The following is a 57,671-nucleotide window of genomic DNA, read 5'->3' on the forward strand; positions in this document are numbered from 1 at the left end:
GCCCGGAAAAGCGACCACAAAGCATCGAATCAGGAGACGAAGAGAACACGAAATAGGGTAGAGAGTGGTGAATCAAACCTCTAGTCAGATCTAGTACTTTTATTCTAGCTGTAGCTAGTACTACTTTCCACTAGATATAATATATTAACTCCAAAAGTATATTGATTTGCAGTGCGGCTACTGTTTTAGATACATCCTAATAAAACCCAGCCTTTCTAGACTGTTCTCCCGGTTCGCTGAACCCCCCACCCCGGGTGTTCGGGTCGTTCCACTCGAAACGAAGGGGTGGGGGAGGTCCACGCTGTCAACTTACCGCATGACTACTGCCCCGATCTCCACCGGGTTGCTCACCTTCGTCCCGAAGCTACTCCTGAGGCCGGTCCTGAGATCCGATTGACGATCTTTTCGACATCGCTTCTTCCGGACAGCTCATTCACCAACCACTCTCTCCGAATCTCTCATGGTTGACCGGGTACAATCCGAACCGAAATTTTTAATAGCCTTTCACCCACCCCTTGTTGTGGTTCAACTGCACTGAAATCACCCTCTCGTATCCCGTCATTTCAGCGCTACAGGCCGTTTTCGGCCGGTATTTCGGATCTGCGGGCGAATCTCCACCTGAAAGAAGGGGGATAGAGTTCACATGCAAGACACAGAAGACGAATCCGACTCACACGCTGCGGAGGACAGTACGGCCGTCGATGACTCCGAGTCGTCTCTCGCCGGTGACTCAACGCCGGCTGTCACCGACGAGGACGAATCCGGTTCGGTTGTCGAGGACAAAGACGTCCCTATCGACGAGGACTGGACAACGCGGTCGTCGGACGGGGCTCTCGGCACATCCGTCGAAGACACACCCTCGAACACGACCGGCTCCATCGACGAGGATCTGCTCGACGAGATCGTCTTCGATGACGACGAGGACACTGACGAAGCCTCCCGTGGGTTGTTCGACGATCTGTTGAGCGGCGAACCGATCTTCGAGAACAAGGAAGTCCTCCGGCCCTCATACACGCCCCGGAAACTCCCCCATCGCGAGGAGCAGATCAACAACATGGCGACGATCCTCGTCGCTGCGCTTCGCGGGGACACGCCGTCGAACATCCTCATCTACGGAAAGACGGGGACAGGCAAGACCGCGAGCGCGAAGTTCGTCAGCGAGGAACTCGAACGCACCTCCGAGAAGTACGAGGTCCCCTGTGACGTCGAGTACATCAACTGCGAGGTGACCGACACGCAGTACCGCGTCCTCGCTCAGCTCGCAAACACCTTCATCGAGAACAACGAGGCCCACATCGAGGATCGTCTCGCCGAACTCGAGGACCTGCAAGACCGCGCCGAGGCTGATCCGAACGAACTCGAAGGGACAGAGTTCGCCACGCTCGACGCCGTCGACGCCGAGATCGAATCTCTCGAAGCCGATCTGGAGTCCTTCGAGACGGTCCCGATGACAGGGTGGCCGACCGACCGGGTCTACAGCACCTTTTTCGACGCCGTCGACTATACCGAACGCGTCGTCGTGATCATGCTCGACGAAATCGACAAACTCGTCGAGAAGAGCGGCGACGACACGCTCTACAATCTATCGCGGATGAACAACGAACTGCAGAACTCCCGGGTCTCGATCATGGGCATCTCGAACGACCTGAAATTCACCGACTTTCTGGATCCCCGCGTCAAGTCCAGCCTCGGCGAGGAGGAGATCGTCTTTCCGCCCTATGACGCGAACCAGCTGCGGGACATCCTGCAGGCTCGCGCGGACGTCGCGTTCAAGGACGATGCCCTCTCGGATGACGTCATCCCGCTGTGTGCGGCGTTTGCCGCTCAGGAACACGGCGACGCTCGCCGGGCGCTGGATCTCCTCCGAACCGCCGGCGAACTCGCCGAACGCGACCAGATCGACCTCGTCGCCGAGGATCACGTCCGGCAGGCCCAGGAGAAGATCGAACTCGATCGGGTCGTCGAGGTCGTCCGCACGCTGCCCACCCAGTCGAAACTCGTCCTGTTCTCGATCATCTTACTGGAGAAAAACGGCGTCCACAACATCAACACCGGCGAGGTCTACAACATCTACAAGCGACTCTGCGAGGAGATCGACGCCGACGTCCTCACCCAGCGCCGGGTCACGGACCTCATCTCGGAACTCGACATGCTCGGGATCGTCAACGCCGTGGTCGTTTCGAAGGGCCGGTACGGCCGCACCAAGGAGATCAGCCTCTCGGTTCCCCTAGACGAAACCGAAGCCGTCCTCCATTCGGACTCGCGACTCGGCGACATTGAAGATGTCCAGCCGTTCATCCAGGCCCGTTTCGACCAGCAGTAACTCCCCACGAGCAGTAGCTCTTTACGGCGCAATCGCGGGCATACCGACGCTCGTCACGTTCACGGCGCTTGTCGTCTCATTCGTCGATCGCACGTCCCCCGAAAGGAGTCGCACCTGTCCGAGTCCCGGCACCCTGTATTCGGCGGTTCCGATCACCCACTCGGGTTTGACGGGACCGCTGAACTGGTTGCCGACCTGATCGTACCGCTGGTTGTTGTCGCCCTTGGTGATGAACCCGGCATTGGGGGCCGGACAGTTGGCGAGTTCCGCACAACTGTCGGCGTTCCCGATCGCCGTCGGGTCGGCCCGGTCGTACCAGCTTTCGTTGGCTTCGACCCAGAACATCGCCCGGTGGATGATCGGCGTCTCCGCACCGTTGCCATCCGGTTCGTAGATAATAACGTCGCCGTACCCGTTGAACATTCGGTAGCCGGTCTCCTCGCCGGCACGTGCCGGCACGACCCCGGACTCTTCGATGGCTCCCGGTCCGGGGAAGCGCTGTTCGTCCATCACGAAGACGAGATCGCCCGTGTCGATGTTGGGTTCCATGCTGGGGCTTTCGATCGCGACCAGCGGCGGCCACACACCGCTTGTCGCAAACAGCAACGCGCCGATCAGGACGACGATCAGCACGCTGCTTGCGATGTCGAATGTATACTGCAAGAGGCGCGTCAGCCGCCCAGTATCGCTCCTTCCGGACCACCCCTTTCGTGGCGGCTTCCGTTTCTCCGAGTCGAGCGGCCGCGTCGTCGACTCGACGCTCCCCACCTGTGTCGGTGACTCGGCTTGCTCCCGATTGGCCGCTCGGTGCTCTCGCTCCCGCTGCGGCGGCTGGACTCCGGACTGTCTATCTTCGGGTGCAGCGTGATTCCCGGGCTCCGGCTCTTCGGACGACGAGATCGGTGATTCCCCCTCCCGATGACCGGATTCCGGCCGCTCCTGCGCCGATTGCTCGTCAGGAGCGACCGCCTCATCGTCCTCCCTGTCGGCGTCAGCGTCCCCGGATTTGGATGGAACGTCCGGGTCTGGCTCTCGCCGATCGCGCTCCCGATCCGCCGGGTCGCGATCGTCGCTCGAATCGCTCATCTGAGCCTCCGTTTGATCTGGATCGTTACAACTCTTCGCTTCTGGGGTCCGCTCACGTCGCTCATCGCTTCAGCCCCGGGCCAGGCGAAGTTGTCCGAGCCACGGGACGCCCACTTCTGCCGTCCCGACGATCCACTTCGGCTTGACCGGGTCACTGATACCGATCACCTGATCGTATCGGCTGTTCGTGACTGTGTTGTCGCCCTTGGTGATGAACCCGGCATGGGGGGCCGGGCAGTTGACGAGTTCCTCGCAACTATCCGCGTTCCCGATCGCCGTTGAATCGGCGCGCTCGTACCAGTTTTCTTCGTTCTCGACCCAGAACATCGCCCGGTGGATGATCGGCGTCACCGTTTCGTTTCCATCAGGCTGATAGACGATCACGTTGCCATACCCACCGAACGTCCGGTAGCCCGTTTTCCGGCCGGTGTGGGCGGTTACGACCCCCGATTCCCCCTGTGATCCCGGACCGGGGAACCGTCCGTCTTCCATGACGAACACAGTGTCGCCGACATCCATGTGTGGTTGCATACTTCCACTCTCGACAGCGACGACCGGCGACCAGACACCACTCGTCGCGAACAGGAACCCACCGATCATCACGACGATCAGGACGCTACTCAGGGTATCGAACGCCAACAGGGCCAGGGAGGACTCCAGAACCCGATCGATGGCCGATTTCCTCTCGCGGTCGTTCCCCATTCGCCCTCGCTTTCGATCACACCGCTTACAGTTCTTTCGTTTCAGATAACTCTTTCGTCCCCAAGATGGACCGTTCCCGGGGACCGCCATCCTTTTGCTGGCGCACTTGCTGTAGACGTAGTGTGCCTCGCGAGACGCCAGCCCGGATCGTCAACGAACTCGCGAGTCGTGGCTACAACACCGACCGCGAGGCGGTCACCCTACTCGCGGAGGCGCCAGACACGGAGGCCGCCATCGAGCGTGCAATCGAAGCCGTCCCCGATGACACGATCAAACTCTCCGTCGATGACGTTCGCACCGTCCTCGAAACCGAGTCAGGGCGTGGCAATGAATCCCGTAGCTCGACGTCAGTGCCGTCGTCGGCCTCGTCGTCCGATGGAGACCCCTCTGTTTCAGGTGGAGATGAACCGCCTGAACCACCGAACGATGACGGCCGTTCTCCAGTCGAAACAAAGGGGGTTCACTCCGGCGAGAGTCCACCCGATACGTCGTCCCGAACCGGGAGAGATCCGGACGAACCGTCGATTGCGGGCGACGTGACCGGTCGGTCGACCGGCACCGGCGAGTACGAGGATTTTCTGGCGGTCTTTCGGGACCGCTACGAGAAACTGTCAGGCCAACTCCGTGGGCGAGTCAACCATCGCCCGACGAATGCCGTCGAGTCGATGCCCGGCGGCAGCGAGGCCGCGATCGTCGGGATGGTCGCCGACATCCGTTCGACCGCCAACGGCCACTGGCTGATCGATTTGGAGGACACCACCGGCACCTTTCCGGCACTGGTGATGAAAGATCGGGACATGGCCGACGTGGTCGACGATCTGCTGTTCGACGAGGTGATCGCCGTCGAGGGGACGCTCGCCGACGACGGCGGGATCCTCTTCGCTGATTCGATCCACTTCCCGGACGTCCCCCGGACCTTCGAACCCTCGACGGCCGACCGGGAAGTCAGCGCGGCGCTGATCAGCGACGTCCATGTCGGCAGCCAGGAGTTCGACGCCGACGCCTGGAACCGCTTTGCCGAGTGGCTTCACACGCCTGAGGCCGACCGCGTCGAGTACCTCCTGCTCGCGGGCGACATGGTCGAGGGCGTCGGGGTCTACCCCGACCAGGACGAGGAACTCGACATCGTCGACATCTACGACCAGTACGAGGCCTTCGCGGAGCATCTCAAGGCCGTCCCCGGCGACATGGAGATCGTGATGATCCCCGGGAATCACGACGCCGTCCGGCTGGCCGAACCACAGCCGGCCTTCGACGAGGAGTTACGAGAGATCATGTCGGCCCACGACGCACGGATCACGGGCAACCCCTCGACGGTGACGGTCGAGGGAGTCGACATCCTCATGTACCACGGCGTCAGCCTCGACGAGGTGATCGCCGAGTTGCCGGAGGAACACGCAAGCTACGACCACCCTGACCGGGCGATGGCCCAGTTACTCAAGAAGCGCCACATCGCGCCGCAGTTCGGCGGCCACACCCGGATCGCCCCCGAGGAGCGGGACTACCTCGTTATGGAGGACGTCCCCGATATCTTCCATACCGGCCACGTCCACAAGCTCGGATACGGCGCCTATCACAACGTCCTGACGATCAACTCCGCCTGCTGGCAGGAACAAACCAGCTTTCAAGAGAGCGTCAACATCGAGCCCGACGTCGGTTACGCACCGATCGTCCACCTCGACAAACTCGACGAGAGCGACGCCAGCGACTTCCTGACGATCCGCAGTTTCGGGTAGTCTGCCGAGTCATCGCTTCGGGACTCTTTCGATACCGGAGAATCTCGACGCGTGTTATCGACGCCGGTCAATCCGGGTGCAGGTACACCACTTATACAATGACGGGTGTCGTAGTCACAATCGCTATGAGCGACGACGATCGCGGATTCCACACTGACGCACTGCACGTCGGGCAGGAGGAGCCCGACCCGGCCACGGGCGCTCGCGCCCCGCCGCTCTATCAGACGACCAGCTATGTCTTCGAAGACAGCGAGGACGCCGCCGCCCAGTTCGCCCTGGAGAAGGAGGGCCACATCTACTCGCGGCTGATGAACCCGACGAACTCGATCCTCCAGCAGCGCCTGGCCAAACTCGAAGGCGGTATCGGCGCGGTCGCCACCGCATCCGGGATGGCCGCCCTCAATCTCGCGACCTTCCTGCTCGCCGATGTCGGCGACAACGTCGTCACTGCCTCCGCCCTCTACGGCGGGACCTACACCTACTACACGCACACGGCGCCGCGCCAGGGCGTCGAGGCGCGGTTCGTTGACACACTGGACTACGACGCCTACGAGGAAGCTATCGACGAGGACACCGCCTATGTCCACTTCGAGACCATCGGCAATCCTGCGCTGGTGACGCCGGACATCGAGCGGATCGCCGATATCGCTCACGATCACGGCGTGCCGCTGCTCGTCGACAACACGTTCGCGACGCCCTATCTCTGCAATCCGATCGAACACGGCGCGGATCTGGTCTGGAACTCCACGACGAAGTGGATCCACGGCTCTGGCACCACCGTTGGCGGCATCCTCGTCGACGGGGGGAGTTTCCCGTGGAACGAGTACGCCGAAAAGTACCCCGAGATCGCCGGCGACAACCCCGCCTATCACGGCGTCAACTTCGAGGAACGGTTCGGCGACGCCGCCTTCACCTACGCCGCGATTGCCCGTGGACTCCGCGATCTGGGTAACCAGCAGGCCCCCTTCGACGCCTGGCAGACCATCCAGGGCCTGGAGACGCTGCCCATGCGAATGGAGCGCCACTCCGCGAACGCGATGGCCGTCGCGGAGTACCTCGAGGACCACCAGGACGTCTCCTGGGTCAACTACCCCGGCCTGGAGAGCCACGAGACCCACGAGGAAGCCACGAAGTACCTCGAGGGCGGCTACGGCGGCATGATCACCTTCGGCCTGGAAGCCGGCTACGAGGCCGCCCGGGACACCGTCGAGTCGACGGAACTCGCCAGCCTGCTGGCGAACGTCGGCGACGCCAAGACGCTGATCATCCACCCGGCTTCGACCACCCACCAGCAACTCACCGACGACGAGAAGGCCGCCGCGGGCGTCACCGACGACATGGTCCGGCTATCGGTCGGCGTCGAGGACCCCGACGACATCATCGACGACCTCGACCAGGCGATCACCTGGGCGACCCGGTAACTTCGTTTTCGCCCATCCGATTCGATCAAAACCTCGATCAGCGGCCGGTTGCTCGAAAACGCCCCGCTCGATTATTATTTCTGAGACCAGTGAGTCCGGCTGTCGTCTACTGGTTCTTGGACGTGACAGCGCTCGATCGAATCCAGGATGGGAAAACATTACCTTCCGGCCGTCCCAGTACTGTGGTGTGACAGAGACAGATTCCCCACCGTATCTGGACGAGACGCTGCCGGTCGATCGACGCGTCGAGGACCTCCTCTCCCGGATGACCCTCGAGGAGAAGGTCGCCCAGCTCCAGTCCGTGCCCCCGCGCTGGATGGACGTCGAGGACGAGAGCGAGATGACGGCCAAAGCACAGCTGCTCGACGAGGACGGCAATATCAACGAGGACAACGCCGCTGACCTCCTCGAAGACGGCATCGGTCACTTCACGCGCCTCGGCGGTGGCGGTAGCCTCCCGCCCCAGCAGGCCGCCGAGGTCACCGACGCGCTCCAGGAACTCCTGATCGAGGAGACCCGGCTGGGCATCCCCGCGATCCCCCACGAGGAATGTCTCTCGGGATACATGGGGCCGAAGGGGACCACCTATCCCCAGGGGATGGGCATCGCCAGTACCTGGGACCCGGACGCCGTCGAGGAGATGTCCGCCCAGATCCGCGAGCAGTTGCGCGCGATCGGTGCCCATCACGCGCTCTCGCCACTCTTTGACGTGGCCCGCGATCCGCGGTGGGGCCGCACCGAGGAAACCTTCGGCGAAGATCCCTATCTCGTCGCAAAGATGGGATCGGCGTTCGTCGATGGCCTCCAGGGCGACGATCCCGAGGAGGGCATCTCGGCGACGCTGAAACACTTCGCCGGTCACGCCATCAGCGAGGGTGGCAAGAACCGCTCGACCGTCCAGATCGGCGAGCGTGAACTCCGGGAGGTTCACCTCTTCCCGTTCGAGGCCGCTGTACAGGAGACCGACGCCGACTCGGTGATGAACGCCTATCACGACATCGACGGTGTCCCCTGTACGAGCGACGAGTGGCTGCTGACGGACGTCCTCCGTGGCGAATGGGGCTTCGACGGCAATGTCGTCTCCGATTACTTCAGCGTCCGCCTGCTGAAAGACGAACACCAGGTCGCCCCGACGATCTACGACGCCGCGATCCAGGCCGTCGAGGCCGGTCTCGACGTCGAACTCCCCCAGATCAAGGCCTACCAGCACCTCGTCGAGGCCGTCGAGAACGGCGACGTCACCGAGGAGACGATCGACACCGCGGCGCGGCGCGTCCTCAAACAGAAGATCGAGAAGGGCCTGCTCGACGACCCGGGCGTCGACCCCGATCGTGTCGAAGAAGCCTTCGGCCCGGAGAAGAACCGCGAGTACGCCCGGAAACTCGCCCGTGAGTCCGTGACGCTGCTGAAGAACGACGACGACCTCCTGCCCCTGGAGGGCGAGGAGTCCGTCGCCGTCCTCGGTCCGAAGGCCGACGCGCCCTCGGGTCAGCTGGGCGACTACGCCTACGCCGCTCACTACCCCGAGGCGGAGGTCAACCGCGAGATCGTCACGCCGCTCGACGCCATGCAGGACCGTCTCGGTGATGACGTCGAGTACGTCGAGGGCTGTACGACGACCGGCCCCGACACCGACGAGATCGATGCTGCAGTCGACGCTGCCGCCGAGGCTGACGTCGCGGTCGCGTTCGTCGGGACGCGGTCGGCGATCGCCCTTAGCGACGACGACGAGGGGATCGAGCAAGTCCCTGACCTCCCCACGAGCGGTGAGGGTGCGGACGTTACCGACCTCGAACTCCCGGGCGTCCAGCAGGAACTCGTCGAAGCCGTCAACGAGACCGACACGCCGCTGGTGGTCGTGCAGGTCAGCGGCAAGGCCCATTCCATCGAGTGGATCGACCAGCACGTCCCCGCCGTGCTCCACGCCTGGCTGCCGGGCGAGGAGGGTGGCAACGGCATCGCGGACGTCCTGCTCGGCGAGCACAATCCGAGCGGTCGGCTGCCGATCTCCGTTCCGAAGGACGTGGGCCAGCTGCCCGTCTACTACTCGCGTCGACCTAACAGCCGCAACGAACGGCACGTCTACGTCGACGAGGATCCACTGTACTCGTTCGGCCATGGCCTCTCCTACACTGACTTCGAGTATAGCGACGTCACACTCGCGAGCGAGGAGATCCCGACCACGGGAACCATCGAGGCGAGCGTCACCGTCGAGAACACCGGTGACGTCGCCGGCCACGAGGTCGTCCAGGTCTACACGCACCAGCGCTGGCCCTCCCAGACCCGTCCGGTCCAGGAACTGCGCGCGTTCGAGCGCGTCCACCTCGAACCCGGCGAATCCGCAACGGTGACCGCCGAGATCTCGGCGACCCAACTCGCGTTCCACGACCATGATATGAACCTGGTCGTCGAACCCGGCGAGTACGAACTCCGCGTCGGCTCCTCGGCCGCCGATATCGAGGCCGCTGCCGACTTCGAGGTCGTGGGCGACCCCCGCGAACTCGCCCGGGGTTCCCGCACGTACTTCAGCGAAACTGACGTCGAGTAGCGCCGCCCGCCCTTTCTATCGAGACGCTCTTTCTCGCAGCAATTAAACCGATGCCGGCCGAACGTCCGGATATGAGCGATCAGGAACGTACCGATCTCCGTATGCCCGACGAAGACGAGGTCTTCGCCGTCGTTACCAACATGCTCGGGGCTAATCGCGTGAAGGTACGGTGTATGGATGGCGTCGAACGGACGGCCCGAATTCCGGGCAAGATGCAAAAGCGCATCTGGATCCGCGAGGACGACGTCGTACTGATCGAGCCCTGGGACTGGCAGGACGAGAAGGCCGACATCACCTGGCGCTACGAGAAACAGGAGGCCGACCAATTGCGCGAGGAGGGACACATTCAGGAACCGTGACGGACCAAATATGACGGTGGCATCCCCACCGACCGACGGCCGCAAGTCGCTGTCCAGCACTGCTCGCACTGTTTTCGCGGGGCACCCATGACCGAGTTCGGCCTGATCGACGACGAGGGAGCCGAGCTGCCGGGTGACGAATTCGAGGAAATCGACGTTGCGGACACCGAGGCCGACCGGATCGCCCGCCGGCGTGATCGCGAGTTCAGCGAGTTCCGCAAGCGTATCAAAAACACCGAGCAGTTCAAAGTCGAGGCGTCGGTCTTCGACGACGCGACCTTCGCCGCGCTGTACAAACTCGTCCAGGACGGCTACATCGAGGCCTTCGGGGCCCCGATTTCGACTGGCAAGGAGGCTAACGTCTACACGGCGCTGTCCGGAGCCCAGTCCCGGAGCGCCCCGGACGAGTCGAGTGACCCGGACCGCCGATCCGCCGAAAGTAACGCGGCGGAGCCGCGAGACGACGGCGACGAGCCGGAGCCGCGAGACGACGGCGGCCGGGGAACGAAGGGCGGCCACGAGGTCGCCGTCAAGGTCTACCGGATCAACGCCAGCGACTTCAAGGACATGCGCGGGTATCTCGACGGCGACCCCCGATTCGAGGGGATCGGCTCGGACAAAAAGAAGGTCGTCACCGCCTGGGTGCGCAAGGAGTTCGCCAACCTCAAACGGGCACAGCAGGCCGGCGTCCGCGTTCCCAATCCGATCGCCGTCGAGCGAAACGTCCTCGTGATGGAGTACATCGCCACGGATGCGGAGGGCCGGGCCAAACGACTCAACGAGGTCCACATCGAGAACCCCGAGACCGCCTTCGAAGTGCTCCGGGAGTACATGCGCCGGCTCCACGCCGCCGGCCTGGTGCACGGCGACCTTTCTGAGTACAACGTCGTCTTCCACGAGGGGGAACTCGTCGTGATCGACCTCGGCCAGGCCGTGACGGTCCACTCGCCCAACGCCGAGGACTTCCTCCGACGGGACTGTCAGAACGTCGCGAACTTCTTCGCCGGGCAGGGCGTCGAGGTGACGGCTGAGGGGTTGTACGACTACGTTACTGACGATGAGCAGCAAGATGACGGTTCGTCCACAGCGTCCCAGGACATCTAGCGTTGGGATCCATTCTGGACCCATCCGAGGCGAGGCTACCTACGTTTCGTTCGCTGATGGCTGACACTGTCTCGCACGCAGCTTGCTATCAGTGAAACAGAAGGCATTTACTGTCTATGAACCGAGCGGATCGCATGAGTAGATTCATTGCCGAAACTCGACCTGGACGGCGCTTCCAGGCCATTTCTTGGGTAATCCTCGGCGTCGCTGCCATTGATTACGTTGGCATTATGGACGTGACCTCGATCAATGTGTATCTTTTTCTCTCAGGGGCGGCTACTATCGTTGCAGGAATTATCGATGCCCGTCTCACAGACGAGCACCGGATTACCGACAGCGATGGGTAGCGTGTGACACGACGGACAACGGCAGGGGACGCTCTTCATCCGCTGATCGCCCGGGGACGACTCGCCGAACCCTAGTACAAATAAATTTGTATAACGGCAATCGTAGTTGTTTAGTGAGGGGCCGGCGAAGCGAGTGTTCGCATGGTCCAGCAGGTCCAAAAGCGCGACGGGACTGTGGAACCGTTCGATCGCTCGAAGATCGCGACCGCCATCCGGCAGGCGTTCGCGGCAGCCGAAACTGACCCGGACACCGGGATCGACGCCCTGACCGATGCGGTGGTCGACCGCCTTGATCCGTCCGATGGGACGGTGGCCGTCGAGACGATCCAGGACTGCGTCGAGCGGACGCTCGTCGAGGCTGATGAGTACGAAGCCGCCAAGCGGTACATCCTCTATCGACACCGCCACGCCGAATTGCGTGATCTGGAAGGACTCGTTGCAGGCAACAGTGGCGACCCAGCGGGGAACGACCAGGGACCCGTCGACGCCTACGTCGAGCGCGAGGACTGGCGCGTCCGGGAGAACTCCAACATGGACTACTCCCTGCAGGGGCTGAACATCCACCTCACCGAGCGCACCATCGAGGACTACTGGCTCGAAAAGCTCTACAGCGACGAGGTGGCCGCGGCCCACGACGCGGGCGCGATCCACATCCACGACCTGGGCGTGCTGGGTCCCTACTGCGTCGGCTGGGATATCGAGGATGTCCTCCGGGAGGGCCTGAAGGGCGTCCGCGGGAAGGTTGAGTCCGCGCCCGCGAACCACTTCGACGTGGCGCTGATGCAACTCGTCAACTTCCTCTACACGCTGCAGGGCGAGGCCGCCGGCGCGCAGGCCCTCTCGAACTTCGACACCTACCTCGCGCCGTTCGTCCGCGAAGACGACCTCGACTACGAGGAAGTCCGCCACCAGATCCAGCAGTTCGTGTTCAACCTCAACGTCCCGACGCGGGTCGGCTTCCAGGCTCCGTTCACCAACCTCTCGATGGACCTGACGGTGCCCGACCACCTCGCCGACAAACCAGTCGTGATCGGCGGCGAGGCCCAGGACTCGACCTACGGTGACTATCAGGACGAAGTGGACCTGATCAACCGCGCCTTCGCCGAGGTGATGCTGGAGGGCGACGCGAAAGGCCGGCCGTTCACGTTCCCGATCCCGACCTACTCGATCACCGAGGACTTCGAGTGGGACAACGAGACGCTCGATCCCGTCTGGGAGATGACTGCCAAGTACGGCACACCCTACTTCTCGAACTTCGTCAACAGCGAGATGGACACCGAGGACGCCCGCTCGATGTGCTGTCGGCTCCGCCTTGACAACCGCGAACTCGAATCCCGCGGCGGGGGGCTGTTCGGCTCGAACCCGCTGACGGGGTCGATCGGCGTCGTCACGATCAACCTGCCCCAGCTTGGGTATCGGGCCGACGACGAGAGCGACTTTTTCGATCGGCTCGAATCGCTGATGGACGTGGCAAAGCGGAGTCTGGAGACCAAACGCGAGGTGCTGGAGCGCTACACCGAGCAGGGCCTGTATCCCTACGCGAAGTTCTATCTTCGGAACGTCAAGCAGGCCCAGGACAGCTACTGGGCGAATCACTTCTCGACGATCGGCCTCATCGGCACCCACGAGGCTATTCTCAATCTCCGTGGTCCGGAGTCGGGGATCGACACGGCCGAGGGGAAGGCCTTCGCCGAGGAGGTCCTCGAATTCATGCGCGATCGGCTCCGGAAGTACCAGGCCGAGACCGGCCACATGTACAACCTCGAGGCGACGCCTGCAGAGGGGTCGTCCTATCGGCTGGCCCGCCAGGATCGTGCGCAGTTCTCGGACCTGGCCGTCCACGCTACCGACGGACTCGGGGGCGACGAGCCGATCTACACCAACTCGACGCAATTGCCATTCGGCGCGGAACCGGACCTCTTCGACGCGCTGGACCACCAGGACGATCTCCAGACGAAATACACGGGTGGCACGGTCTTTCATGGCTGGCTGGGCGAAGCGATGCCCGACCCCGAGTCGACCAAGCAACTCGTCAAGACGATCGCCGAGAACTACGAGTTGCCCTACTACACGCTGACGCCGACGTTCTCGGTCTGTCCGACCCACGGCCATCACAGCGGCGAGCACGAGACCTGCCCGGACTGCGGGGAAGCCTGTGAGGTGTACTCCCGCGTCGTGGGGTATCTCCGGCCGACCGAGAACTGGAATCCCGGCAAGCAGGCCGAATTCGACGAGCGCGCGGACTTCCGCCCGAGCGTCGCCGACTGACATGCGTCTCGGTGGCCTCCAGCGGACGACGCTGTCTGATTTCCCCGGCCGGGTCGCCTGTGCGGTCTTCACCGCGGGCTGCAATCTCCGGTGTCCGTACTGTCACAACCCGGAACTGATCGACGGCGATCCGAACTCGGCCGCGGCGTCGACGCTCTCCGAGGACGAGTTCTTCGCCTTTCTCGACGACCGGAAAGCCGTCCTCGACGGCGTCGTGATCACCGGCGGCGAGCCGACGCTGCACCGGGACTTGCCCCGATTCGTCAGCCGGATCGCCGACCGTGGGTTCGACGTGAAACTCGACACGAACGGGACGCGGCCGGCTGTCCTCCGCGAGATGCTCGACACCGGCGCGGTCGAGTACGTCGCGATGGACCTCAAGACGATACCCGATCGATACGACGAACTCGGGGCCGACGCGGGGGAGGCCGTCGAACGGAGCGTCGAACTGATCCGTGCCAGCGGGATCGACCACGAGTTCCGGACGACGTTCGATCCCGGTGTCGTCGCCCCGCGTGACTTCGAGACGCTGGATGAGCTGGTCGGGGACAGCCCGCTTGTCGTCCAGTCTGTCGACACCGAGGACGTGCTATGCCCGGACCGCGTCCGGGAGACGCCGGTCGATCCGCTCGCGACCATTGGCGACGCCGCGGCTGAACCGCTCCCGGGGATCGAACACCGCGAGTGACAGCCACCTAGAGCGAGCCGTTTCTGAGACCGCCACACATAACTGTCCGGTGACAGAAGGATGCCCCGATGAACTCACTCGAACTCACCATCCGACTACTGGCAGGTGTCTTCCTCATCCTGACCAACGGCTTTTTCGTCGCGATCGAGTTCGCCCTGACCCGTGCCCGCCAGTACACCGAGGAGGAGTTCGTCGGCGATGGATCGAACGCCGGCCTCCGGCGCGCCTGGGAGATGACCCAGGACCTCGAACTGTACCTGACGACCTGCCAGGTCGGGATCACCGCCTCCAGTATCGCGGTCGGGATCGTCGCCGAACCGGCGCTGGCGGCGATCTTCGAACCGATCTTCCACAACACCGTCCTGGCGTCGATCGGCTCCGGTGGGATCATCGCCTTCCTGATCATCAACCTGGTCCACCTGACCCACGGCGAGCAGACGCCGACGTACCTCGGCGTCGAGCGCTCCCGGTGGGTCTCAAAGTACGGGGCCGTCCCGCTGTACTGGTTCCACTGGCTCATCTCGCCGATCATCTCGCTGGGTGACGGCATCGCCAAACTCACGCTGAAGCTCTTTGGCGTCGAGATGACCGGCGCGTGGCTCGAAACTGAGGAGGAGGTCATCGAAACCCGGGCTGACTTGCGGAATCGCGTCGGCTCGGCGCTCGAAGAAGGTGGTCTCAACGATGAGCGACGCGAGGAGGTCATGAACGCCCTCGCCATCGGCGAACAGCCGATCCGTGAGGTGATGGTCGACGCCGACGATATCGTCGCCCTCTCGACGGCGGTCGATCCGGCGGAGAACTTCCGCCTGATGGAGGAACACCCACACACTCGCTATCCACTGATCGGCGACGACCTCGCGGACTTCGAGGGGATCGTCTACCTCCCCGCACTGTCGCGCCACCGCGAGGAACTCGCCGACGGCGAGATGGACTTCGCCGAGCTTGCCGCGCCACCGATGACGCTCTCCCCGGATGTCGACGTTAGCGACGCTGTCGACCAGTTCCAGGCCGAAAACCAGGAACTCGCCCTCGTCATCGAGGACGGCGAAGTGGTCGGGATGGTTACGGTGACTGATCTGCTTGAGTCCGTGATGGGCGACATCGAGGATCCGATCGACACGCGACAGGATTCGCTGTCCGAGGGCCAGTAGCCCGTCGATCAGGCGGGCGGGGGTCGGCGTGACGGTGCGCGGTGAGGTGCTGGGTCATCCTGGCGTGTCGGGTGCTCTCTATTCGGGACAATAGTGTGGCATAGCCCTCATAGCAGCCTATTTCATCCCGTCTCTCCGCTATCCACACGATAGCGTCTGAAAGTGATCACCCCGGCGGTGGCCGACGGGGCGTTCCATCGCATCCACTGGATTCCCAACCCATGCCAGAGATAGTCCAGCCGAAGATCGACCGTGCATACGACTGCATCGACGAGGAGCGTGCCCTCCTCGAAGCCGAACGCGACGCGTTCCAGACACTCCGTCGGAGAGTCAGTACGATTCAGGTCGATCAGTCGGGCCCAACAGCCGTCGAGACGGGGAACACTGTCGCGGTAACAACCCCAAGCTTTCGCCCCCAGTCCGGGGGACTTCGGAAGATCCGTGACGCCTACCGGGAGACCGTGATGGCTGTCCCCCATTACGATTCGGAGTACGGCGAGTCACTCAGGGAAAATCTGGAAGTGGAATGCGGGGCCTCGCTTGCGCGACATCTCCTCGACGGAGACGTACTCACGCCAGCAATGTACAACGCGTTCGTCGACGCGTGTACCCAGGCCCAGGACACGCGTGAGCGGACACTCACCCGCATTGAGCACGAACAGCAAAGCCTGGAGCGGTTCGAGACCGCCCTCACCGACATCGAATCGACAGTCATCGACGTGAGTGAACAGGTCGAATCGGCGTCCCGGTCCCCCGATCGCATCGACGAGACGTTGGAAACGGCACAGACACGATGTATGGACCACGCCAGCGAGCGCCAGGAGCAGTTACACGAACGCGCCGAGAAGGACATCCCCGGCGTGGAGCGACTTAGCCTCGTCGAGTACCTCTATGCCGACCTGGAAACGACGACGCCAGTCCTCTCGGATATCGCAGCCTGTCTGGAAACGATTCGCCACCAGCGACGTCGCTGTTTGCGGTGAGCGGCTCGATCTACTGGGTTACGCCCGGTCCTCGACCGCGAGTGGCATCGACGCCAGCCGCGCTGCACCGATCGAGGTGAGCCCACGGGCCGTCGTCGAGTCACGCGCTCGTCGATCGTGGGCCAGTTCGAGTCCGTCCTGATCGGCGATCGGGACCAGCCTGACGTCGGTTCCTCTGGGCGTAATGTTCACAAGGAGGTACGACTGTGGGAACGAACAGGTCGTCGGCGTCGCGATCTCGCGCACACCGCGATCGACGCCGGTCAGCGGCAGGTGGAAGTGCCCGGTAAGGACAAGCGCCGCGTCGCCGTTGGCAAGCACGTCGACGAACGCCTCCGTCTCGCGCATCGTCGGCGGGATCGCCATGTCCTCGACGACGCGATCGCGGTGACGACGGAGCTGGTCGGTCACCGCGGCGAGGTTGTGATGGACGACGATCAGCGGGTCGTCGGTCCGCTGTAGCTTTCCCGCGAGCCACTCGCGCTGGTCGGCGTCGACGTGGCCGTCGTGGGTGTCGACGAGGTGATCGCCGTTCCCGGCGGAGTTCAACCCGAGCACGTCCAGCCCACCTACCTCCTCGTGGAAGGGGTAGGAGCCGGGGCCGAAGCGGTCGGCGAAGGTGTCGACCGAGATCGCGTCGTGGTCGTCGCCATCTTTCGGGACATCGTGGTTTCCAGGGACGGCGTAGACGGGCACGTCGAGCGCGTTGAGGGCGTCAGCGACGGCGTCGGCGTTCCAGACCTCGCCGTCCTTCGTGAGATCTCCCGGCGAGAGGACGGCGTCGACGTCCCGGCTCGCGATGTCGTCGATCGCCGCCTCGAAGTGATCGAGAGAGTGTTCGAACAGCTTCGAGGTGCCCTCCGCACGCGTCGAGACGTGTGGGTCGGCGATCACCGCCAGTCGGACCCGCTCCGGCGCAGTCGGACGCTTGAGTCGTGCCATGAGTGTCCCCGGCTTCCCGTCAGTCGAACGGCTTCCGGAACCGGGTCCGTCGCCGGTCATCCGTCCTCCGGGAAGAAATGCGTCGGGTCCTCATGGCGAAACGTCGCCAGATAGGTCCCGTCGAGCAGGCGAACGTGAGTGTGAAGTTCACCTCGCTCGCGTGCCGCGTCGGCGAGCCCGCCAACCTGATCGAGGCCGATGGCCCCGGCGAGGACGACCCCCTGCTCGGTCTCCTCGTCCCGGAGTCGCGTGACGAGGTACAGGTCGCCCCTGGCGACGGTTCTGAACACCTCGTAGCGATCGAACGACCCGCCCTCGACGAGTGTCGGAAGCACCTCTTCGACACTGTCGGGGACAGTGTACACCAGCCCCGTGCGCGCCGTTGAGTCGCCCGATTCGATCGCTGCGACGTGATCCGCTCGCACCTGAACCACGTCCCATCCGTCCGCTCGCAACAGAGCTGCCAACGCTGTGGCCTCTTTACGGACCTGCTCCCAGACCGTCGGCTCACCGCCTTTCGTTGCTGACATCGCATCACTTTTCGATCATATATGTAAATATCTACCGGAAGATCAGCTTCTATATTCCGCTATATAGCCTTATAGGCCCGAAAATCATGCTATTACGCGACTGTAGATCTATTACCAAATTCCTTATGCTTGGGGAGTAAAAGAGCGGTCGATGCCACGTGACACGACTCGGCGTCGATTTTTGCTCGCCGCAGGCGCAGGGGGACTGACCGCCGTCGCCGGTTGCGGCGGGGACAGTGAATCCACGAACCCGGATACTGCAACCCAGGACGATCCCGAGACGGGTTCGGGCGGGGGGTCCACGGACGAACCATCCGACGAGACGGACGACTCGACCGAGGAGACCCCCGTCGACTCGGATGGGGGCACCCTCCAGATGATGGCGACCGGCTCCATTCAGACGCTTGACCCTATCAACGCGAAGGGGTCTGGTGCGGGCTACAACCAGTACAACCAGCAGCTCATGTACTTCCCGGACGGCCACTATCCGCCCGAACCCGCGCTGGCGACCGGATACGAGGTGTCCGACGACGGGCTCACGTACACGTTCGATCTCCGTGAGGACGTCACGTTCCACGACGGCAGCGAGTTCACTGCCCACGACGTCGTCTACTCCTATCGCCGCCTCGCCGAATCCCCGAACTCACGTAACAAGGACGACATCATCGGCGAGACGCTGACGATCGACCACGAGAAGGACGCGACGCTTTCCGAGCCGACCGACGAGGAGACCCTCGAGGATGTCGTCCCCGGCAGCCTCGCCGTGGAAGCGGTCGACGATTACACCGTCGAGATAACGCTTGCCTCCCCCTTCGAGTACACACTCTTCCAGATCGCCGGCGGCGCGTTCGCGATCATCCCGGAGGGTTCGGTCGGTGACATCGAGGGCTACGACGGCGAGTACGACTACAACGAGTTCTTCAGCACCGAGGGTGACGGCCCGACGTTCGCCGGGGCCGGCCCCTTCCAGGTTGACTCCTGGCGGAAAGGCAGCCAGATCACCCTCTCGGCCTTCGAGGACTACTACGGCGGCGAACCCGACCTCGACGGGATCACGTACACTGTCGTCGGCAGCGGGAACACACGCCTCCAGCGATTCACGAACGGAAACGCTGACATTCTGGAGGACATACCGACGGCCTCGTTCAACCCCAACAACGTGTCGATCGAGCGTGAAGCGGGCAACCGTTCGCTCGGTACCTACGCGCTCGACGACGGAACCGACGTCAACTACGGCGAGATCCCGGCGCTCACGACGGAGTACATCGTCTTCAACACCCTGGAGGTCCCGCTGGCGGTCAGGCGTGCGTTCGCGTACGCGATGAACCAACACGACATCGCCGAGAACGTCTACAAGGGGACGGGTAAACCGGCCTATCACATCGTCCCACCCGCGGCCTACCCTACTTTCGAGGATAGCCAGTCCGGCGAGGCTTCCTATGACCGCCACGCCGAGACCGGCTACGAATCGAACACCGACTTCGCCGCCGACGGCTATCCCTACGGCTACGGCGAGACGCGACTTGCGGACGCTACCACGGTGATGGAGCAAGCGGGCTACGGCGAGGACAACCGGTATGAACTCACCGCGACGACCATCACCGGCGACAGCGGGTATCAGCAGGTGTTCACCCGTCTCCAGTCGAAACTCCGGTCGGTCTACATCGACATGGACATCGAGGAAGCGGAGTTCGGGACGATCATCAGTCGCGCCATCTCCGGCGACATGGAGGTGTTCGGACTCGGCGACGGCATGGAGTACCCCGGCCCGCAGAACTTCCTCCGGTTTCTCCACGGCCAGAACCCGTCGACGCAGTTCACGCGATGGGGGGCCGAGGGCAGCTACGCGACCGAGGAGTACCGCCAGACCGCACGGGAGGCCTGGGACAAACACTACGCCGCCGACGGGATGACCCGCGAGGACCACAACGAAGCCTTCCAGACCGTCGAGGAGATGAACTGGGCATCCGTTCAGGAACTCCCCTTCCTCCACCCCATCAGTCAACGGTTCTGGCACGATGCGGTCGACGTCGAGATGTACGGCGTCATGGAGAACCAGGCCTTCGACAACACCACGCTTCAGCGCTGATGGCGACAACTGCGAGGGATGCACCGCTAGAATTTATGCCTTGGAACTCCGTGTCGGCCGCGGACGATCGATCTCCGAGACACCAGCGGGGTGAGTGTCAATGAGCAGACTGGGCTATCTCGCCAAACGCCTCGCGATGGCGATCCCGGTCGTCTGGCTCGGGACGACGATCACGTGGTTCGCTATCTTCATGGGACCGATCGACCCGGCCAGCCGGCTACTCAGCGAGGGCCAGACTCGAAATCCGGCCGCCTACGAGGCCGCCCGGACGCAACTCGGCCTGAACCAGCCCCCGCTCCAGCACTACGTCGACTGGATGACGAACCTCATCACGTTCGACCTGGGCCAGACCTGGGTGCTGTACGAGGGCTCGAACGTCAACGCGCTCATCCTCGATTTCCTGCCCCGGACACTCTGGCTCGGGCTCTGGTCGGTCCTGATCGCCGTGGTGATCGGTGTCCCGCTCGGGTTCTACGCCGGATTGCACTCGAACTCGCTGTCGGATTATCTGGCCTCTTTCGGCGGGATCGTCTGGCGGGCGATGCCGAACTTCTGGCTTGCGATCATGCTGCTCGCCGTGTTGAGCCTCTCGCCGACGCTTCCCTGGATCCACCTGAGCTGGGACCCCCTCGCCGTCTCCCTCGACTCGTTCACCTTCGAGTGGGAGTCCGTTTTCGTCCCGATCGACGCGATATCGGGGAGTCCGGACATGTCCCGCATCGGGACGGTCGATGGCTTCCTGGCGGCGACCAAGAAGGTCCTGCCGGCGGCGCTGGTGCTGGGCTCGGCATCGATGGGCAACGAGATGCGGATCGGCCGGACGGCGATGCTCGAAGTCCGCAACGAGGACTACGTCGACTTCGCGAAGGCAAAGGGCGTCTCCGATCGCGTCCTCGTCTGGAAGCATATCTTCCGGAACGCGCTGGTCCCGCTGATCCCGATCATCACCAGCGAGGCGTTCCTGCTCATCGGCGGGTCGGTACTCGTCGAGACCGTCTTCGGCATCAACGGCATCGGCCAGCTGTTCTACGAGGCGGCCACCTCCGGCGAACTTCCGCTCGTCGGGACGCTAATGTACGTCTTCATACTCATGACTGTTGGTATCAACCTCATTCAGGATGTCCTGTACACGATCGTCGATCCCCGCGTCGGCGTGGAGGGTCCCTGACGTGTCCGACGCAACTCCCGTCGAGGATCGGCGATTGTTCGAAACAACCGGGTCCGATGCCGTGCTGTCCGCGTGGCTGCTTGTCGGCGTCGTCCTCTTCGCGCTGGAGGCGGGCGCAGTCGCGAACTTCCTGACCGGCCTGCTCGCCGATTTCGTCGGGGCACTCCCGACGGCCGGCAGCGACGGATCGCTGCTATCGAGCGTCACCGCAGTCTTCGACGCCGCTCAACAGCAGACGAACGCGATCCCGACCGTGCTCTCGCGGGACGTCGTTCCCAATGCCGGCCACTGGAACGGACAGCAGTGGGTCGGCACCTTCTTCGGGCTGTCGCCCGGCGTCTCCTGGGCGATCCGGACGGTACTCGTCTACGCCTATGCGTTCGCGTGGGTCGCCTGGGCCGCCGTCGGGTATCGCTACTACCGCCGGGAGATCAGAGCCGCCGACTGGACGCCCCGCGACGACGTTATCGATCGCTTTCGATCACACCGGTGGGGGCTGTTCGGCGCGCTGATCGTGTTCATGTTCGTCGTGATGGCGATCTTCGCGCCGACGCTCGGCCCGACGACCGTCGAACAGAACATGCGCAACTCCTACGCCTACGAGATCGACTACTGGAACGAGGAAACCGGCTCCGTCGAGTCGATCCTGGTCGGCGAGGCCAACCTCGATTCCCAGTCGACCGGCGACAGTTCGCGGGTGATGCCGCTGACCTACGACGACTACGGCCGGTTCCACCCCTTCGGGACGATGCCCAACGGCCGTGATCTGTTTACGTTCATCGCCGTCGGGTCACGGATATCGCTGGTCATCGGCGTCCTCTCGGTCGGGTTGAGTGCCCTGCTTGCGGTCTCGCTGGCCCTGATCGCCGCCTACTACAAGGGTCGGGTTGACCTCGGCACGGTCCTGGTTTCGGACGGCGTGATGGCGATGCCACAACTCCTGCTCATCATCATGCTCACGACTGTTCTGGGCGACACGTGGATCGGTGACGTTTACAGCGGCGGGTTCGTGCTCGCGCTCATCTTCGCCTTTACCGGATGGACGTACATGTGGCGGTCGATTCGTGGCCCCGCCCTGCAGATCGCCGAACGCGCCTGGATCGACGCCGCCCGGAGCTTCGGCCAGCGGCCACGGACGATCATGCGCAAACACATGCTGCCGTACGTGACCGGCTACGTCCTGATCTACGCCTCGATGACCCTTGGCGGGGCGATCATCTCGATCGCCGGCCTCTCGTATCTCGGCCTCGGCGTCGCGCCGCCGACCCCCGAGTGGGGCCGGGCGATCAAGCTCGGCCAGGACTACGTCACCACCGGCTCCTGGCACATCTCGCTCATCCCGGGCGTGCTCATTACGCTCGTCGTCACCGGGTTCAACGCGCTCGGCGACGGCGTCCGGGACGCGATCGATCCCCAGTCCGACAGCGCGATCGGCTCGGCGGCCGGCCGGGGTGGTGGCGCATGAGCCGCGCCGACGCCCCCGACCGGACCGAGATCGGGGCGCACCCCGGAGATCGCGACGGGGAGCCGCTGCTCGCTGTCCGTGATCTCCGGACGGTGTTTTACACCGAACGCGAGACCATCCACGCCGTCGACGGGATCTCCTTTGACGTCCATGCCGGCGAGACGGTCGGTCTCGTCGGCGAATCCGGGTCGGGGAAATCCGTCACGGCACGGTCGATCCTCGGTCTCGTCGACGAGCCGGGCGTCATCGAGGAGGGGGCAATCCGTTTCAAGGGCGAGAATCTGGTCGAAGCTGGCTTCGAGGCCCACCGCGGCGATATCGCGATCGTCTTCCAGGATCCCGCCAATGCGCTCAATCCGGTTTACACCGTCGGCAACCAGCTTCGGGAGGCCCTCTCGATCCACCAGGGGCTGACCGGCGACGCGGCGACCGAGCGCGCGATCGAACTCCTCGAAGCTGTCGGGATCCCCGACGCGCCACGCCGACTCGGGGAGTATCCCCACCAGTTCTCCGGCGGGATGGCCCAGCGGGCGGTCATCGCGATCGCGCTGGCGTGTGATCCTGACCTGCTGGTCTGTGACGAACCGACGACCGCTCTGGACGTGACGATCCAGGCTCAGATCCTCGACCTGCTGGCCGACCTTCAGCGTGAGGAAGACCTCGCGATCCTCTTTATCACCCACGACATGGGCGTCATCGAGGAGACCGCCGACCGGGTGAACGTGATCTACGCCGGCGAGATCGTCGAACGCGCGCCCACGCAGCGCCTCTTTGCCGAGCCGGAACACCCCTACACCGAAGCCTTGCTGGAGAGCATTCCCGGACGGACGCCGCCAGATCAGCGCCTGCCGGCGATCGAGGGCGAGGTCCCCACGCCGAACGGTCCCGCTGACGCCTGCCGGTTCGCGCCCCGCTGTCCGATGGCCGTCGAGGCGTGCCGGACGGCTGCCCCCGACCCCGTCGAGGTATCGGCTGCCGTCGACCACGCCGCCGCGTGCATATTTGCCGGCGACGACGGCGACCGGACTGGGGGTGACGACGAATGACCGCCTCAGTCCCCGACGGCAGCTCGATGTCCGCCTCGACGGACGACGATCGCGACACGTTTCTCGACATCCGCGATCTACAGACCCACTACACGGACGGGTCGCTGTTCGGTGCCGACCCGCCGGTCCGGGCGGTCGACGGCGTCTCGCTGTCGATCCAGCGCGGCGAGACCCTCGGCCTGGTCGGCGAGAGCGGGTGTGGGAAGACCACGCTCGGCCGGACGCTCGTCGGCCTGGAGGCCGCGACCGCCGGCTCCGTCGTCGTCGACGGAACCGACGTGACCGCCCTCTCGGGGAGCGACCTCCGGGCGTGGCAGCGTCGTGTCGGCATGGTGTTCCAGGATCCCCAGGAGAGCCTCAACGATCGCCTGACGGTCGGCGAGATCGTCGCCGAGCCACTGGAGGCTCACGACTGGGGAACCCCCGCCGAACGCGAGGACCGCGTCTTCACGCTGCTCGATCAGGTCGGGCTTCGTGAGGAGCACTTCTATCGCTACCCCCACCAGTTCTCGGGCGGCCAGCGCCAGCGCGTGGCGATCGCCCGCGCACTCGCCCTCGAACCCGAGTTCCTGATCCTCGACGAGCCCGTCTCGGCGCTCGACGTCTCTGTCCAGGCGCGGGTCATCAACCTCCTCGAGGAACTCCAGGCCGAACTCGGACTGACCTACCTCTTCATCGCCCACGACCTCTCGCTCGTCCGGCACATCGCCGACCGGGTCGCCGTGATGTACCTCGGGAACGTCCTCGAAGTCGGGCCGACGGAGCGCGTCTTCGCGGACCCGGCCAATCCCTATACTCGGTCGCTCCTGTCGGCGATTCCGGGCTCTTCGAGTCCGGCCCCCGAGGACCTCGATCGGATCACGCTCCGTGGGACGCCGCCGAACCCGCGGTACCCGCCCGAGGGGTGTCCGTTCGCGACCCGATGCCCGGCGAAGATCCCGCCCCCCGATCACGCCGACCTCTCGGCCGACGCGCTCGGCGCGATCGAGACGTTCCGGGACGTGTTACGGGAGCGCGCCCGGGCCGAGACTGGCCTGTCCGCCCGCCTCAAGCGACGGCTCGGACTCGACACCGGTGGCCGTTCGGTCGAGGCGATCGTCGAGGAACTGTTCGCGGACGTCACGCTGTCGTCGGCTTCTCGCGACGTGATCGATCAGGCGACAGCGACCGCGAGCACGGCCCCGGGCGAGGCGCTCGCGGTACTCGACGACGCCTTCGGTTCGGTCTGTGATCGCGAGTCGCCGGCCGCACATGTCGTTGATGACACCGAGCGAACGAGTCGGTGTCTCCGGCACCGTCCCGAGCACGACGATCCCGGGGGTGAACGGCCGTGACCGACAAGGCGGGCGGTCCGGACGACGGGACTTCCGATCGACACGGAACGCGATACGGGAGTTCGATCCCGCGCTCGGATCGAGTCGCCGTCGCCCGCGAGGCGGCCAGGGCCGGCGGGGCCGTCGCCATGGCCGGGTTCAGGCGGGATCTCGACGTCGAAACCAAGGCGGGCAAGACCGACCTGGTGACGCGGGCCGATCGCGAGGCCCAGTCCCGGATCGCAGCCGTCATCGGCGAGCGCTTCCCCCAGGAACCGTTCGTCGGCGAGGAGGCCGACGCGATCGAGACCGTCCCCGAACGGGGGCCGGCCTGGATCGCCGATCCGATCGACGGCACCAACAACTACGTCCGGGGGATGCGCCAGTGGGCGACCAGCGTCGCGTCGGTCCGGGACGGCGATCCCGTCGCGGCGGCGACCGCCCTCCCGGCGTTGGGTGATATCTACGTCGGTGGGCCGGGTGGCGTGACGCGCAACGGCCGGCCCATCGGGGTGAACGACACCGCCGACACGGATCGGTTCACCGTCGTCCCCACGATCTGGTGGCCCCGGGACCGCCGCGAGGAGTACGCCCGGGCGGCCGAAGCCATCGTCACCCGGTTTGGCGACTTGCTCCGGTTGAAGTCCGTCCAGGTTGCCCTCGCCCTGCTGGCTGCCGGGTCGATCGAGGGTGTGATCACGAACGTCGAGACCAACCCCTGGGATACCGTCGCCGGCACGTATCTCGTCGAGCAGGCCGGCGGGACGGTCACCGACCTCGACGGCGAGCCCTGGCGACACGACTGCCGCGGACTCGTCGCCTCGAACGGCCAGGCCCACGAGACGGTGCTTGGGGCCGCCAACGCGATCGACCCGCCGACTGACGGATCCGGATCGGTCTAGTGTTGTGGGGTGACTCGGTCGACCCTGGCCGCGCTCCTTTAAGTGTCTCTGGTCACAAGGTGGAGATATAGACGGGGTTTCTCGGAGATGTCTTCGACCGGCGAGCGGTAAGTCTCTCGGGTCGCACTTCGCTTAGTCTGCCAGTCCTCGCTCCCCGGAAGCCGATCGGGGGGTGGCGCGTGTCCGGACCAGTGAGTCACCCGATAGCTGGGGGATCTCCCGTCGGCCGTTGACGTTCATCGCGTACTCACGGACGTCCCGGCGGCGGATCGCGTTCTTCCTGACGTAGTCGGGTCCTTTCGCCGTCTCCAGTTGCTCGCTGAAGAGTTGGATCTCGGTTTCGGCGGGCGGCATGCCATCGAGGTACCGACTGATGAGGGCCGCGCCGACGTGATCCTCGATCGCGATCTCGCCCTGATAGCCCGCGCACACGAGATGGACGCGGTGGTCCGTTCGGCGGAGGAACCGGCCGATCGCTCGCGCGTTCAGCGGCGCGCCCACGAACACGTCGACGTCCTCGCCCCCACGCTCGCGCAGCGTCGCCACGGTCCGGCCGCCGTTGGTCGAGGTCATGCTCACCGGCCGACCCTCGACGTCGATGTCCTCGACGTAACTCGGCGAGTTGAAGAAGTCATAGCCGTCTTCGGGGTCGTACTCGGCCGTGCGCCCGCCGCCGATGAGCGCGTCGGGGTGGGCGGCCCGGTAGTCGAACTCCTCGCCGCGCTCCTCGGGGACGTGGACGTGTGCTGCCCCCCGTGCCAGCAGTTCGATCACGGTGTTCGAGAAGTGCATCGTGTCGATGACGACGTACGCGCCTGGCTCCGGGTCCTGGGGGATGTCCTCGCAGCGTTCGATGAGTCGCTCGTCGAGTCGGCTATGAGCTGTGCCATCACGTACCATGTGTTCTCTCTACCCATCTATTCGGGCCCACCCTCAAAGGCGTATATAAGAGTGCTACATAGCCCTCAGTAGCGATCCCGACGGCTATTCCCGCCGGCCCGCTACCCCACCGGCCACGACCGAGCGGCTGTCATTGCTGGTGGCGAGGATGGATCGTGGACTGGAGTCCGATCCGTTCGATCGCCCGGATGGCCGCATCGATTTGCTCCAGCTGATCGACCAGCCGGGCCAGGGAGGGATCGACGCCGTCGTCATGGCCTGAGTTGGATGCAATCTCCGTCCCGGTTTCGATCGGCGACAACTCGACAGCCTGTCCCGCTGTGGCGTCACCTTCGACAACGCGTTTCGTCGCCGCTTCGAGCGCGTCTCTGCGGGCTATCAATAGCTCGGCCACCGTCCGGGCCTGTTCGGCTTCGGGTTCAACCGCCTCGATCGCACGATCTAGCCGGATGATCCCCGTCGCGATCCGTTCGAGTCGGTCCGCAGTCCGGTGATACTGGGACAGCGCCACCCGATCGATCCCGAGTGCGTCGAGTTCGCCGAACGCGACGAGTGACCGATTGTAGTGGCGACGGATCAACGCGACAAGCCGCGTCACGTCCGCCATTCGATCACCGACCCGTCCGGACGTCTCCGTCTCGCCGGTCAGTGACTCGCGGACTGTTTCCTGCATCGTCGTGACGACCGACACTGTCTGCTCTATCGATTGGCGAACCGACACCGCGGAGGCATCGAGCATCGCCCGGACCACGATCTCGTCCGCATCGGCCGCAAGGACCTCAGTGCCAACGAGGCGTCGTGCGATGGTGCGAGCGGCCCGGCGTTGCTCGTCGGTGAAACCGTCATCGGCATGCAACGAGATCCGCTCGAACCCGGTCTCGTAGGCTCCCTGGATCGGTCGCTCGACGGGGTCGACGCTTGACTCCGTGATCGGTAGCGAGACCGACTCCAGCCCGTCTCCGTCCGTCTGTCGCCCGCGAACGATCAGCGAGCCGTCGCGGTGGGTGTACAGCCGGACAGCCTCGCCCGTCTCGAGACCCTCCCGCTTGGCCCACTCCTTCGGGACGGAGACCGTGAACGTCGAGCCGCCGACCTTCTGGATCTTGCGTGTCTCCATCAGTCGCTCACCTCCAGAGCGGGTTTCATCAGTAGATCAACTCCGGCTCGCCCTCGAGGGCGTACAGCGTCCTGGCGGCGATATTGACGGCGTGATCGCCGACCCGTTCGATGTCGCGGATCGTCAACAGCACGCTCGCGACGTCGTCGATCAATCGTTCGAGCGCCCAGGCGTCGATCTCAGGATCGCGTTCCAGCAAGTCCCGGGCTACCCGTTCGCTCGCACGTTGACACATCGCATCCAGGTCGTCGTCTCGCCCGGCGACCGTTCGGCAGGCCGCCGCGTCCTCGGTCTCGTAGGCCGCCAGGGCGTCTTCGAGCATGTCGGCCGCCGCCCGACCGATCTCGGAGATGTCGAGTTCCGGGAACGGGTCCGGGCGACTCGACAGCGCGTACCGGGCGAGGTTGGTCGCCAGATCGCCGACGCGTTCGAGGTCGGTCGAGATCTTGAAGCTGGCCGCGACCAGCCGGAGGTCGCCAGCGACCGGCTGTTCCAGCGCGAAGAGGTCGATACAGTCGGCCTCGATGTCGAGGTACCGTCGGTTGACCGTCTCGTCACCCTCGATGACCGCCTCGGCACGGTCGTCGTTGCCCTCAGTCAGTGCCGAGAGGGCGGCTTTCAGGCGTTCGAGGACGAGTTCGCCCATCTCGACGACGGCCGTCCGGAGATCGGCCAGTGCGTGACGGAACTCCTCTCGTGCCATCGGATCACCCGAACTTGCCGGTGACGTAGTCTTCGACGCGCTGACTCTCGGGGTTCTCGAAGATCTTCTCGGTGTCGTCGTACTCGACGAGTTCGCCACCGGTGAGGAAGACGGCCGTCTGGTCGGAGATACGCGCCGCCTGCTGCATGTTGTGGGTGACCACGACGACCGTGTAGTCCTCGGCCAACTCCTCGATGAGGTCCTCGATCTTGGCGGTCGCGATCGGGTCCAAGGCGCTCGCGGGTTCGTCCATCAGGATGACCTCCGGATCGACCGCGAGACACCGTGCGATACAGAGGCGCTGTTGTTGCCCACCGGACAGCCCGAGGGCGTTGTCCGCCAGCCGGTCTTTCACCTCGTCCCACAGGGCTGCCTGCCGCAGTGTCCGCTCGACGAGTTCGTCTTCGGCGTCCTTCTCGTCGCGCCCGAGCAGCCGGGCCGCAAGTCCGCGGTTGATGTCCCCGTGCTTTCGGGGGCCGTACGCGACGTTCTCCCGGATCGACTTGGGGAACGGGTTCGGGGACTGAAACACCATCCCGATCCGCTTGCGGAGCTCGACCAGATCGACGCCCTCCTGATAGATGTCACTGCCGTCGAACTCGACGGTCCCCTCGACGCGGGCACTCTTGATCCGGTCGTTCATCCGGTTGAGCGAGCGGAGGAACGTCGACTTCCCACAGCCCGAGGGGCCGATCAGCGCCGTGACGCTCTCTTCGGGGATGTCCATCGAGACGTCCTTGATCGCCCGCTCGTCGCCGTAGTAGACGTTCAGGTCCTCGACTGACAGGACCGCCTCGCTCCCGAACTCGTAGTCGGTCCACGCCTCGCGCGTCCGCTCCGTGCTCTCGCCGGACGTTGTCTCGATTTCCGTGCCTGTGCTGCCTTCTGACGCCATCGTCGTCTCAGTCATGGTGTAGTTTCCTCCGGAAGTACCGCCGCGAGGCGACGGCCACGGCGAAAAACGACAGGACGACGCCGAGTAACACGAACGCCGTCGCCCAGCCGAACGCCATGTTCCCCGACACGCCGGCGGTGATGATCGCGTACAGCTGGTATGGAAGCGCACTCGCCGATTCGAGCAACGCGGAATTGGTCACCGACACGAACGGCGGCTGGGCCGTCAGGCCGACCTCGAAACTCGAGAGGACCGCCGGGGCCTTCCCCGGCTCGACCGGGCCGTTCAACACGAGCAACAGTGGGGCAGTCTCGCCGGCGATGCGGCCGACCCCGAGGATGACGCCAGTGATGATCCCCGGCATCGAGGCGGGGATGACGACCTCCTTGATCGTGTCCCACTTGCTGACGCCCAGCGCGGCGCTGGCGTCCCGGTACTCGTCGGGGACGCTCTGCATCGCCTCCCGGCTCGTGACCAACACGAGCGGGAGCAACATGAACCCGAGCACGAGCTGGGAGGCGAAGATCGACCCGCTGTTGCCGAATCGCGGGACGATGAACGCCAGCCCGAACAGCCCGAAGACGATGCTCGGCGTGCTCCAGAGGCCGTTCGTGGCCACGTCGACGCCCTTGGTGAAGAGGCTGTCCTCGGCGTACTCCGTGAGGAAGACGGCCGCGCCGACGGCGATCGGCACGGCGAAGGCGACTGCGCCGACGACGATCCAGACGGTCCCGATCAGCGCCGGCATGACTCCGCGCTGGATCCCGAGCCCCTGGGTCGGGTTCATCACGAACGGCCAGTCGACGGTCCCGCTCGCGACCAGTCCCACGGTCTCTGTTCCGATCGAGTTGCCGGTGAGGAGCACGTGCAGCGACGCAGCCAGCACTCCCAGGAGCAACAGCTGCGTACTCGAAGCGAGCGGCGGGATCGAAGCGCGAGCGGGGCCGTCCCGGAACCGTCCCGGCAGACCCGCGGCGATGGACGCGCTACTCAGTGCGCAGACGACCACGGCAAACGTGCCGACCAGCGAGACGCCGGCCACGGCCAGCGGGCCGACGAGGAGTTCGATGGTGACGCCCGCTGCGAGCGCGATTGCGAGGCCAACCCCGGCGCGCTTGAGTCTTCGTGCCCGCCGATCGGATGGCCGCCACGGCGTCGCTTGCCTGGCGGCCAGCACCGCGAGGCCGCTGACGAAGGCGGCCGGCAGCGCGCCGACGGCCGCCGTCGGCTGGATCGTCGTCGTGGCCGTCGTGAGCCCGTTGCCGCTCACGATCGCGTACCCGAGCCCCGAACCGGCGAGCGCCAGCGCCCCCGCGAGCGCGAGCCATAGGTACACCGCGATGAGGGTGACCCCGGAGGCGGAGCCGAGACCGCGCCGTCCGCGCCGGATCGATACGAAAAGGGGGAGCGCGAGCGCGACCACCAGCGTCCCGGCGCTGACGGTGAGGTTCTCGACCGTCGTCCCGATCCCGCGCTCGGCGACGTAGACAAGCAGGAACGCAAGCACGCCAACGACGAGGAAGACGACCAGCGAGACGAGCAGGAATGCGCCGTGCTGTCGCCCGCGTGCACCGAAGCCGCCGTAGGCTTTCCCGGCGGTCCAGCCCGCGAGGAGGCTACTCGACAGCGCCACCACCGGCACGACGACGTCGGCGGGGAAGGTCGCCCCGAAGGCCGCGGACTCCCAGGCCCACCCCGGGCCGAGCACGCCGGCGGTGACGAGCGCGCCCGAAAGCAGGAGGAAGGCCCCGACGGGAAGTGTCGAGCCAATGTCCTCGGGCGCGGCGAGGGTGGCGTATCCGACCGCGCCGCCGACGACCACCCCGAGCGGCCAGCCGATCGACCCGAGCGCCCAGGTGGCCACCGAGCCCGCCGTCGCCAGCCAGAGCACGCCGAGGACGGTGCTGGCGATCAATCCGGGCGACTCGCTCGGCGTCGTCGCGACGTCGAAACGTCGGGAGGCGACTCCCAACCCGACGACGAGGCTGCCGAGGCCGAGCAGGGCGACGCCGAAGTACGTCAGTCCCGGAACGGGGCCTCCCGTCTCGCCGGTCGGCACCCAGCCGAAGAACGTGCCGACGGCGGCGGCAAAGAGGAGAAAAGCGATCCCGACGGTTCCGGCGGCGATACGGTCGTATCCCGTCGAGCCTGTATCGACGAGTCGTCTCGAATATGCGTCACTCATTGGTTGCCCTGCAGTTTCCGTTCCATTCGCATCTCGACCAGTTGTGAGGCGATCCCGAGTCCGGTGACAATGACCAGGAGGACGACGCCGGCGGCGAATAGCGCGCTCCAGAACGTCTCGCCCGGCGTGACGTGGCCGTAGCTGCTGGCGATGAACGTCGTCAGCGTCTCCGTGCTGTCGAAGACGTTGTAGCCCGTCGGTTCGGGGAGCCGACGGCTGTGTGAGATCATCACCGTCGCGGCCATCGTCTCGCCCATCGCGCGGCCGATCCCGAGCAGGACGGCCGCGGATATCCCGGAGAACGCCGCCGGGACGGTCACGCTCTGCATCGTCTGCCAGTCAGTGGCACCGACGGCGAGCGACCCGTCTTTCATCGGCGACGGCACGGCCGCCAGGGCGTCCTCCGCGACCGAGATGACCGTCGGCAGCGCCATGAACCCGATGACGACGCCGATCGCGAACAGCGCGCCGGGATTGACCGAGAGGCGACCCGTGACGTAGGGATTGATGATCGTGAACCCGATGAACCCGTAGACGATCGACGGGATCCCCGCGAGGATCTCGACGGCGGGTTTGACGATATCCCGGAGCCATCCGGGCGCGATCTCGCTGATGAACAGCGCGCCCGCGATCCCGAGCGGTCCGGCGACCGCGACCGCGACGATCGTCGTGAGGACGGTCCCCCAGATCATCGGGACGAGCGAATACTTGCCCTGACCTGCGGCCCACTCGTTCCCACTGAAGGGGTTAATCAGGTCCAATCCGGCCGTCTGGAACGCGGGGATCGCCTCGAGGACGAGGAAGACGGCGATCAATCCCAGCGTGACCAGCGCGGACACCGTCATCAGGAACGTCGTGATCTTGGCCGTCAGTGCCTGTCGGAGGGCCCATCCCAGTCCGAATACGACCAGAAACGAGACCACGAAAAGCGGCGTCCAGACCGACTGGCGGAGAAACCCGACGAAGGCGGCCACGACCAGCGACAGCTGCCCGACGGCCAGCAGGCGACCGACCCAGCCCAGGCGCTGGACTGACCGGCGGAGCGAGCGGCCACGCTCGCGCCCCCATCGGACGATGGCGGAAGCCCTCGCCGGTGACTGAAATTCGGCTGTCATGGGTGTGCCCTCGACGTGCGTCGTTCAGACTTCGAATCCTGCATGATCCCGGAGAACGGTCGTCTTAGACCTGGTCGGGGAGCTTCGCGCGTTCTTCCTCGCGACGAGCCTCCGGGAGTTTGAAGTAGTTCTGTGGCTCGACGAAGTTGGTCTGGCCGAAGTCCGAGAGGATCATGTTGAGGAACGCGGCCTCCTTCTCGGAGGTCCCCCCGTAGGTGTACATGTGGAGGTCGCGGTTGAGCGGGTACTCCTTCGCGCCGAGGTTCTTGCCGTACTCGTAGACCGTCCCGTCGAGGTCGAGGGCGATCGGCGGCGTCACGCCGTCGGGTTCGACGAACGCCAGCGCGATGTAGGCGATGGCGTTGTCGTTCTGCTCGATGAGGGTCTTGACTTGCTGGTTTTGGCCCTTCCGGGTGTCGGGCTCGATCGGCGCGTCAGGGTCGCCATAGAGGTTCGCCCGGAACGCGGTGTCGGTCCCGGAGTCCTCCGCGCGGCCGACCGCGTAGATCTCCTTGTCAGGGCCACCGAGTTCGCTCCAGTTGGTGATCTCCTTCATGTAGATGTCCCGGAGCTGATCGCCGGTGATCTGGGTCACGCCCGCGTCGTAGATCTCCCGGCTGACGACGATCGGCTGGCCGTCGACGCCGACGACGTGATCGACGATGTTATCGAGTTCGTCGTTGTCCTCACCGAGGATCGACTCGGCGGTCGAACTGGCGTCGCCGATGTCGACGCGTTCGTTGATGACCGCTTCGACGCCGGTCCCGGAGTGACTGAGCGCGATCTGGGTGCCGAACGGCGGAACGGCCCGTGTCTCGGTCGGCTCGTACCCGTACTTGCTCGCCCAGTAATCGGCGAGGTGCATGTCCGTGTCGATGTCGTACTGGCCGGGGCCCCAGTACTCCTGGTCGTCGGCCGGCGGGTTGCCGTTCCACAGCCGGCTCGCGTCGTTCGCGATCGGGTACACCGTCGAGGACCCGTCAGCTGTCAGTGCACTCGTGTCCTGGGAACTCGATTCTTCCGTCGGCGTCGACGTCTCCTGATCGACAGTTTCCTGCTCGTCGTCGTCCACGTTCGCTTCCTGTTGCGGTTCCGTCGTTTCATTCCCACCGCCACTACACCCCGCCAGTGCGCCGACGCCGAGTGCGCCGGCCGAGAGGATGAATTTCCGCCGTGATGCCCTGTCCGGACGCGTCGAATCTCGCGTCATCAACTGAACGGGCGGGAGAGTTGACTAAAGGGGTTTATAATAGGGGTACAGCCTGCTATGGCCGGGTCCTGATCGATATGAGGCTCCTTTATTCCTATGGGAGACTATCATGGTATACATAGACATAATATTCCTTGTAGCGCGTGGATGCTTCCCGACTGGGGTACCGTTGTGCGTCGCCGATGCTGGTCGGGGCTCGTGATCTGACGTCACAATCGCCGTCTCAGTCGGCCTGGGCCGCGTCATCGACGATGTCTACCTCGTCGAAGACGATCCTGGCACCGCCGTCGCGGCCGTCCGCGATCTCGACACCCCAGCCGTGGGCGTTCGCGATCGCGTCGACGATCGCGAGTCCGAGACCCGTACCGGTCGCGTCTGTCGTGTAGCCGTATTCGAGGACGTCCTCACGATCGTCCTCCGGGATGCCGGGGCCGTCGTCCTCGACGTAGAAGCCGTGCTCGGTTCGGCCGAGCCTGACTGTCAGCGACGCGTCGCCGCCGTTCGAGTCACGTTCGGCCGGGCGTTCGCTCGTCGCCTCGGATTGGGGTTCGCCCGTGTTGCTATCACCGCCCCGCAACAACGGATCGCCCGATTTCGATCCCGGGTCGACATCGCTCTCGGACTCCCGCGGGGTACTTCGGGGTTGTGTGTCCGCCCCCGTTCCGTCCGTGAACGCGGCCCGACGCGGTTGCGAGTCAGGGTTCGTGGAGCCATGTTCGACTGCATTCCGGAAGAGGTTCTCGAAGACCGTCCGCAGCCGTGAGTGGTCGGCGTAGACGGTGATGTCGCCAGCGGGCTCGACTTCGAGGGTAGCGCCGTCAGTGTCGACCGTCTCCCAGGCGGTGCGGGCAAGCGCCGCAAGTTCGATCGGCTCGCGGTCCTCGATGGCCTGGCCCTTCCGGGCGAGCGCTAGCGTGTCTTCGACGAGCTGGTCGATCCGTTCGAGTGCGTCCGCGGCGGTCTCCAGATGTGCCTCGTCGCCTGTTTCCTGTGCGAGATCGATCCGCCCCCGGGCGACACTCAGCGGGTTGCGAAGGTCGTGGGAGAGCGTCCCGGCGAAGCGTTCGAGCTGGGCCGTTTGCTGTCTGAGGTGGCGGATCCGCTGGCGGCGGTCGGTGACGTCCCTGACGACGACAGCGAATCCACCGGGCGCGTCACCGACGGCGATAGGCGTCACGCTCACCGCGTACTCCCGTGGTTCGCCGTCGACGTGGCGCGTGAACGATTCGACGAACGGATTTTCAACGTCGTCATCATCGGTCCCGTCGCTCGTCCCGGTGGTCTTTCGGTCCCCGGTGTGGGACGGTGTCACCTTGGAACCACCATCGACGAGTGCCGGTAGGACGGTATCGATGGCGGTCCCCTCCGCAGTTGCGAGTTCGGGGAACGTCTCGCTTGCAGCGCCGTTGAAGTCCAGGATCCGCCGCTGGCTGTCGACGACGATGACGACTTCCTCGAGCCCTTCAAAAATGGTCTCTCTGGCCATCGGGACGATGTCCAACAGCTGGTGACGAAAGACAGCCCACGCGACGACCGCGAGCGTCCACGTTCCACCGATCACGGACGCACCGGCCAGAGGTCCGGGAATGATACCCGCCGACCAGACGGAGATGATAGCGAACGGCGGGAGAAACCCGACGAACAGCGCGGCGGTCTGTGTCCGCCGCGTTCCCGACCCAAAGAGGATGTTCGCGCCGAGCAATCCCATGCCCACGTAATAAAACGCCATCTGTGGGAGCATGAGGACGAGCGACAGGTTGGTCGGCTCGCCGACCACGTAGGCAAACGGCGAGTGTTCGATCGTGTATTCACTCCAGATGAGGTAGTGGGCGGGATTCGTGAGTTCTAAGACGCCCGTCACGACAAAGATGCCGAACACGACGATCACGACCGGTCGGGTCAGGTGGCGTCGGTATCCCAGCGACGCCAGGACGAACAGGAAAAAGGCAGGCGTCACCAAGGCCAGCAGCATGTTTTGCCCCCCATAGAGGAGCACTGAGAGCGATTGACTGTCAGCGAACAACTCGGCGGCGACGAGCGCCCCACCGACTGCCTGGAAGACGGCAATGCCGAGAAACAGGTTCGTCGAAAAATCCCGCTCGCGTTCCCACAGCCAGGCTGCGACAGCGGCTGCGAACCCACTCGCAGCGAGCACCAGCGCGATGTACAGCGTCTGGCTGACCACGCTATTCGCAGTTCAGCCCCTTATTGTAAATCATTTTCCAAAACCGTCTCCGGGAAAACACATACGTTCGGTCGTTTCACTCGACACTACCGCTGTCTCGGTGACTCGCCCGCGTTCGAGACGCTGGCCTCAGTATCGAGCGGTATCGCGCCGAGGCGGCGACGGGTTCAGGTGAGGGAGTCGAGCATCGAGTGTGCCGACCCGAGCACTGACTCCTCGAACTCCGTGTTCCCACAGACCTCACACTCCTCGGGCGGCCCCTCCCGAAGGTGATTCACGATCGACAGCGTCTGGATGTTTCCACACTGTGTGCACTTCCATTCTTTCGTCATATATAACCTTTTATCATGCAGTACTATTAGTCTTTCTTCACACATCCGTCATTATTCCGGCGGTTGATGACTGATCGGGCAAGTACTACCCGCACGCGGCGACTGATCGACGGGTTCGAGCGCTATTCGCCGCTGTTGGCGTACGCCGCTCCCCAGCGCTTTTCGTTGTACGAGTGCTGGCGCTCGCTGTCGAACTCCCGGCCGATCCGCTCGCGGAGTTGATCCTTGGCCGTGGCGTCGATGCGTGCGAGCTCGTCGGCCTTCGCGACGGCGACCGGTGGCCCGCGTTCGGCAGCAACGTCGGCGACGATCTGCATCGTCAGCCGCTCGCGGCGGTCGGCGTCCCGTGTCACGGCGTAGGGAGCTTCGATCCGATAGACCAACTCGTCACGGGGATCGTACAGCGCGAAGAACGTAACTTCGTAGGCTTCAGGGTCGAGTTCACGCTCGACGCCGAGTGCGTTCCCGGCCGACGAGAGGACGCGGTCGGTCCCGATCCGTGACCGGAACCAGTTCGTGAACGTGAGCGCGTCAGTGCGAAGCTCACCGCCCTCGTACCGCGAGAGGACGTGTTCGAAGAAGGCGTTGTCGTCCGCCCACGGCGCGGCCGTCTTCGTCCGGAGCGCCCGCGTCAATCCGTTGGCGGCGCTGTTCTTGACGAATCCGACGATCGGGATCTCTGCTTCGAGGCAGGTCTCGACCAGCCTGACGTAGTTCTCGACGACGTCACGGGGCTGTTCGTCGGATTCCAGCAGGTCCGCGAGTTCGGGATGTCTATCGGCCCAGTTGAGGAGGCCGGTCGGGTAGATCGGCCCGTCCAGGATCAACAGATCCGAGACGTCCTCGATGTTGGCCCGAGCGTGATGGCTTTCGGCGAGGTACAACGCGAGCGCGTGGACGACCGTCTGGGCGTATCGATCGACCCGCGGGACCTGAAGCAAGCGCTCGTGGGTGTAGCCCTCGTCGTTTCGCCGCCATTCGTCGTCGCCGAGGTCGACCGTCATGTCGTTGGTGTGGGCGCTGACGACGACCGTCCGCGAACGGTGGAGGTCCAGCTCCGAGGGCACGCCGGCCATCGCCGCCTGGGCGACGTCGAGCACCAGCCCGTTCTTGAACGTCGTCGGGTTGATCGTCCCCGAGTCAAGCCCGTGTTGGGTGTCGAAGGGGCGCTCCTCCAGGGCGATGTCGGGCAGCGGGGCCGCTCGTCGCCGTTGCTCGCCGAGCGGTTCGAGGATCACCCGATCCTCGTCATACAGGGGATCGAGAAACTCGTCCCAGGCTGTCGCGGCGAGGTCGTCGTGGTCGGTGTCCTCAACTCGCCCGCCGAGGCGACCGGCCAGCCGGGCGATGCCGTCGACGTGCACCGGATCGAGTGTCATGCCCCGCCTTTCGCGGGACGTGCTAAAAACGGTCGGGGTCACGACCGGCGTGCGAAACCGGCCCGCCTCCGCTCACGTCCGGCGTCCGATCGCACTCCGGAGCCGGGTGACGTGAAACCGGAGGCTGACGACCGTCGCGATCGCGGCCGCGGCCGCCAGAAACAGGTACAGCGACTGGACGCCGACCGTGTCCACCAGCCACCCCGAGCCGAGTTGGCTCGATGCCCGTCCGACGCCCATCCCGATCGAGGACAACAGGGTCTGGGCGGTCGCCGCCAGCGCGACCGGCGCGTACTTGTGGGCCATGTTGACCGCGGCGTAGATGAAGAAGGCCACGCCCGATCCGGAGACGATCATGACCCCGACGGCGATCGGTGCCGCCTGGGTGAGCCCCAACACGAGATACGCGGCCATTGTCACCACGCCGCCGACTGTCAACAACGTCCGGTTGTCGAAGCTGTGCCGGGATAACCACACGAAGACGACGGCCTCGGTGAACGTCTTGACCAGCCACGCGACGCCCGTAATGCTATCTCCACCGGTGAGTTCCCGGAGGTACACTGACAGGAAGGCGTCGGCCCCGGCGAAGGCACCGGGGATGACCACCGCGATGAACAGCAGCAGGATGAACCGCTGGTTGCCCAAAAGCGTGATGGCGTCCCGCTTCAAGTCCGGTGAGATGTCCGCCCGCGGCTTCTCAAGACCCTTGACGAGTACGGCGAGAAACGCCATGCCGGCCGCATAGAGGTAGAAGATCACCGAGAGTCCGAAGAACGTCGCGACCCATCCGATGAAGAGGCTCCCGAGGCCGAACGCGAGGCTCCCGGCCGCCCGGATCTGGCCGTAGCTCAGCCCTTTCGAGAGCACCATCGAGTTCGCGATCGGCAGGATCGGCGCGCGGAAACTCGAGACGAACAACGTCGCGACGATCATGAGACTGAACTCCCAGGGTGTGTGGACCGCCAGCGGGAACAGCAGGATGCTGATCCCCGAGACGATCGCCCCAGTCAACATGATCCCCCGCGTCGCACCCGTTTTGTCGGCGAGGACACCCCACGCCGGCTGGGCGACCAGCCCGCCGGCGACCAGCAGTGCCCCGATCAGCCCCATCTGTGACCCCGTGAGGCCGATCTCGTCAAAGTAGGCGTTTCTGAACGTCACCATCCCGTTCAACGCGAAGTAATACGAGAAGTAAATGACGTGATATCGGTACTCGGTGCCTGCACTGTCGAGCAACTCCTGGCCCACCGATAGTAGTCGTCTATCTGTCACGCTGATGAAACCCTCTCGGCTCTCTCGGTACGACTACCACGCGTTTATCCGTTCTTGTTTGCCGCTATTTGTGACACTGAAGCGATTGCTTCCGATCGGGTGTCCACGGCCCACCGGCCCCGGGAGGTCCGTGGGTATCACCCGGTCGGGGCCCTGGGGCCCCGCTCCGAGATGTGGTCTCCGCCAGGACAGACCGCCGTCCAAATGTATTCCTCCAATTATAATTGGGAATCGGTAGACGGGCGTATGAATGCGGGCGGATTTACCGGCAAATATCAAAAGGTATTACCCTCGGAGTGGAACGTTCGGGTATGCAGGCAGGACTCATCATCCTCGACGGCTGGGGACTCAACGACGACGAGGACGCCCGTGACGCGGTCAAAGCCGCGGACACGCCGAACTTCGACGCGTACTGGGACGCGGGCGCACACAACCGACTGGACGCCTCGGGCCGACGCGTCGGCCTGCCGGAGGGCCAGATGGGCAACAGCGAGGTCGGCCACCTCAACATCGGGGCCGGCCGCGTGGTCAAGCAGGACACGACGCGCATCACCGACGATATCGAGGACGGCACGTTCTTCGAGAACGAGAACCTCCTCGCCGCGATGGACTACGCCAAAGACAACGACGGGCAGGTCCACTTCATGGGTCTGGTCAGCGACGGCGGGGTCCACTCCCGGCAGACCCACCTCCACGCGCTGATCGAGATGGCCGCCGACAACGACGTCGAGGCGGTCACCCACGCCTTCATGGACGGTCGGGACACCTCGCCGACCGGCGGCGCGGACTACCTCCGGGAGCTCCAGGGCGTCATCGACGAGGAAGGCACCGGCGACGTCGCGACCGTGACGGGTCGGTATCACGCGATGGACCGCGACCAGAACTGGGAGCGCACGAAGAAAGCCTACGACGCGATCGTCCACCGCGAGGCCGAGTTCGAAGCGCCAGACCCGGTGACGGCCACCGAGGAGTCCTACGACCGGGACACCACCGACGAGTTCATCGAGCCGACGCTGATCGAGGGCGGCGCGGCACTCGAAGACGGCGACGCCGTCATCTTCTTCAACTTCCGATCGGATCGGGCCCGTCAGCTCACCCGGCTGCTCAATTCCATCGACCCGGATTGGGACTTCGACACCTCGCCGCCGGAGACCCACTACGTGACGATGACGCAGTACGACGAGACGTTCGACCTCCCCGTGGCCTACCCACCCAACCAGCCCGCGAACACACTGGGTGAAGTCGTCTCGGCGGCCGGTGGCACGCAGCTCCGGCTGGCCGAGTCCGAGAAGTACCCCCACGTCACCTACTTCCTCAACGGCGGTCGCGAGGTCAAGTTCGACGGCGAACTCCGGGAGATCGTCGAGAGCCCCGACGTGCCGACCTACGACGAACAGCCCGAGATGAGCGCCGAGGGCGTGACCGACACCGCTATCCAGTACATCGAGAGTGACGATCCAGACCTGCTGGTGCTCAACTACGCCAACCCCGACATGGTCGGCCACACCGGGGACTTCGACGCTGCGGTCGCGGCCGTCGAGGCCGTCGACGAACAGCTTGGGCGGTTGATCGACGCGGTCCAGGCAGCCGGTGCGGACGTCCTCATCACCGCCGACCACGGTAACGCCGACGACCTCGGGACAGTCGAGGACCCGCATACGGCCCACACGCTCAACGATGTCCCGATCGTCTATCTGACGAGCGAGGGCGACGACGGCGGGCGCTCCGTGCGGTCCGGTGGCTCGCTGTGTGACATCGCGCCGACGCTGCTGGAACTCCTCGACGTCGAAAAGCCCGCCGAGATGACTGGCGAGTCGCTGCTGGAGTAAGTCAGACCGGAACCGCGTCGGGGTCGTCGGCCTCGTCCGGCCCGATCTGAATGGCGATTTCGACGTGGTCGTACCACACCGTCGGTTTCTTCGCGCGCCCGACTTCTTTGAGTTCGACGAGACCGAGATTTTCGAGCTGATTCAGTGCGGTCGAGACGTTTTTGATGTCGCGGTCGACGAGCCGGGCGAGTTCACGGATGCTTTCGGGTTCGTGAGTCGCGATTGCCCGGACGAGTTCGAGGTTTTTCGCGCTGAGGGCCCGATTGAGCGCCTCCCCGTCAGGGAGACTGAGGACGTACTTCTCGTCCAGTTCCTCGTCAGTTTCGAGCCGACGAACGTCTTCGAGGGTCGCCTCGAAGAACGCCGCCGTCGATTCGACTGTGATGTGAAGCGTGTTCGTGGTCAGGGGGAAACGTGGTCGGGAAGTTCGTGGACGAACTGCCGGAGGAGGGCTTCGAGGCCTGGGAAGTCCACCGCCTCCGTGTTGGAACCAGTTTCAGACCGAGTGCACCGCCAAAATGATCACGACACGTGGTTTGCTTTCGACCGAGACGGATTGTTGGGACTCTTTTACAGCGGTCGAAAACACACCGCTTCAACCGGTGGTCGCTGACTGTGTGGACTACGGCTTGAGTTTGACAATTCCGTCGTTGGCAACCGCGTAAACGGCATCCTCGGTTACAGCGAGATTCGAGCTAAACGAATACGTGCCATTCTGCCATCGTCGCTCACCAGTGTCCCGTCTCAAGACAGCAAGACCACCAGGAGACGCGCCAACGAGAACGAACTCAGGCGTGCAAACTGGAGAGGTAAGCGTACCCGTCGGCCGGCCGTCAGTGTCTCCTCTCGGAATCTCCGTTTGCCAGTGTCTCTCGCCGGTTTCGGCGTCGAGTGCTGTGACCGTTCCGCTTGCGTCGTCTGCTACGTAGACAGTGCCGTCGCGGTACGCTGGGGTTGTTTCGGGAGATGTCGTGTCAGTTGTCAGCTCCCACATCTGCTCGCCGTTGTCCGTATCCAGAGCATGGACGGTTCCGTCGTTGTCGAAAGTGTAGACATCAGCACCGACGACTGGATTCGTGTACGATTCACCGACGACATCGGTCTGCCACTGGACCTCACCGGTCTGTGTATCCACAGACAGTACTTCGCCGCCGTCAGCGCTCGCGTCGACGACGTATGCGGTGTGCTGCGCGCTGCTGAGACCAGTGACAAAGTGGTCGATCGACAGATGCCATTCTGGTTCGCCAGTATCGGCCCCGTAGGCCTGAAGACCATCGTTGATGCCAGAGACATACACGAGTCGATCATCCGCGAGGGCACTCACATGGGGAGACGCAGTCGGAGTCGTCCCGACCACCTCCAGAGTCTCAGCATCGACCCACGAGACCCCAGCATACGTGTGGACCGCGAGGCGGCCACACGCCAGGGTTGGACTGACCCGGCTAGCGTGGTCAAGGGAGAGTGTATCGGTATTCCCTGTCTCCGTGTGGGTTCGACGAATAGTCGTCTCCTTGTCCTGCAACCAGAACACGTGATCGTTGCTTGCAACGACCCACGTTTGCCCGAAAACCCGGTCGTCTGTACCGCCGAGTGCGTTACTTCTCGGTTCGGCTCGAAGGGCAATATCAGTCTGGCCAGTACGCTTTGCAGGCCCAGTAGCTGTCGGCCAACTTGGTGGCGTGTCACAGCCCGCAACCGGAATACCGTCGGGAGGTTCTCGACCGGAATTCGATGAAAGAGGTGATCCGATGCCAAGACAACCGGCTATGCTAGTCGCACCGAAAAGAGCCACAACGGTGCGTCGGGAGAGCTTGTTCATTGCGTTACTAGTCGCTTGGAATACACTTAACGTGTTTGGATGTTGAATAACTCAGTGAAACACATTGACGACGAAGTAATCAAGAGGTCCGTGAAGCGCTGCTCCGACGAGGTTGAGAGACCGTACGAAGCCGCACGTTCGGACAGCTTGCTCCATGGCTTTGAGAGGCCACGAAACTTCCGTGATCAGGGTGTGACCAGTGACCACAGGCATTCAACCTGATTGACGTGGACACCGTCGTCTGTGACAAACGTTTCCAAGTGTGGAACGACCTTCTCGTTTTCGTGAAGGTATTATCCAGTCCAAGGACATGCAAATGACGAAGGCTAGGTGGAATATAGTAGGCCGATAATATATTCCACACCTCACCACTATATTGTGGTTTATTATTGGATTATGCGAATTAAAATACTTAATTAGATGCCGTTTTTACAAAAGAATCTTCGGCCTACAACTTATACAGATGATAATAATATATAATAAATATTATTGATATGGATGTGCTACTGGCGACCTCACCAAAACGTTGATTTGCAAGTAACGTCGAGCATAGGGCAATGAGACATCCAGGCCTCAAGTTCAGGATGGCCGTCGTCGGGTCGATCCTGTTCGGCTTTTACGCCGTGGTGGCGCTCGCCCTGTATGCCGCCTTCGGCGGTGGGACCACCATCCTCGCAGTAATCCTGCTGGGCAGCGTCGGCTTCGTCGGCGTCCAGTACAAGATCGGCAAGTGGGCCGCCCTCAGGAGTGTCGGGGCCGAAGACATGCCCGAGGACGACCCCCGATTCCGGGAGATCCACCGTTCGATCGAGCGGATGAGCGACGAAATGGGCATCGACAAGCCCCGCGTGATGGTCGCCGAGATGGGCGTCCCCAACGCCTTCGCCGTCGGGCGGAAGAAGGCCGGCGTCGTAGTCGTCTCCGCCGAGCTCATCCACATGCTCGATCACGACGAGCTGGAGGGCGTCCTCGCCCACGAACTCGCCCACATCCGGAATCGCGACGTGATCATGATGGTCGTCGGCCAGGGCATCGCCTCGATCGTCGCGCTGGTCGCGCAGTTCGCCGTCCTCTTTGCGGGCGACAACGACTTCGGCGACTTCATCATGGCGATGGTCGTCGGGAACATCGTCCAGTTCATCGTGATGATCTTCGTGATGGCGATCTCCCGCTACCGGGAATACGTCGCCGACAGTGACGCCTCTGACATCACTGGCGGCGAACCCCTTGCACGCGCACTCGAAAAGATCAACTCGGCCGATCACAGCCGGAGCAAGATCGACGAGCAGGCCAGCGCGCTCTGTATCAAGGGCGAGGAACGTAGCCTGCTGTCGAAGATCTTCTCGACGCACCCGCCGACCGAGGAGCGCATTCGGCGGCTTCGGGCCTGATTTTCGAGGCTGCCGAGTTCCGTCGTCGGTCACGCCAGCCTGACCGGGCCGCTATTTGCTGGCTCGCCGTCTTCGAGGAGCCACGCGAACACGGGCACGTACGCGAGCCAGGCGAGGAGGTAGCCCGCCCCGACGAGGACGTTTCCCGCACTGAAGCCGCCGTAGATGCCGTCGACCGTCCCGATCAGGACCACGACGATGGCGAGAAACGCGACCCCCGGTCGGTCGAGCCAGTCGTAGCCGACGCCGATCAGCGACCCGAGCACGTAACAGAACGCATAGCGGCCGGCCGCGACGAGCGCGATATTCCCCCAGAACAGCAACTCGACCGGCACGTCGAAGTCACTCTCCAGGCCGGCCAGCAGGAGTCGCACCGACCGGTAGAACGCCTCGCCGTGGGTCAGCATGACAACGGCGGTGAGGACAACTGTCAGCGCGCCGACGACGCGGCCGGCAACAACGCCAACGCTGCCCGGATCAGTTCGATTGACCATCGCTCTGGGTCGGGCTTGACGCCCCCGCTACTCGAACGTGACTGCCGTCCCGTAGGCGATGACCTCCGAACCGCCGTTGGCGATCTCGGAACTCTCCAGGCGGACGTTCACGACGGCGTCGGCCCCCATCGAACGGGCGTCCTCTGCCATTCGTTCTAAAGCCTCGTCGCGGGCGTCGGTCAGCAACTCCGAATACGCTTTCAACTCGCCGCCGGTGATGTTGCGGATAGATTGGGTGATGTCCCGGCCGACGTTGCGGGCCTTGACTGTGTTGCCGCGGGCGATGCCGAGCGAGTCGTCGATCTCTTCGCCTGGGACTGTCTCGGTTGTAACGAACTCCATACTGAAGCGTCTCGCGAGTTCCTACTAAAACCAGGGTCTGGGCTTCGCGCGCTGAAGTATGATCTCTCTCGGTTCACTGTCGGTCGCTTCATGATCCGTTCGTTGCTCCGTGACGGGCACTATGGGCCTTCAGTAACTGGACGAGCACAGCAAGCGGTATTATGCGGGACGGCCGCATATTTAATCCTCGGTAATGTATATCAAAACATATTTATAGAGTGTTAATTTAACTTGACAGTTATGAAGCGGACTTGCCATTGGATCCTCGTCGTCCTCGTCACTCTTTCACTCGTCACAACGCCGGTGATCGGCGCGCTCAATGCTAACGGACCGAACGCGGCCGATGTATCGTCTCCTGCCGACTATCGGGCCCCCGGCGGCCCCACTGGCACACAGTCGGATGCGAGTGAGTCACCGGAAACACAGGTAGCCACGAACGGCTTTTTCGAGCGAGCAGCGACGGCCTTGTACAACGGGTTGTTCGACCAAAATACGACACAGGTTGTTCACGGTGACGCTGGCGTTCGCGTGTCGTTTCCGGCGTCCGATTTTGACAGCGCGAACGTCACAATTACGTCCTACCCGGCCGACGGCGATCACTCTCTCCCCAGTGTCAGTCCGACCGTCCGGATCTCGACCCCGTACCGACTGGCCGGTAATCCGACGGTTTCGCTGCCGGTGTCCGATTCAGTGAACAGATCCGACTTCGATCACCTGGCGATCTATCGCTGGGATGCGAACGGGATGGCCCGCGGCTGGCACCCCGTCGAAACAGCGATCGACGGTCAGAACCGCCGTGCGAACGCGACCGTCTCCTCGCTCGGCCATTTCACCGTTCTGAACCAGACGGTCTGGAACGAATCTACCCGGGTTCGGCGACCTGACACGATCGCTCCCGAGGACCCAGCGGGAATCTACGTCGGCACCGAAAACGGCACAGTCCGGAAAGTAACGACCGATAGCGGAGAGACGGTCTGGGCCCGATCGGTCGCCGGCGATGGCGAGACGACGATTGCGACCGATCCGGACGGGGCAATCTACGCTGCAACCAACGATACTGCGCTGGTCTCACAGTTCGACTGGGTGGATGGCTCCCGGAGCGGGCAGGTCGACTTCCAGCGGAAGGTTCACGCCCTCACGACCGAACTCCCCGGCAGCGTCATCGCAGCGGCAACCGGGGACCGCGGGGGCAACATCACCCTGGCCGATCTCGAAGACGGCTATCGGCCCTGGACGCTGATCCACTTCAGCAAGCACGCGTCCGATTATAACCTCGATGCCGTCACGGAGGGTGCTGGTGGTGGGCTCTATGCGGGACTCTATTTCGAAAGCCGACGCGAACCGACGCGACTGGTGCGGCTGAACAGGACGGTACTCGACGAGCCAACCCAGGACGAGAAAAACGACAGCCGATTCACCCGCTGGGAGACGACGCTTACACCACGCTACATCAACGCCCTCCAGCAGCGAGGCGACCGACTTTTCGTCGCCACTTCGACCGGCGTTCGCAGCGTCGACACCGAGACCGGTTCGACGCAGTGGTCGACGCCGATCGACGGGGGCGTCTCCAGCATCGCCGTCGGCCCGAACGGCACGGTGTATGCGACCAACACGACCGGTGCGGACACACCACCGATCTTACTCCAACTCGATCCTACGACGGGATCGATCGACGCTCGACGGACACTTCCGCTGCACGCGCAAGCGACGATTAGCGATCTGACGGTCGGGGCCAACGGAACGGTCTACGTAGGATCGGAAACCGGTGCCGTGTACGATCCAAACGGGGCACAGAACAGTACCGCCGGTGGGGCCGACACCGTGGAGTCGATCTCGCCGGCGCAGGTCCGCGCTGGGGGCAGTGAGAATTCACATCCTCGCAGCGAGTTCCCCCAGTCAGAAGCGAACGATAGTATCGGGACAGCATCCACTCTCAACGATGCAGACAGTCAGGGTTCGCTCTCGATCCAGGCGACACAGACCCGCATTACGCCGGAGGAGGACCTGACACTGCAGTTCTCCGCAGACGCCGAAACGCCCGCGACGATCGAAATCACAACGACGAGTGGACAGGTTCTGCTTCAGCAATCGGTGATGGCCACCACGCAGACCCAGCAACTCTCGGTTTCGGGGTTCTCGACCGGGGAATACGTCGCGACGATCGAAGCCGACGGGAGCGCGTTGAACGACTCGACGGAGACGATCACGGTCGCTGATTCCGCAGCGACCGGTCCGACCGACATCTCGATACAAGCGGCCGATCGTAACATCACGACCGACGAGCAACTCGTCCTGCAATTCGCTGCCGACCAGCAGACGGCCGCGACGCTTCGTCTCAACACCACTGACGGCAGGACACTTCTCAAGCGGTCCGTGACAGCGACGACACAGACAAGCCAGCTGTCCGTGCCGAATCTGAGTGCCGGGACGTACGTCGCGACGATCGAAGCGACATCGGCCAGTCTGAGCGATTCGACGGCACAAATTTCGGTTTCCAGTGCCGAGGACGGGGGCTCCACTGACCTCTCGGTGCAGGCCATCAACCGCTCCATTACGACTGAGGAGGCGCTCGTGGTAGAATACGCCGCCAGTCAGCAGACTGAGGCGCGTCTCACCGTTCAAACGACCGACGGCCAGACGGTGCTTCAGCAGGCGGTGACTGCCAGCGACCAGCCGACGCGCCTCTCGATCCAGGACGTGACCGCTGGCGAGTACGTGACTGTCCTCGAGGCAATCGACGGCGACGGCCGTGCCACGACCGAGCCGATCACCGTCAGTCAGCCGGACGGTCCTGTGCCGACGGCGCTATCGCTTCGTGCGCTCCAGACGGACTTCACCACCGAGGAGAACCTGACAGTGGCGTTCAGCGCCGACGCGCCGACTGCAGGTCAGCTGCAGGTCGAAACCGGTCGCGGCCAGACGCTCGTGAATACGTCCGTGAGCGTGAGCGAACAGACCACCAGGCTCACGATTCCAGGCCTGGGTGCCGGTGAGTACGTTGCGACGCTCACAACCCAGCAGGGCAACCTGACTGCCAGGACGGACCGGATCACCATCGAGGCGGCCAGCGATCCCACGCTGAACGTCAGCGCTCAGCCTAACGAGTTCACCCGGAGCGAACCACTCGTCTTGGAAATCGAAACCAACGCCCAGCGCAACGTGACGGTCGACGTTCGCACCATGGATGGCGAGTCCGTCCACAACGCGACGGTGTCACATCCGGGTGGTGCGTTGACGTTCCGGCTGGCGAGTATCCCGGTGGGGACCTACGACGTAGTCGCCCATGCCAAGGACACCAATCTGACGGCACGGACTGATCCGGTTACGATCCAGGTGGTCAATCCGCAGGTCTCGGTACAGCCCTCGACCGCCCGGATCGGCGAGGCGATTTCGCTCACCGCGATGACCAACGAGTCCGGACGGACAGGATCGATCGCGGAGACACAGTGGGAATTCGGTGACGGCACTACCGAGACCGCGGCTGGGGCGGACGTGTCTCACGCCTACGCCGAACCGGGCGAATACGAGGTCAGCGTGACGATCGTCGATTCCTTCGGCGATGGCGAGGAGTATACGGTCACTGAGCGTGTGTTGGTTGGGAACGATTCCGACTTCACTGAGCCGAAAGGGACGGTTACGGCGATTTCGCCCAATGGGACACTCAGGTGGCAACACGAGACCGATGCCGGTGTCACTGGGCTCGCGGAGACCACCGGCGTCGCGCCGGCGACCAACCCCGAGGGGGAGACGACGCCGATCTGGTCGATCGACGTGCCGGCGGACAACCGAACTGAGATCGCCGCCGCAGTTCGCGTATCCGGAGCCGAAAACGCATCCGGGACGCTTCATGCATACAACGACGACCGAACCCGTCGGGTGCCGTTCAATCAAAGCACCTGGACGACCGTGCGACTCCCCGTGACGGAATTCGCCGGCGAGGAACTCACGCTGAGCGTCCGTGGTTCGGGGGACGCCCAAGCGGAACTGACGGCCGTTCGCCTGCTCAGACACGACGACGGGGATAGGCTACCCAACTACATCGAGCGAGCATCGTTCGCACTGCCGATCGGTCAGGGGACGGAATTCTCGCTGGACCCAACAAGGAACGATACTGACGGCGACGGCGTCCCCGATCACCGGGAGGTCTATTTCCTGCCGGCGAACGGCTCGGCCCTCGGCCAGTCGATGGAGATCGTCCGGGCGGTCAGCGACCCGACGAGCGTCGACACGGACGACGACGGGCTCACCGACATCGAGGAGCGGCGCTATCCGTGGACCAATCCCATTCTGTCCGACACCGATTGGGATGCCGTCTCAGATCCGAACGAGGACATCGATGACGACGGGCTCTCGATCGCTGCGGAAATCGAGAACGGAACCTCCCCGATGATGGCCGATACCGACCAGGACGGGCTCTCTGATCGCGAAGAAATTGTCACCCACGGGAGCGATCCCACTGACGCTGATACCGATAGTGACGGCCTCTCGGACGCGGACGAACTCGACCTGCCGACGGAGTTTGACAACCCTGACACGGACGACGACGGAACCCTGGACGGCAACGAGACGTTCTCGACGACGGCCGCAAACGAGCGCCTGGATGTCGCGGTCGAGCTAACTGGTCAGGGAAACCTCGCGAAGGGGGTAACCATCGAGAATCAGACGGCCAACTTCGCACAGGGCGATCGGATCGGGAACATGAGCGTCTCCGATATCGTCGAAATTGAGTCCGCCCGGGAGTTCGAGTCGGCGAACGTCACGTTCTCGTACAACGACTCGCTCGGGCCGGCCGAAAACGAGTCGGACCTCATGGTGGTCACGTACGATCCCGAAAAGCAACTGTACGTTCCGTTGAACTCGACGCTCGATCCCGAGAACAACACCATCAGCGCCGAAACCGAACACTTCTCGACGTTCGCCGTCTTCTCCATTTCCAACTGGGTCGCGGACGTCACCGCACACGAAGTACCGGAACGCGGTGACGCCGGCGCTGCCCAGCCGGTGGACGTCATGTTCATCATCGACTCCTCGGGATCGATGGGTAGAAACGACCCCAACAACTTCCGCAAGCAGGCCGCAACCGAGTTCGTCGGCGGACTTATCGAGGGGGACCGCGCCGGTGTTGTGGATTTCGATCACAATGCAGAGGTTGCCCAGGGACTCACGACGAACTTCAGCACGGTCAACTCGAGCATTCGGAGCCTTGACGCCCTTGGTGGCACGACCATCGGGAACGGCATTTCCCAGGCGAACCAGCACTTCGCCTCAGCGGGCAATGACTCACGGGCCCAAGTCGCGATCCTTCTGACGGACGGTCGGGGATCAGGCGGTCGATCCGAGGCTCAAACGGCCGCCGACCGGAACATCACCCTCCATACGATCGGATTTGGCGGCGCTAACGGAAACAAACTCTCCGATATCGCAGACATAACCAATGGAACGTACCACTACGTGGATAGCGCCGCGGATCTGCCGAACGTCTTCTCGCGTGTCGCCGGTGAACTCCCGACGGACACTGACGGCGATGGCCTGCCGGACGTGGCCGAGACGGAGGGGATTCCGATCGGCCACGCCCACGGCGAGTATCAAACGGTCGAGACCAATCCGACCAAACCGGATACGGACGATGATGGGGTCGGAGACGGGACGGAAGTCGGCTCTCTCATCTCGGAGAACGTGACGGTCTCTACCGTCCCTGCGGGCGGAGGACACGTCAGTTATGGAACGACGAAAGAGGTTCACGTCGAATATCGGAAACTTAACAGTGATCCGACAAAGGCCGATACAGACGGCGACGGGTTGACGGACTTCGAAGAGCGCGAGGGATGGAAAATCCACGTTACCGATTCCAGAGAGCAAACGATTCAACTCTTTGAAACCCTCTCAGATGTCGATAGTGGTTCGGAACTCACGAACCTCGAGGATTATTACAGGATTGAGAACGTTTCGTCGGATCCGCTCGTCAAAGACACGAGCAATAATGGGCTGACAGATCTGGAAGAACGACGGCTAGGCACTGATCCGCGATCGACGGACACAACCGGTGACGGAATCGAAGATCACCGGGCAGTCGGAGTCAGTGCAGATCCGACACTATACGACGCGAGACCACCGGAAATCGAAGTTCCGTATTCGTGGTGGAACAAACCGGCCTTTAGTTTCGACACCCATTACGATCTTCAGTTCAGGGCCGAAGACCCGGCAGGCCTGGGGACTGGCAGAGTGTTGCTTGCTGGGGAAGAACAGAAACGTCACTCCCTCGAGGGACAGAGCGATTATGCTAACAGCGAGTTCACGACTGGCTTCTTCGATACGGTCACTGACACCTACTCAGGAACGTCGGTTACGGTTGCCGTTTCGGACGTGAACGGAAACACCGGCCGCTCGCTTGCCATTCAACGACACGATATCTTCGGCGAAGTCGCCTCAAAACTCGCCGAGGAGGGCGTTATCGGTCGAGAGCAGATTAAATCTCTCGGCACGCTATCCGGCTTCTCGACAGGCGCTGTCGAGACTGCCGAGATGATAAGAGGGTTCCTCAGTGATCCGGTCGGCTACGTCAGTGCGATCGGCGATGTCATCGCCCAACTCGACAATCTGGACGAGATCATCCGACAACTTCCAGCGTCGATCGACGCCCAGCAGGATCGGAACAATCCCTACAAAGACGGTACTGGTGCCTACGCAGCGTATCGAATGGGCTGGTACGAGGGCTACATCGGGTACATGGTGCTGGAATCGGCCCTCCCTGCCGGCGAACTTGGAAGAGCCGCCAAGAGCTCTAATACGCTCCAGAAAACGGTCAAGACGCTCGATAAGACGGGGCATCTTCGGACGGCCGCCAAGTACACGGCGAAAGCTGCCGACACGGCGTATGCTCCGGTTCGGTATACGAGCAACCAGTTGTCACGAGGGCTGGCAGCGTCGAAAGGACTGGCGTCAGATGGTGCCCATCGATTGCTTGCCGGAGCCAAGACGGCCGGCCAGAAAATCAGGCAAGCCCAGCTCGTCGAGATGCTTGATCGGAAACAGCTACAGCGACTCTCACCGGACGAACAGCGAGCGGTCGGATCGATTCTCGCCGAAGGCGGTGAGAGTGCTGGCCGAGCGATGGCTGAGGGTGGTCCGGGTCCATTCGTGCGGTTACACAGAATCGGTGACGACATCGACGGGGTCAACTCGGAGGACCTAGCGGATGCTTTTGGACACGCCTCCAACCAGGGCGTTGACATGAGCCGAATCGAACGGCTGGTTGATGACCTCGATACGTTGCAGCGCGCCGACGTGGATGGGCTGGACGGCCTTGCGACACGACTCTCGACAGAGGGAACGATTGATAATTTCAAGAACCTCGCCTACGAAGCGGATGTCGCTGCGACACTCCAGCGGCAAGGTGACGACGTGTTGGAAGTGGGTAAAGACGTGAAGACGGCTGACGGTTCAACGGAGATAGATGTCCAGATGAAAAGTGGATCGACCATCGAAGTCAAGAACGGAGATTTGACAACGGATTACAAGACTCAACTCGAAAGACAGCTCAAATATCGTGGGGAGAATAGCCTCTCCGGGAACCACTACGTCAAAGTCAGCGGCGAAATCACTGATGAGATGGAATCATTCATAAATAGCAATAACATCAGAGTATTTGAAGGTAATGCACTTGGCGGAACAATTAGGACCGATTTGATAACCAGTCACGCGATTCAATTGACGGAATCAATCAGAAATACTCTTGCCTGAGGATATCTACATAGAGAACTTACAAAAACACGACCAATTTAAATAATGCCAGTTATTGACCCAGATCTATATAAATTCATCATTCCCTATTCAGATAGAGTTCCAGCAGAAGCTATTCGTGAAGCGCTTGAGTGTGGATTTGATGGCATCTGGTCAACTTCTTTCGATGGAGGAATAGACGAGTGTTCGTATCACGACAAAATATCCGATCCACAGCGGTATCCAACTGAACGTGCTCTCGATAAATTCATTTCAAGCTCCGATGGGTACTTGAATATCTATACCGAACACACTGATTTCCTTCTCAGAAATAGATCATTTTACGATTGGGGTCTGCCAGAGATTGAAGGTATCGGGCTTTTTTGGTATCGAGTCCATTTTCGAGATGTCCTGTCCCCGGACGAAGATGGGACAGCCGTCCTGAATGAGGTCATTGAGTCGGTCACGCACGTCTACAAACACTTTCCATCACCGTTCGCGTTCTCGCAACTCCCGTATCAACACGAACACGAGACGACAGTGACAAAACAGCACCTCGAGAAACCAGAACTCCCGGATGTTTATTGGCTGATGATACTCTCACCGCCGATTTGCGAGGATATCGGGCGAGAGCGCTTGCAATCCGCACCCGTTTGGCGTGTTGATACGCTCTCTGATGGAAGTATGCGCCTCGTCGCATCCGGTGACGGACTCAAATACCGTCCTGAAGACAAGCAAGAGCTCCGTGACCATCTCGGTATTCCGCGTGACTGACCACTCGACTGTCCTCGAAGCGACCGGTGACGACGCGGTTGAAGTGATGGCAAAGAGCGACGGGCCGGCCTGGAAGGTCATAGCCAACGATGGGGTGGACGACGAGTTCCGGACGAGTATCGCCCGCGCAGTTGACGACGACGCGATCGATCCGATCGGTTGACTCGGATCTACAGGAATATTTACCCTTCGCTTATAAGAATAGTGCCGGGATCGTCTGCCTGAAGATGTTCAGCGAGATCACGAACAGCAGCGCGATCACGAACAAGTTGAACCGCCGCTCGTCGATCTCCAGCCGCCGGAGATAGGTCCCGACGAACAACCCGACGAGCGTCACGACGGCGATGACCGAGCCCAGCCACAGCCGGTAGGCCGTCATCAGGTCCGTGAACAGCGCCATCTGGAGGATCCGGACGGTGAAGATCGCACCCAGCACCATCGAGAGCCCACCGATGTAGCGCTCCGTGTCGCGCTCGAAGGTGTGGAAGTAGGCAGGCAGCAGCGGGCCGAGATTTGCCACCGCCAGCAGGAACCCTTCCAGCGCGCCGGCGACGCTCATCGCCACGGGATGGTGTGCCTTCTCGACGGTCACGAATCCCTGGCCGAGCTGGAAGAGCACGTACCCGAAGACGATCACGCCGATCAGGAACGGCACGAGCGGGCCGGTCTCGACCGCATCGAGGACGGCCACCCCGACGACTGCACCGACGATTGCCAGCACGAGCAGGACCCACTCCTCGCGGATGAAGGTCATGCCAGTGTCAGTCTCGCCGACCTGGAACATGTTGAGCATCCACGGCGGGATCGCCAGGACGACGACAGCGAGCGTCGGGTCGATCACCGACGCGAAGATGGGCGTCGCGATCAGCGCGTAGCCGAAGCCGATCATGCCCTTGATCGCGCCGGCGAGGATCGCGACGCCGACGAAGAGGGCCAGAATCTCCGCCGAGACGTCCGACTGCAGCCCGCTGGTCATCCCCTCGACGCCCGGGAAGAAGACGATCGACCCGGCGATGACCGACAGCGTCGCCAGCGCCATCGTCACCTCCCGGTACCGGAAGGCCCGGAGATGTTCGAGAAACGCTACCGGATCGACGTGCGACTCGTTCGTCCCCATCGGTCAGTACTTCGGTTACTGCCCGCGGCCGGATGGGGCTTGAGACGACGGAAAGGCCGACACCAGAGACCGGTCACCCGGATTTGCGGGAATCCGGGGTAATTGCCCCTATCAGGCCCGTATACAACTAATTGCTCGATCAACCCCGATCATAGAAACAGGAGAAATATGCCGAAAACGGCCGGGGGTGGACGGCCCTGCCAGCCGGATGCGGGGGCGTTTTGGTGGTGGCCGTCGAAGTCCCCGGTATGTCCGACGACGAGCCTGCTGTCCCGATCGTCTGTGACGAGTGTGAGACCACCGCCGAGATCCCGCTGTCGGATCTCGCCGACCAACTCGACGCACACAACGAACGGATGCACGACGGCGAGTCAGTCGCTCAGGTCGATCCCGACGTGGCCGACCAGCTCGCGGACCTGATCGCCGACGAACTCGGCCTGCTTGAGGGCTAGTCAGTCGTTGCCATCCGAAACGACAGATCCAGCGCGTCCGCGGAATGGGTCAGCGATCCCATCGAGATCACGTCGACACCAGTCTTCGCGTATGCGGGCACCGTCTCGATCGTGATCCCGCCGCTGGCCTCCGTGAGTACGTCATCGTGACCGGCCTCGTCCAGTCGCTCGACCGCTTGCGCACACTCTCCGGGCGACATGTTGTCCAGCAGGATGATGTCCGCTCCGGCCTCGGCCGCCGTAGGTGCGTCGGCGGGTGACTCGACCTCGACTTCGATCTTCGTGGTGAACGACGCCCGTTCGCGGAACTGTTCGATGGCGGGTTCGAGCCCCATCTCGGCGACGTGGTTGTCCTTCACCATGACCATGTGCGAGAGGTCAAGGCGGTGGGTGTCCCCGCCGGCTGCGGCGACCGCCCGCTTCTCGATCCCGCGCAGACCCGGCGTGGTCTTTCGGGTGCAGGCGACGGTCACCGCGGGATCGACCTCCCGGGCCGCCCCAACGGCCTCCCGGGTCGTCGTGGCGACTCCCGAGGCGTGTCCCGCGAGGTTTATCGCCACGCGCTCGCCGCGGAGGGTCTCGCGGGCCGGCCCTTCCGTGTGGAGGAGTACCTCGCCGGGATCGACGGTGTCGCCCGCTTCGACGGTCCGTTCGGCGTCGACGCCGAGGTACTCGAAGACCGCGGTCGCCGCCTGCAGGCCGGCTATGACGCCGCCCTCGCGGGCGACCAGCCGTCCGTCGGTCTTGCCCGGCACGTCGTTGGTCACGTCGTGGTGGCCCAGATCTTCGCGGAGCCACTGCTCGACCTGTCCGTCGGTGATCATGGCGTCTCGACGGTCGCCTCATCGTCGGTTGTCGTCTCGTCGTCGGAGACGAGATTGTGCGTGCCGACGCTCTCGTCGTTTGCGGCGGCAGCGCGGGCGATCAGCAGCGCGACGACGCTCGCGTTCCGGAGTTCGTACAGCGATCTGGAGGTTCGCGTCCGGACGTAGGCGTCGACCTCGCCCTTGAGTCGCCGGAGGACTCCGAGCGCTCGCTCCAATTCGTCGGGATCCCGCTCGATGCCGACGTACTCGCCCATCACGCGACGGAGTCGCGTGAACTTCTCGCGGGCGAAGGAGTCGGGGAGCGCCGGATCGCGGTCGTCCAGGTCGGGGACGTCCATCGGCGTGGGTTCGCGTCCAGGGGCATCCTCACCGGCCCGGAGTCCCCAGACCAACCCCTCAAGCAGGCTGGTGCTCGCCAGACGGTTGGCCCCGTGGACGCCGGTGTGGGCACACTCGCCGACGGCGTAGAGCCGGTCCAGGGAGGTTCGGCCCCACTCGTCGACAGAGACTCCACCACAGAGGAAGTGCTGGGCGGGCCTGACGGGGATCCCCGATTCCCAGTCGATCCCACGCTGCTCGCACTGCTCGACGAGGTCCGGGAACCGCTCTTCGAAGTCGATGTCCGAAACGTCGAGGAAGACCTCGTCGCTCACCCCCTGCTCGTTCTTGACCGCCCGCGAGACCACGTCCCGCGGCGCGAGTTCCGCGTCCTCGTCGTAGGCGGGCATGAACCGTTCGCCGTAGGCGTTCCGGAGGGTTGCGCCCTCGCCGCGGACGGCCTCGCTGATGAGCAGCGTCCCGCTGTCGTCGACGTGGGCCGTCGGGTGGAACTGGACGAACTCCATGTCGTCGATGTCTGCGCCGGCCAGTGCTGCCATCGCGATCCCGTCGCCGGTCGATCCCGCGGGATTGGTCGAGTCGGGATAGAGGTCGCCGACGCCGCCGGTCGCCAGCACGGTCGCGCCGGCGAAGGTGGGCCAGATGTCGCCGTCGGATTCGAGGTACGCACCGCGGACCTCGCCCTCGTGAGTGATGAGGTCCAGCGCGGCGGTGTCGTCCAGCACTTGGATGTCCGGGTGGTCGTCGACGAACGCGAGGAAGCGTTCGAGGACGTACGAACCCGTCGAGGCGTCGACGTGCAGGATGCGGTCCTCGTCGTGGGCGGCTTCCCGGCCGAAGTCGAAGTCCTCGCCGTCACTGTCGGCCACGTCGAACGGGACCGACAGCGTCTCGACGAGGACATCCCGGACGGCCTCGTTGGCGTTCTCGACCAAGACGTCCGCTGCCTCGGGATCGGCGGTGCCGGCGGATGCGTCGATGATGTCCTGCTTGAACTGCTCGGGGTCGTCCCGTGAGATGGCGATGCCGCCCTGGGCCCACCACGTCGAGGCGTCCTCGGGCCGGCGGGCTTTCGTCGCGAGGATCACTTCCGCATCACTT

Annotated in this window: 45 protein-coding genes and 1 pseudogene (1 of these 46 running past the window's edge); 24 read left to right on the top strand and 22 right to left on the bottom strand. The window is 63.6% G+C overall.

The window, feature by feature from the left end:
- The first annotated feature begins 643 nt into the window (after positions 1–643).
- On the top strand, positions 644–2,323 hold the full coding sequence (locus HBNXHr_RS00005) for an ORC1-type DNA replication protein (RefSeq protein WP_275882658.1): 1,680 nt from the start codon (positions 644–646) through the stop codon (positions 2,321–2,323).
- Between the two features lie 21 nt (positions 2,324–2,344).
- On the opposite strand, the gene HBNXHr_RS00010 is transcribed toward HBNXHr_RS00005, so the two are convergent.
- A complete protein-coding gene (locus HBNXHr_RS00010) occupies positions 2,345–2,986 on the bottom strand; it encodes a S26 family signal peptidase (RefSeq protein WP_275740964.1) in 642 nt (213 codons plus the stop codon).
- Between the two features lie 492 nt (positions 2,987–3,478).
- A complete protein-coding gene (locus HBNXHr_RS00015; protein WP_275882659.1) occupies positions 3,479–4,111 on the bottom strand; it encodes a S26 family signal peptidase in 633 nt (210 codons plus the stop codon).
- Positions 4,112–4,233: 122 nt separating this feature from the next.
- Between HBNXHr_RS00015 and HBNXHr_RS00020 the strand changes: the two genes are divergently transcribed.
- The 10 genes from HBNXHr_RS00020 (at position 4,234) to HBNXHr_RS00065 (ending at position 16,719) form a co-directional block, all read left to right on the top strand.
- The gene (locus HBNXHr_RS00020; RefSeq protein ID WP_275882660.1) at positions 4,234–5,847 is read left to right on the top strand and encodes a DNA-directed DNA polymerase II small subunit; all 1,614 of its coding nucleotides are present in this window, start codon (positions 4,234–4,236) and stop codon (positions 5,845–5,847) included.
- A gap of 125 nt (positions 5,848–5,972) precedes the next feature.
- Positions 5,973–7,268 (top strand): O-acetylhomoserine aminocarboxypropyltransferase/cysteine synthase family protein, encoded by a 1,296-nt coding sequence (locus HBNXHr_RS00025; RefSeq protein WP_275882661.1) that lies wholly within the window; start codon positions 5,973–5,975, stop codon positions 7,266–7,268.
- Positions 7,269–7,533: 265 nt separating this feature from the next.
- On the top strand, positions 7,534–9,816 hold the full coding sequence (locus HBNXHr_RS00030) for a glycoside hydrolase family 3 N-terminal domain-containing protein (RefSeq protein WP_275883729.1): 2,283 nt from the start codon (positions 7,534–7,536) through the stop codon (positions 9,814–9,816).
- A 71-nt stretch (positions 9,817–9,887) separates the two neighbouring features.
- The gene (gene eif1A / locus HBNXHr_RS00035) at positions 9,888–10,175 is read left to right on the top strand and encodes a translation initiation factor eIF-1A (protein ID WP_275882662.1); all 288 of its coding nucleotides are present in this window, start codon (positions 9,888–9,890) and stop codon (positions 10,173–10,175) included.
- 87 nt (positions 10,176–10,262) lie between these two features.
- Entirely contained in the window at positions 10,263–11,279 is a 1,017-nt protein-coding gene (locus HBNXHr_RS00040) for a serine protein kinase RIO (protein WP_275882663.1), read from the top strand.
- 134 nt (positions 11,280–11,413) lie between these two features.
- A complete protein-coding gene (locus HBNXHr_RS00045; protein ID WP_008525833.1) occupies positions 11,414–11,626 on the top strand; it encodes a hypothetical protein in 213 nt (70 codons plus the stop codon).
- Between the two features lie 141 nt (positions 11,627–11,767).
- A complete protein-coding gene (locus HBNXHr_RS00050) occupies positions 11,768–13,894 on the top strand; it encodes a ribonucleoside triphosphate reductase (protein ID WP_275882664.1) in 2,127 nt (708 codons plus the stop codon).
- A gap of 1 nt (position 13,895) precedes the next feature.
- The gene (locus HBNXHr_RS00055; protein ID WP_275882665.1) at positions 13,896–14,582 is read left to right on the top strand and encodes an anaerobic ribonucleoside-triphosphate reductase activating protein; all 687 of its coding nucleotides are present in this window, start codon (positions 13,896–13,898) and stop codon (positions 14,580–14,582) included.
- A gap of 68 nt (positions 14,583–14,650) precedes the next feature.
- The gene (locus HBNXHr_RS00060) at positions 14,651–15,736 is read left to right on the top strand and encodes a hemolysin family protein (RefSeq protein ID WP_275882666.1); all 1,086 of its coding nucleotides are present in this window, start codon (positions 14,651–14,653) and stop codon (positions 15,734–15,736) included.
- 221 nt (positions 15,737–15,957) lie between these two features.
- On the top strand, positions 15,958–16,719 hold the full coding sequence (locus HBNXHr_RS00065) for a hypothetical protein (protein WP_275882667.1): 762 nt from the start codon (positions 15,958–15,960) through the stop codon (positions 16,717–16,719).
- A gap of 18 nt (positions 16,720–16,737) precedes the next feature.
- Here the strand turns inward: HBNXHr_RS00065 and HBNXHr_RS00070 are convergent, their stop codons facing one another.
- Together HBNXHr_RS00070 and HBNXHr_RS00075 are read right to left on the bottom strand one after the other, a co-directional pair.
- On the bottom strand, positions 16,738–17,661 hold the full coding sequence (locus HBNXHr_RS00070) for a metallophosphoesterase (RefSeq protein ID WP_275882668.1): 924 nt from the start codon (positions 17,659–17,661) through the stop codon (positions 16,738–16,740).
- A 56-nt stretch (positions 17,662–17,717) separates the two neighbouring features.
- Complete coding sequence (locus tag HBNXHr_RS00075; protein WP_275882669.1) at positions 17,718–18,191, bottom strand: hypothetical protein; 474 nt, start codon at positions 18,189–18,191, stop codon at positions 17,718–17,720.
- A gap of 151 nt (positions 18,192–18,342) precedes the next feature.
- On the opposite strand from HBNXHr_RS00075, the gene HBNXHr_RS00080 reads away from it, so the two are divergent.
- The 6 genes from HBNXHr_RS00080 (at position 18,343) to HBNXHr_RS00105 (ending at position 26,174) form a co-directional block, all read left to right on the top strand.
- Positions 18,343–20,280, top strand: coding sequence for an ABC transporter substrate-binding protein (locus HBNXHr_RS00080; protein ID WP_275882670.1), 1,938 nt, complete (start codon positions 18,343–18,345; stop codon positions 20,278–20,280).
- Between the two features lie 100 nt (positions 20,281–20,380).
- The gene (locus HBNXHr_RS00085; protein WP_275738339.1) at positions 20,381–21,448 is read left to right on the top strand and encodes an ABC transporter permease; all 1,068 of its coding nucleotides are present in this window, start codon (positions 20,381–20,383) and stop codon (positions 21,446–21,448) included.
- 1 nt (position 21,449) lies between these two features.
- The gene (locus HBNXHr_RS00090; RefSeq protein ID WP_275882671.1) at positions 21,450–22,913 is read left to right on the top strand and encodes an ABC transporter permease; all 1,464 of its coding nucleotides are present in this window, start codon (positions 21,450–21,452) and stop codon (positions 22,911–22,913) included.
- Positions 22,910–23,959: an ABC transporter ATP-binding protein gene (locus HBNXHr_RS00095; protein ID WP_275882672.1), complete on the top strand. Its 1,050-nt coding sequence runs from the start codon at positions 22,910–22,912 to the stop codon at positions 23,957–23,959. Before HBNXHr_RS00090 ends, HBNXHr_RS00095 begins: the two co-directional genes overlap by 4 nt.
- A complete protein-coding gene (locus tag HBNXHr_RS00100; RefSeq protein ID WP_275882673.1) occupies positions 23,956–25,293 on the top strand; it encodes an ABC transporter ATP-binding protein in 1,338 nt (445 codons plus the stop codon). The genes HBNXHr_RS00095 and HBNXHr_RS00100 overlap by 4 nt, the downstream gene beginning before the upstream one ends.
- On the top strand, positions 25,290–26,174 hold the full coding sequence (locus HBNXHr_RS00105; RefSeq protein WP_275882674.1) for an inositol monophosphatase: 885 nt from the start codon (positions 25,290–25,292) through the stop codon (positions 26,172–26,174). The genes HBNXHr_RS00100 and HBNXHr_RS00105 overlap by 4 nt, the downstream gene beginning before the upstream one ends.
- 132 nt (positions 26,175–26,306) lie before the next feature.
- Here the strand turns inward: HBNXHr_RS00105 and HBNXHr_RS00110 are convergent, their stop codons facing one another.
- The 11 genes from HBNXHr_RS00110 to HBNXHr_RS00160 form a co-directional block, all read right to left on the bottom strand.
- Positions 26,307–27,074 carry a 2-phosphosulfolactate phosphatase gene (locus tag HBNXHr_RS00110; RefSeq protein ID WP_275882675.1) on the bottom strand — a complete coding sequence of 256 codons (768 nt, stop codon included), beginning with the start codon at positions 27,072–27,074 and terminating at the stop codon, positions 26,307–26,309.
- A 130-nt stretch (positions 27,075–27,204) separates the two neighbouring features.
- Positions 27,205–28,191: an AbrB/MazE/SpoVT family DNA-binding domain-containing protein gene (locus tag HBNXHr_RS00115; RefSeq protein WP_275882676.1), complete on the bottom strand. Its 987-nt coding sequence runs from the start codon at positions 28,189–28,191 to the stop codon at positions 27,205–27,207.
- A 28-nt stretch (positions 28,192–28,219) separates the two neighbouring features.
- Positions 28,220–28,894 (bottom strand): phosphate signaling complex protein PhoU, encoded by a 675-nt coding sequence (phoU, locus tag HBNXHr_RS00120; protein WP_275882677.1) that lies wholly within the window; start codon positions 28,892–28,894, stop codon positions 28,220–28,222.
- Positions 28,895–28,898: 4 nt separating this feature from the next.
- Positions 28,899–29,804 carry a phosphate ABC transporter ATP-binding protein PstB gene (gene pstB / locus HBNXHr_RS00125; RefSeq protein ID WP_275738354.1) on the bottom strand — a complete coding sequence of 302 codons (906 nt, stop codon included), beginning with the start codon at positions 29,802–29,804 and terminating at the stop codon, positions 28,899–28,901.
- Positions 29,797–31,974, bottom strand: coding sequence for a phosphate ABC transporter permease PstA (pstA, locus tag HBNXHr_RS00130; RefSeq protein ID WP_275882678.1), 2,178 nt, complete (start codon positions 31,972–31,974; stop codon positions 29,797–29,799). The genes pstB and pstA overlap by 8 nt, the downstream gene beginning before the upstream one ends.
- Positions 31,971–33,089: a phosphate ABC transporter permease subunit PstC gene (gene pstC / locus HBNXHr_RS00135; RefSeq protein WP_275882679.1), complete on the bottom strand. Its 1,119-nt coding sequence runs from the start codon at positions 33,087–33,089 to the stop codon at positions 31,971–31,973. Before pstC ends, pstA begins: the two co-directional genes overlap by 4 nt.
- 64 nt (positions 33,090–33,153) lie before the next feature.
- Positions 33,154–34,299, bottom strand: a complete 1,146-nt coding sequence (locus HBNXHr_RS00140; RefSeq protein WP_275882680.1) for a substrate-binding domain-containing protein — start codon at positions 34,297–34,299, stop codon at positions 33,154–33,156.
- A 223-nt stretch (positions 34,300–34,522) separates the two neighbouring features.
- The gene (locus tag HBNXHr_RS00145) at positions 34,523–36,484 is read right to left on the bottom strand and encodes a histidine kinase N-terminal 7TM domain-containing protein (protein ID WP_275882681.1); all 1,962 of its coding nucleotides are present in this window, start codon (positions 36,482–36,484) and stop codon (positions 34,523–34,525) included.
- A 167-nt stretch (positions 36,485–36,651) separates the two neighbouring features.
- The gene (locus HBNXHr_RS00150) at positions 36,652–36,816 is read right to left on the bottom strand and encodes a hypothetical protein (protein WP_275738364.1); all 165 of its coding nucleotides are present in this window, start codon (positions 36,814–36,816) and stop codon (positions 36,652–36,654) included.
- 122 nt (positions 36,817–36,938) lie between these two features.
- Entirely contained in the window at positions 36,939–38,195 is a 1,257-nt protein-coding gene (locus tag HBNXHr_RS00155; protein ID WP_275882682.1) for a DNA double-strand break repair nuclease NurA, read from the bottom strand.
- A 72-nt stretch (positions 38,196–38,267) separates the two neighbouring features.
- Positions 38,268–39,467: an MFS transporter gene (locus tag HBNXHr_RS00160; protein ID WP_275882683.1), complete on the bottom strand. Its 1,200-nt coding sequence runs from the start codon at positions 39,465–39,467 to the stop codon at positions 38,268–38,270.
- 311 nt (positions 39,468–39,778) lie between these two features.
- On the opposite strand from HBNXHr_RS00160, the gene gpmI reads away from it, so the two are divergent.
- A complete protein-coding gene (gene gpmI / locus HBNXHr_RS00165) occupies positions 39,779–41,296 on the top strand; it encodes a 2,3-bisphosphoglycerate-independent phosphoglycerate mutase (protein WP_275882684.1) in 1,518 nt (505 codons plus the stop codon).
- Between the two features lie 64 nt (positions 41,297–41,360).
- A complete protein-coding gene (locus HBNXHr_RS00170) occupies positions 41,361–41,909 on the top strand; it encodes a hypothetical protein (RefSeq protein ID WP_275882685.1) in 549 nt (182 codons plus the stop codon).
- 9 nt (positions 41,910–41,918) lie between these two features.
- On the opposite strand, the gene HBNXHr_RS00175 is transcribed toward HBNXHr_RS00170, so the two are convergent.
- The gene (locus tag HBNXHr_RS00175) at positions 41,919–42,827 is read right to left on the bottom strand and encodes a PQQ-binding-like beta-propeller repeat protein (protein WP_345893714.1); all 909 of its coding nucleotides are present in this window, start codon (positions 42,825–42,827) and stop codon (positions 41,919–41,921) included.
- Between the two features lie 339 nt (positions 42,828–43,166).
- Positions 43,167–43,390: pseudogene (locus HBNXHr_RS00180) on the bottom strand (IS1595 family transposase); the annotation flags it as partial.
- Positions 43,391–43,699: 309 nt separating this feature from the next.
- Here HBNXHr_RS00180 and HBNXHr_RS00185 point away from each other — a divergent pair.
- Positions 43,700–44,506 carry a M48 family metalloprotease gene (locus HBNXHr_RS00185; protein ID WP_345893728.1) on the top strand — a complete coding sequence of 269 codons (807 nt, stop codon included), beginning with the start codon at positions 43,700–43,702 and terminating at the stop codon, positions 44,504–44,506.
- A 29-nt stretch (positions 44,507–44,535) separates the two neighbouring features.
- On the opposite strand, the gene HBNXHr_RS00190 is transcribed toward HBNXHr_RS00185, so the two are convergent.
- Both HBNXHr_RS00190 and HBNXHr_RS00195 read right to left on the bottom strand, forming a co-directional pair.
- The gene (locus HBNXHr_RS00190) at positions 44,536–45,000 is read right to left on the bottom strand and encodes a hypothetical protein (protein ID WP_275882688.1); all 465 of its coding nucleotides are present in this window, start codon (positions 44,998–45,000) and stop codon (positions 44,536–44,538) included.
- Between the two features lie 27 nt (positions 45,001–45,027).
- A complete protein-coding gene (locus tag HBNXHr_RS00195; RefSeq protein WP_275738384.1) occupies positions 45,028–45,342 on the bottom strand; it encodes a YbjQ family protein in 315 nt (104 codons plus the stop codon).
- A gap of 240 nt (positions 45,343–45,582) precedes the next feature.
- Between HBNXHr_RS00195 and HBNXHr_RS00200 the strand changes: the two genes are divergently transcribed.
- From HBNXHr_RS00200 to HBNXHr_RS00210, 3 genes are read left to right on the top strand one after another with little or no spacing between them, the layout of a single operon-like run.
- Positions 45,583–53,082, top strand: coding sequence for a VWA domain-containing protein (locus tag HBNXHr_RS00200; RefSeq protein ID WP_275882689.1), 7,500 nt, complete (start codon positions 45,583–45,585; stop codon positions 53,080–53,082).
- 45 nt (positions 53,083–53,127) lie between these two features.
- Positions 53,128–53,835, top strand: a complete 708-nt coding sequence (locus HBNXHr_RS00205) for a hypothetical protein (RefSeq protein WP_275882690.1) — start codon at positions 53,128–53,130, stop codon at positions 53,833–53,835.
- Positions 53,828–53,998, top strand: coding sequence for a hypothetical protein (locus HBNXHr_RS00210; protein ID WP_275882691.1), 171 nt, complete (start codon positions 53,828–53,830; stop codon positions 53,996–53,998). Before HBNXHr_RS00205 ends, HBNXHr_RS00210 begins: the two co-directional genes overlap by 8 nt.
- Before the next feature lie 30 nt (positions 53,999–54,028).
- Here HBNXHr_RS00210 and HBNXHr_RS00215 read toward each other — a convergent pair whose 3' ends face one another.
- Positions 54,029–54,952: a sulfite exporter TauE/SafE family protein gene (locus HBNXHr_RS00215; RefSeq protein ID WP_275882692.1), complete on the bottom strand. Its 924-nt coding sequence runs from the start codon at positions 54,950–54,952 to the stop codon at positions 54,029–54,031.
- 248 nt (positions 54,953–55,200) lie between these two features.
- Here HBNXHr_RS00215 and HBNXHr_RS00220 point away from each other — a divergent pair, with 248 nt between their 5' ends.
- Entirely contained in the window at positions 55,201–55,404 is a 204-nt protein-coding gene (locus HBNXHr_RS00220) for a hypothetical protein (protein ID WP_275882693.1), read from the top strand.
- Here HBNXHr_RS00220 and nadC read toward each other — a convergent pair.
- Complete coding sequence (nadC, locus tag HBNXHr_RS00225; protein ID WP_275882694.1) at positions 55,401–56,228, bottom strand: carboxylating nicotinate-nucleotide diphosphorylase; 828 nt, start codon at positions 56,226–56,228, stop codon at positions 55,401–55,403. The genes HBNXHr_RS00220 and nadC overlap by 4 nt on opposite strands.
- Positions 56,225–57,671: the 3' portion of an FAD-binding protein gene (locus HBNXHr_RS00230; protein ID WP_275882695.1), read on the bottom strand. Its footprint extends 131 nt past the window's final position; 1,447 of the gene's 1,578 nt are visible here — the last part of the coding sequence; its start codon lies beyond the right edge, outside the window; its stop codon occupies positions 56,225–56,227. Before HBNXHr_RS00230 ends, nadC begins: the two co-directional genes overlap by 4 nt.

The sequence above is a fragment of the Halorhabdus sp. BNX81 genome, assembly GCF_029229925.1.
In the GTDB taxonomy this organism is placed as follows: domain Archaea; phylum Halobacteriota; class Halobacteria; order Halobacteriales; family Haloarculaceae; genus Halorhabdus.

Coding starts and splice junctions, on each gene's coding strand:
- HBNXHr_RS00050 (WP_275882664.1), top strand. CDS start 11,768: ATGGTCCAGCAGGTCCAAAAGCGCGACGGGACTGTGGAACCGTTCGAT.
- HBNXHr_RS00075 (WP_275882669.1), bottom strand. CDS start 18,191: ATGTCAGCAACGAAAGGCGGTGAGCCGACGGTCTGGGAGCAGGTCCGT.
- HBNXHr_RS00055 (WP_275882665.1), top strand. CDS start 13,896: ATGCGTCTCGGTGGCCTCCAGCGGACGACGCTGTCTGATTTCCCCGGC.
- HBNXHr_RS00030 (WP_275883729.1), top strand. CDS start 7,534: ATGACCCTCGAGGAGAAGGTCGCCCAGCTCCAGTCCGTGCCCCCGCGC.
- HBNXHr_RS00140 (WP_275882680.1), bottom strand. CDS start 34,299: ATGACGCGAGATTCGACGCGTCCGGACAGGGCATCACGGCGGAAATTC.
- HBNXHr_RS00205 (WP_275882690.1), top strand. CDS start 53,128: ATGCCAGTTATTGACCCAGATCTATATAAATTCATCATTCCCTATTCA.
- HBNXHr_RS00080 (WP_275882670.1), top strand. CDS start 18,343: ATGCCACGTGACACGACTCGGCGTCGATTTTTGCTCGCCGCAGGCGCA.
- HBNXHr_RS00115 (WP_275882676.1), bottom strand. CDS start 28,191: ATGGAGACACGCAAGATCCAGAAGGTCGGCGGCTCGACGTTCACGGTC.
- HBNXHr_RS00095 (WP_275882672.1), top strand. CDS start 22,910: ATGAGCCGCGCCGACGCCCCCGACCGGACCGAGATCGGGGCGCACCCC.
- HBNXHr_RS00045 (WP_008525833.1), top strand. CDS start 11,414: ATGAGTAGATTCATTGCCGAAACTCGACCTGGACGGCGCTTCCAGGCC.
- HBNXHr_RS00155 (WP_275882682.1), bottom strand. CDS start 38,195: ATGACACTCGATCCGGTGCACGTCGACGGCATCGCCCGGCTGGCCGGT.
- HBNXHr_RS00100 (WP_275882673.1), top strand. CDS start 23,956: ATGACCGCCTCAGTCCCCGACGGCAGCTCGATGTCCGCCTCGACGGAC.
- HBNXHr_RS00110 (WP_275882675.1), bottom strand. CDS start 27,074: ATGGTACGTGATGGCACAGCTCATAGCCGACTCGACGAGCGACTCATC.
- pstB (WP_275738354.1), bottom strand. CDS start 29,804: ATGACTGAGACGACGATGGCGTCAGAAGGCAGCACAGGCACGGAAATC.
- phoU (WP_275882677.1), bottom strand. CDS start 28,894: ATGGCACGAGAGGAGTTCCGTCACGCACTGGCCGATCTCCGGACGGCC.
- HBNXHr_RS00085 (WP_275738339.1), top strand. CDS start 20,381: ATGAGCAGACTGGGCTATCTCGCCAAACGCCTCGCGATGGCGATCCCG.
- eif1A (WP_275882662.1), top strand. CDS start 9,888: ATGAGCGATCAGGAACGTACCGATCTCCGTATGCCCGACGAAGACGAG.
- nadC (WP_275882694.1), bottom strand. CDS start 56,228: ATGATCACCGACGGACAGGTCGAGCAGTGGCTCCGCGAAGATCTGGGC.
- HBNXHr_RS00200 (WP_275882689.1), top strand. CDS start 45,583: ATGAAGCGGACTTGCCATTGGATCCTCGTCGTCCTCGTCACTCTTTCA.
- HBNXHr_RS00070 (WP_275882668.1), bottom strand. CDS start 17,661: ATGGCACGACTCAAGCGTCCGACTGCGCCGGAGCGGGTCCGACTGGCG.
- HBNXHr_RS00190 (WP_275882688.1), bottom strand. CDS start 45,000: ATGGTCAATCGAACTGATCCGGGCAGCGTTGGCGTTGTTGCCGGCCGC.
- HBNXHr_RS00150 (WP_275738364.1), bottom strand. CDS start 36,816: ATGACGAAAGAATGGAAGTGCACACAGTGTGGAAACATCCAGACGCTG.
- HBNXHr_RS00220 (WP_275882693.1), top strand. CDS start 55,201: ATGTCCGACGACGAGCCTGCTGTCCCGATCGTCTGTGACGAGTGTGAG.
- HBNXHr_RS00060 (WP_275882666.1), top strand. CDS start 14,651: ATGAACTCACTCGAACTCACCATCCGACTACTGGCAGGTGTCTTCCTC.
- HBNXHr_RS00025 (WP_275882661.1), top strand. CDS start 5,973: ATGAGCGACGACGATCGCGGATTCCACACTGACGCACTGCACGTCGGG.
- pstA (WP_275882678.1), bottom strand. CDS start 31,974: ATGAGTGACGCATATTCGAGACGACTCGTCGATACAGGCTCGACGGGA.
- HBNXHr_RS00185 (WP_345893728.1), top strand. CDS start 43,700: ATGGCCGTCGTCGGGTCGATCCTGTTCGGCTTTTACGCCGTGGTGGCG.
- gpmI (WP_275882684.1), top strand. CDS start 39,779: ATGCAGGCAGGACTCATCATCCTCGACGGCTGGGGACTCAACGACGAC.
- pstC (WP_275882679.1), bottom strand. CDS start 33,089: ATGACAGCCGAATTTCAGTCACCGGCGAGGGCTTCCGCCATCGTCCGA.
- HBNXHr_RS00065 (WP_275882667.1), top strand. CDS start 15,958: ATGCCAGAGATAGTCCAGCCGAAGATCGACCGTGCATACGACTGCATC.
- HBNXHr_RS00215 (WP_275882692.1), bottom strand. CDS start 54,952: ATGGGGACGAACGAGTCGCACGTCGATCCGGTAGCGTTTCTCGAACAT.
- HBNXHr_RS00015 (WP_275882659.1), bottom strand. CDS start 4,111: ATGGGGAACGACCGCGAGAGGAAATCGGCCATCGATCGGGTTCTGGAG.
- HBNXHr_RS00005 (WP_275882658.1), top strand. CDS start 644: ATGCAAGACACAGAAGACGAATCCGACTCACACGCTGCGGAGGACAGT.
- HBNXHr_RS00040 (WP_275882663.1), top strand. CDS start 10,263: ATGACCGAGTTCGGCCTGATCGACGACGAGGGAGCCGAGCTGCCGGGT.
- HBNXHr_RS00195 (WP_275738384.1), bottom strand. CDS start 45,342: ATGGAGTTCGTTACAACCGAGACAGTCCCAGGCGAAGAGATCGACGAC.